This is a genomic window from Olleya sediminilitoris (assembly GCF_016785945.1).
Taxonomy (GTDB): Bacteria; Bacteroidota; Bacteroidia; order Flavobacteriales; family Flavobacteriaceae; genus Olleya; species Olleya sediminilitoris.
In genome coordinates, this window is record NZ_JAEMEF010000011.1 from 1 (window position 1) to 57,671 (window position 57,671).

General features: G+C 30.8%; 60 protein-coding genes (1 of these 60 running past the window's edge). 28 read left to right on the forward strand and 32 right to left on the reverse strand.

Going from position 1 to position 57,671, the window contains the following annotated elements; genetic code table 11:
• Window positions 1-313: 313 nt before the first annotated feature.
• The 7 genes from JAO71_RS11885 to JAO71_RS11910 all read right to left on the reverse strand — a co-directional run bounded on the left by JAO71_RS11885 (window position 314) and on the right by JAO71_RS11910 (window position 5,109).
• Window positions 314-946 (reverse strand): hypothetical protein, encoded by a 633-nt coding sequence (locus tag JAO71_RS11885; RefSeq protein WP_203000995.1) that lies wholly within the window; start codon window positions 944-946, stop codon window positions 314-316.
• 208 nt (window positions 947-1,154) lie between these two features.
• Window positions 1,155-1,613, reverse strand: coding sequence for a hypothetical protein (locus JAO71_RS11890; protein ID WP_203000997.1), 459 nt, complete (start codon window positions 1,611-1,613; stop codon window positions 1,155-1,157).
• Window positions 1,610-2,053 carry a DUF4262 domain-containing protein gene (locus tag JAO71_RS11895; protein ID WP_203000999.1) on the reverse strand — a complete coding sequence of 148 codons (444 nt, stop codon included), beginning with the start codon at window positions 2,051-2,053 and terminating at the stop codon, window positions 1,610-1,612. The genes JAO71_RS11890 and JAO71_RS11895 overlap by 4 nt, the downstream gene beginning before the upstream one ends.
• A gap of 167 nt (window positions 2,054-2,220) precedes the next feature.
• The gene (locus JAO71_RS11900) at window positions 2,221-2,982 is read right to left on the reverse strand and encodes a hypothetical protein (protein WP_203001001.1); all 762 of its coding nucleotides are present in this window, start codon (window positions 2,980-2,982) and stop codon (window positions 2,221-2,223) included.
• Between the two features lie 479 nt (window positions 2,983-3,461).
• Window positions 3,462-4,013, reverse strand: a complete 552-nt coding sequence (locus JAO71_RS15885) for a tyrosine-type recombinase/integrase (RefSeq protein WP_317193482.1) — start codon at window positions 4,011-4,013, stop codon at window positions 3,462-3,464.
• Between the two features lie 6 nt (window positions 4,014-4,019).
• A complete protein-coding gene (locus tag JAO71_RS15890; protein ID WP_236011269.1) occupies window positions 4,020-4,610 on the reverse strand; it encodes a site-specific integrase in 591 nt (196 codons plus the stop codon).
• A gap of 94 nt (window positions 4,611-4,704) precedes the next feature.
• Window positions 4,705-5,109 (reverse strand): heavy-metal-associated domain-containing protein, encoded by a 405-nt coding sequence (locus JAO71_RS11910; protein ID WP_116823945.1) that lies wholly within the window; start codon window positions 5,107-5,109, stop codon window positions 4,705-4,707.
• A gap of 99 nt (window positions 5,110-5,208) precedes the next feature.
• Here JAO71_RS11910 and JAO71_RS11915 point away from each other — a divergent pair, with 99 nt between their 5' ends.
• The gene (locus JAO71_RS11915) at window positions 5,209-6,105 is read left to right on the forward strand and encodes a DMT family transporter (RefSeq protein ID WP_203001003.1); all 897 of its coding nucleotides are present in this window, start codon (window positions 5,209-5,211) and stop codon (window positions 6,103-6,105) included.
• 33 nt (window positions 6,106-6,138) lie between these two features.
• Here JAO71_RS11915 and JAO71_RS11920 read toward each other — a convergent pair whose 3' ends face one another.
• Together JAO71_RS11920 and JAO71_RS11925 are read right to left on the reverse strand one after the other, a co-directional pair.
• On the reverse strand, window positions 6,139-8,211 hold the full coding sequence (locus tag JAO71_RS11920) for a M16 family metallopeptidase (protein ID WP_203001005.1): 2,073 nt from the start codon (window positions 8,209-8,211) through the stop codon (window positions 6,139-6,141).
• Between the two features lie 19 nt (window positions 8,212-8,230).
• Window positions 8,231-9,565, reverse strand: a complete 1,335-nt coding sequence (locus tag JAO71_RS11925) for a M16 family metallopeptidase (RefSeq protein ID WP_028607549.1) — start codon at window positions 9,563-9,565, stop codon at window positions 8,231-8,233.
• Window positions 9,566-9,758: 193 nt separating this feature from the next.
• Between JAO71_RS11925 and JAO71_RS11930 the strand changes: the two genes are divergently transcribed.
• The 6 genes from JAO71_RS11930 to JAO71_RS11955 all read left to right on the forward strand — a co-directional run bounded on the left by JAO71_RS11930 (window position 9,759) and on the right by JAO71_RS11955 (window position 17,022).
• Window positions 9,759-10,211 (forward strand): DUF4199 domain-containing protein, encoded by a 453-nt coding sequence (locus JAO71_RS11930; RefSeq protein WP_028289656.1) that lies wholly within the window; start codon window positions 9,759-9,761, stop codon window positions 10,209-10,211.
• 97 nt (window positions 10,212-10,308) lie between these two features.
• Window positions 10,309-10,956: a 50S ribosomal protein L21 gene (gene rplU, locus JAO71_RS11935; protein WP_054852119.1), complete on the forward strand. Its 648-nt coding sequence runs from the start codon at window positions 10,309-10,311 to the stop codon at window positions 10,954-10,956.
• A gap of 43 nt (window positions 10,957-10,999) precedes the next feature.
• The gene (gene rpmA / locus JAO71_RS11940) at window positions 11,000-11,260 is read left to right on the forward strand and encodes a 50S ribosomal protein L27 (RefSeq protein ID WP_028283192.1); all 261 of its coding nucleotides are present in this window, start codon (window positions 11,000-11,002) and stop codon (window positions 11,258-11,260) included.
• A 170-nt stretch (window positions 11,261-11,430) separates the two neighbouring features.
• Complete coding sequence (locus JAO71_RS11945; RefSeq protein ID WP_203001007.1) at window positions 11,431-12,972, forward strand: tetratricopeptide repeat protein; 1,542 nt, start codon at window positions 11,431-11,433, stop codon at window positions 12,970-12,972.
• Between the two features lie 163 nt (window positions 12,973-13,135).
• Window positions 13,136-16,015 (forward strand): TonB-dependent receptor, encoded by a 2,880-nt coding sequence (locus JAO71_RS11950; protein ID WP_203001009.1) that lies wholly within the window; start codon window positions 13,136-13,138, stop codon window positions 16,013-16,015.
• Window positions 16,016-16,017: 2 nt separating this feature from the next.
• Window positions 16,018-17,022, forward strand: a complete 1,005-nt coding sequence (locus tag JAO71_RS11955) for a phytase (RefSeq protein ID WP_116823951.1) — start codon at window positions 16,018-16,020, stop codon at window positions 17,020-17,022.
• A gap of 46 nt (window positions 17,023-17,068) precedes the next feature.
• On the opposite strand, the gene JAO71_RS11960 is transcribed toward JAO71_RS11955, so the two are convergent.
• A complete protein-coding gene (locus tag JAO71_RS11960; protein ID WP_203001011.1) occupies window positions 17,069-17,530 on the reverse strand; it encodes a DinB family protein in 462 nt (153 codons plus the stop codon).
• 148 nt (window positions 17,531-17,678) lie between these two features.
• Window positions 17,679-18,995: an adenosylhomocysteinase gene (gene ahcY, locus JAO71_RS11965; protein ID WP_028289662.1), complete on the reverse strand. Its 1,317-nt coding sequence runs from the start codon at window positions 18,993-18,995 to the stop codon at window positions 17,679-17,681.
• A 132-nt stretch (window positions 18,996-19,127) separates the two neighbouring features.
• On the opposite strand from ahcY, the gene JAO71_RS11970 reads away from it, so the two are divergent.
• The 8 genes from JAO71_RS11970 to JAO71_RS12005 all read left to right on the forward strand — a co-directional run bounded on the left by JAO71_RS11970 (window position 19,128) and on the right by JAO71_RS12005 (window position 26,366).
• Window positions 19,128-19,754: a 4'-phosphopantetheinyl transferase family protein gene (locus JAO71_RS11970; protein WP_028289663.1), complete on the forward strand. Its 627-nt coding sequence runs from the start codon at window positions 19,128-19,130 to the stop codon at window positions 19,752-19,754.
• Window positions 19,754-20,476: a geranylgeranylglyceryl/heptaprenylglyceryl phosphate synthase gene (locus tag JAO71_RS11975; RefSeq protein WP_215906990.1), complete on the forward strand. Its 723-nt coding sequence runs from the start codon at window positions 19,754-19,756 to the stop codon at window positions 20,474-20,476. The genes JAO71_RS11970 and JAO71_RS11975 overlap by 1 nt, the downstream gene beginning before the upstream one ends.
• Before the next feature lie 2 nt (window positions 20,477-20,478).
• A complete protein-coding gene (locus JAO71_RS11980) occupies window positions 20,479-20,739 on the forward strand; it encodes a thiamine-binding protein (RefSeq protein ID WP_028289665.1) in 261 nt (86 codons plus the stop codon).
• Window positions 20,723-21,355 (forward strand): nicotinamide riboside transporter PnuC, encoded by a 633-nt coding sequence (gene pnuC, locus JAO71_RS11985; RefSeq protein WP_203001013.1) that lies wholly within the window; start codon window positions 20,723-20,725, stop codon window positions 21,353-21,355. The genes JAO71_RS11980 and pnuC overlap by 17 nt, the downstream gene beginning before the upstream one ends.
• Window positions 21,316-21,888: an AAA family ATPase gene (locus JAO71_RS11990; RefSeq protein WP_203001015.1), complete on the forward strand. Its 573-nt coding sequence runs from the start codon at window positions 21,316-21,318 to the stop codon at window positions 21,886-21,888. The genes pnuC and JAO71_RS11990 overlap by 40 nt, the downstream gene beginning before the upstream one ends.
• The gene (locus JAO71_RS11995; protein ID WP_203001017.1) at window positions 21,888-23,441 is read left to right on the forward strand and encodes a DUF4301 family protein; all 1,554 of its coding nucleotides are present in this window, start codon (window positions 21,888-21,890) and stop codon (window positions 23,439-23,441) included. Before JAO71_RS11990 ends, JAO71_RS11995 begins: the two co-directional genes overlap by 1 nt.
• Window positions 23,442-23,849: an alternative ribosome rescue aminoacyl-tRNA hydrolase ArfB gene (gene arfB / locus JAO71_RS12000; RefSeq protein WP_054852112.1), complete on the forward strand. Its 408-nt coding sequence runs from the start codon at window positions 23,442-23,444 to the stop codon at window positions 23,847-23,849. It begins immediately after the preceding gene.
• Between the two features lie 303 nt (window positions 23,850-24,152).
• Window positions 24,153-26,366: a TonB-dependent receptor gene (locus JAO71_RS12005; RefSeq protein ID WP_116823957.1), complete on the forward strand. Its 2,214-nt coding sequence runs from the start codon at window positions 24,153-24,155 to the stop codon at window positions 26,364-26,366.
• 54 nt (window positions 26,367-26,420) lie between these two features.
• Here JAO71_RS12005 and JAO71_RS12010 read toward each other — a convergent pair whose 3' ends face one another.
• The gene (locus JAO71_RS12010; RefSeq protein ID WP_054852110.1) at window positions 26,421-26,867 is read right to left on the reverse strand and encodes a hypothetical protein; all 447 of its coding nucleotides are present in this window, start codon (window positions 26,865-26,867) and stop codon (window positions 26,421-26,423) included.
• 152 nt (window positions 26,868-27,019) lie between these two features.
• Here JAO71_RS12010 and greA point away from each other — a divergent pair, with 152 nt between their 5' ends.
• Both greA and JAO71_RS12020 read left to right on the forward strand, forming a co-directional pair.
• Window positions 27,020-27,493, forward strand: coding sequence for a transcription elongation factor GreA (greA, locus tag JAO71_RS12015; protein WP_028289672.1), 474 nt, complete (start codon window positions 27,020-27,022; stop codon window positions 27,491-27,493).
• 132 nt (window positions 27,494-27,625) lie between these two features.
• Entirely contained in the window at window positions 27,626-28,015 is a 390-nt protein-coding gene (locus JAO71_RS12020) for an HIT family protein (RefSeq protein WP_054852109.1), read from the forward strand.
• Here JAO71_RS12020 and JAO71_RS12025 read toward each other — a convergent pair.
• On the reverse strand, window positions 28,010-28,360 hold the full coding sequence (locus tag JAO71_RS12025; RefSeq protein WP_203001019.1) for a hypothetical protein: 351 nt from the start codon (window positions 28,358-28,360) through the stop codon (window positions 28,010-28,012). The genes JAO71_RS12020 and JAO71_RS12025 overlap by 6 nt on opposite strands.
• A complete protein-coding gene (locus JAO71_RS12030; protein WP_203001021.1) occupies window positions 28,361-29,548 on the reverse strand; it encodes a sensor histidine kinase in 1,188 nt (395 codons plus the stop codon).
• Window positions 29,549-29,669: 121 nt separating this feature from the next.
• Here JAO71_RS12030 and JAO71_RS12035 point away from each other — a divergent pair, with 121 nt between their 5' ends.
• From JAO71_RS12035 to aat, 3 genes are all read left to right on the forward strand, one after another.
• The gene (locus tag JAO71_RS12035; RefSeq protein ID WP_054852108.1) at window positions 29,670-30,524 is read left to right on the forward strand and encodes a flavin reductase family protein; all 855 of its coding nucleotides are present in this window, start codon (window positions 29,670-29,672) and stop codon (window positions 30,522-30,524) included.
• A gap of 45 nt (window positions 30,525-30,569) precedes the next feature.
• Window positions 30,570-30,944 carry a DUF3127 domain-containing protein gene (locus tag JAO71_RS12040; RefSeq protein WP_028289677.1) on the forward strand — a complete coding sequence of 125 codons (375 nt, stop codon included), beginning with the start codon at window positions 30,570-30,572 and terminating at the stop codon, window positions 30,942-30,944.
• Window positions 30,945-31,052: 108 nt separating this feature from the next.
• Window positions 31,053-31,679, forward strand: a complete 627-nt coding sequence (aat, locus tag JAO71_RS12045) for a leucyl/phenylalanyl-tRNA--protein transferase (protein ID WP_116823962.1) — start codon at window positions 31,053-31,055, stop codon at window positions 31,677-31,679.
• Here aat and JAO71_RS12050 read toward each other — a convergent pair.
• Window positions 31,676-32,239: a DNA-3-methyladenine glycosylase I gene (locus tag JAO71_RS12050; RefSeq protein ID WP_116823963.1), complete on the reverse strand. Its 564-nt coding sequence runs from the start codon at window positions 32,237-32,239 to the stop codon at window positions 31,676-31,678. The two genes, aat and JAO71_RS12050, sit on opposite strands and share 4 nt — an antisense overlap.
• 265 nt (window positions 32,240-32,504) lie before the next feature.
• Between JAO71_RS12050 and JAO71_RS12055 the strand changes: the two genes are divergently transcribed.
• Complete coding sequence (locus tag JAO71_RS12055; RefSeq protein ID WP_203001023.1) at window positions 32,505-33,125, forward strand: thioredoxin family protein; 621 nt, start codon at window positions 32,505-32,507, stop codon at window positions 33,123-33,125.
• Window positions 33,126-33,127: 2 nt separating this feature from the next.
• Here JAO71_RS12055 and JAO71_RS12060 read toward each other — a convergent pair whose 3' ends face one another.
• The 6 genes from JAO71_RS12060 to JAO71_RS12085 all read right to left on the reverse strand — a co-directional run bounded on the left by JAO71_RS12060 (window position 33,128) and on the right by JAO71_RS12085 (window position 36,993).
• A complete protein-coding gene (locus JAO71_RS12060) occupies window positions 33,128-33,850 on the reverse strand; it encodes an energy transducer TonB family protein (protein ID WP_203001025.1) in 723 nt (240 codons plus the stop codon).
• 67 nt (window positions 33,851-33,917) lie between these two features.
• Complete coding sequence (gene truB / locus JAO71_RS12065; RefSeq protein ID WP_116823967.1) at window positions 33,918-34,613, reverse strand: tRNA pseudouridine(55) synthase TruB; 696 nt, start codon at window positions 34,611-34,613, stop codon at window positions 33,918-33,920.
• 4 nt (window positions 34,614-34,617) lie between these two features.
• Window positions 34,618-35,412 carry an undecaprenyl-diphosphate phosphatase gene (locus JAO71_RS12070; RefSeq protein ID WP_203001027.1) on the reverse strand — a complete coding sequence of 265 codons (795 nt, stop codon included), beginning with the start codon at window positions 35,410-35,412 and terminating at the stop codon, window positions 34,618-34,620.
• Window positions 35,413-35,503: 91 nt separating this feature from the next.
• Window positions 35,504-35,764 carry a DUF3098 domain-containing protein gene (locus tag JAO71_RS12075; RefSeq protein ID WP_028289684.1) on the reverse strand — a complete coding sequence of 87 codons (261 nt, stop codon included), beginning with the start codon at window positions 35,762-35,764 and terminating at the stop codon, window positions 35,504-35,506.
• Between the two features lie 73 nt (window positions 35,765-35,837).
• On the reverse strand, window positions 35,838-35,981 hold the full coding sequence (locus JAO71_RS12080; RefSeq protein ID WP_162874902.1) for a hypothetical protein: 144 nt from the start codon (window positions 35,979-35,981) through the stop codon (window positions 35,838-35,840).
• 136 nt (window positions 35,982-36,117) lie between these two features.
• Window positions 36,118-36,993, reverse strand: a complete 876-nt coding sequence (locus JAO71_RS12085) for a cell division protein FtsX (RefSeq protein WP_203001029.1) — start codon at window positions 36,991-36,993, stop codon at window positions 36,118-36,120.
• A gap of 139 nt (window positions 36,994-37,132) precedes the next feature.
• Between JAO71_RS12085 and JAO71_RS12090 the strand changes: the two genes are divergently transcribed.
• Together JAO71_RS12090 and JAO71_RS12095 are read left to right on the forward strand one after the other, a co-directional pair.
• On the forward strand, window positions 37,133-40,258 hold the full coding sequence (locus JAO71_RS12090; RefSeq protein WP_203001031.1) for a leucine--tRNA ligase: 3,126 nt from the start codon (window positions 37,133-37,135) through the stop codon (window positions 40,256-40,258).
• 210 nt (window positions 40,259-40,468) lie between these two features.
• Entirely contained in the window at window positions 40,469-41,431 is a 963-nt protein-coding gene (locus tag JAO71_RS12095; protein WP_203001033.1) for a hypothetical protein, read from the forward strand.
• Here JAO71_RS12095 and JAO71_RS12100 read toward each other — a convergent pair whose 3' ends face one another.
• Window positions 41,432-42,811, reverse strand: a complete 1,380-nt coding sequence (locus tag JAO71_RS12100) for a TlpA family protein disulfide reductase (RefSeq protein ID WP_054852100.1) — start codon at window positions 42,809-42,811, stop codon at window positions 41,432-41,434.
• A 31-nt stretch (window positions 42,812-42,842) separates the two neighbouring features.
• The gene (mfd, locus tag JAO71_RS12105; protein WP_203001035.1) at window positions 42,843-46,181 is read right to left on the reverse strand and encodes a transcription-repair coupling factor; all 3,339 of its coding nucleotides are present in this window, start codon (window positions 46,179-46,181) and stop codon (window positions 42,843-42,845) included.
• 265 nt (window positions 46,182-46,446) lie between these two features.
• Between mfd and JAO71_RS12110 the strand changes: the two genes are divergently transcribed.
• On the forward strand, window positions 46,447-46,878 hold the full coding sequence (locus JAO71_RS12110; protein WP_028289689.1) for a tellurite resistance TerB family protein: 432 nt from the start codon (window positions 46,447-46,449) through the stop codon (window positions 46,876-46,878).
• Between the two features lie 54 nt (window positions 46,879-46,932).
• Here JAO71_RS12110 and JAO71_RS12115 read toward each other — a convergent pair whose 3' ends face one another.
• The 5 genes from JAO71_RS12115 to fbp are packed head-to-tail and all read right to left on the reverse strand — an operon-like array spanning window position 46,933 to window position 51,192.
• Complete coding sequence (locus JAO71_RS12115) at window positions 46,933-48,453, reverse strand: ATP-binding protein (RefSeq protein WP_203001037.1); 1,521 nt, start codon at window positions 48,451-48,453, stop codon at window positions 46,933-46,935.
• Window positions 48,454-48,463: 10 nt separating this feature from the next.
• Window positions 48,464-48,958 (reverse strand): Rab family GTPase, encoded by a 495-nt coding sequence (locus JAO71_RS12120; RefSeq protein WP_028289691.1) that lies wholly within the window; start codon window positions 48,956-48,958, stop codon window positions 48,464-48,466.
• Window positions 48,945-49,763, reverse strand: a complete 819-nt coding sequence (locus JAO71_RS12125; RefSeq protein WP_028289692.1) for a hypothetical protein — start codon at window positions 49,761-49,763, stop codon at window positions 48,945-48,947. The genes JAO71_RS12120 and JAO71_RS12125 overlap by 14 nt, the downstream gene beginning before the upstream one ends.
• A 15-nt stretch (window positions 49,764-49,778) precedes the next feature.
• Window positions 49,779-50,135, reverse strand: coding sequence for a hypothetical protein (locus tag JAO71_RS12130; RefSeq protein WP_028289693.1), 357 nt, complete (start codon window positions 50,133-50,135; stop codon window positions 49,779-49,781).
• Between the two features lie 49 nt (window positions 50,136-50,184).
• Window positions 50,185-51,192, reverse strand: a complete 1,008-nt coding sequence (fbp, locus tag JAO71_RS12135; RefSeq protein ID WP_028289694.1) for a class 1 fructose-bisphosphatase — start codon at window positions 51,190-51,192, stop codon at window positions 50,185-50,187.
• A gap of 119 nt (window positions 51,193-51,311) precedes the next feature.
• Here fbp and JAO71_RS12140 point away from each other — a divergent pair, with 119 nt between their 5' ends.
• The 4 genes from JAO71_RS12140 to JAO71_RS12155 are packed head-to-tail and all read left to right on the forward strand — an operon-like array spanning window position 51,312 to window position 55,933.
• On the forward strand, window positions 51,312-51,791 hold the full coding sequence (locus JAO71_RS12140; protein ID WP_028289695.1) for a GNAT family N-acetyltransferase: 480 nt from the start codon (window positions 51,312-51,314) through the stop codon (window positions 51,789-51,791).
• On the forward strand, window positions 51,792-53,042 hold the full coding sequence (locus JAO71_RS12145; RefSeq protein ID WP_203001039.1) for an aspartate kinase: 1,251 nt from the start codon (window positions 51,792-51,794) through the stop codon (window positions 53,040-53,042).
• A gap of 43 nt (window positions 53,043-53,085) precedes the next feature.
• A complete protein-coding gene (locus JAO71_RS12150; protein ID WP_054852093.1) occupies window positions 53,086-54,903 on the forward strand; it encodes a GNAT family N-acyltransferase in 1,818 nt (605 codons plus the stop codon).
• Entirely contained in the window at window positions 54,896-55,933 is a 1,038-nt protein-coding gene (locus JAO71_RS12155; RefSeq protein ID WP_203001041.1) for a carboxypeptidase-like regulatory domain-containing protein, read from the forward strand. Before JAO71_RS12150 ends, JAO71_RS12155 begins: the two co-directional genes overlap by 8 nt.
• Here the strand turns inward: JAO71_RS12155 and JAO71_RS12160 are convergent, their stop codons facing one another.
• From JAO71_RS12160 to JAO71_RS12175, 4 genes are all read right to left on the reverse strand, one after another.
• Window positions 55,934-56,263 (reverse strand): ArsR/SmtB family transcription factor, encoded by a 330-nt coding sequence (locus JAO71_RS12160; RefSeq protein WP_028289699.1) that lies wholly within the window; start codon window positions 56,261-56,263, stop codon window positions 55,934-55,936. It lies immediately after the preceding gene.
• Window positions 56,264-56,378: 115 nt separating this feature from the next.
• A complete protein-coding gene (locus tag JAO71_RS12165) occupies window positions 56,379-56,921 on the reverse strand; it encodes a hypothetical protein (RefSeq protein ID WP_203001043.1) in 543 nt (180 codons plus the stop codon).
• A gap of 51 nt (window positions 56,922-56,972) precedes the next feature.
• Entirely contained in the window at window positions 56,973-57,359 is a 387-nt protein-coding gene (locus JAO71_RS12170; RefSeq protein WP_203001045.1) for a VOC family protein, read from the reverse strand.
• A 41-nt stretch (window positions 57,360-57,400) separates the two neighbouring features.
• Window positions 57,401-57,671: the 3' portion of a DUF1801 domain-containing protein gene (locus JAO71_RS12175; RefSeq protein ID WP_203001047.1), read on the reverse strand. 185 nt of this gene lie beyond the right edge of the window; 271 of the gene's 456 nt are visible here — the last part of the coding sequence; its start codon lies beyond the right edge, outside the window — the gene reads right to left on this strand; its stop codon occupies window positions 57,401-57,403.

Consider the following 57,671-nt stretch of genomic DNA (forward strand, 5'->3'; position numbering starts at 1 on the left):
GTTGTTTGAAATCTGCCCATTTAAGATTTGGTCAACGACTAAAAGTTTGGTTTCTAAAGTGGCTTTTTGGTAGCTTTTTTTTCGCCAGTGTTCATTTTGTGTTTTCATAAGTGACTGTAATTAATTGTTTGATTTTTAGTCAACCTATTTCAGGAAAGTTCATTTCTCATATTGTGGGCAACGGTCTTGTGTATGATTAGTGGCGTGTTTAAGCACCTAATTTAGCAAATAAAAACTGAATATAAAATCCGCAAGGATTTTCGTAAGTAGACGAGAACTAGCCATTAATTATACACGTTGTTCTACGCAGTTTTTATTCCACCCAGTTATCTAATTCATATTTTAATTTCCAAATTTTATTCTGTTTTTCATAAATTCCGGTCATTCCTCCAGAACCTTGTCTAATCCTTACATAAGCCAAATTCAGTTCTTTATTGAAAATGGGTTTTGTTATGTATAAAATTGAATAAATATTTGCTACGCTGTTTTCCGCATAATATTTTTCTGCAATCTTGTTTATAGAATCCCACTCAATTTTGTTCTCAGTATATTTTTTTATGTCAATGACATTAAATCCATATTCTTTTATTCTCGAAATGTTGAAATCCTTGTTCTTTTTGAACTGTCCTTTTACAAAGTCAATATCATTTATTTTTAAAGTATCAGATATGAATTCAGAATGAGATATGGTCCGTTTTGGATTTTTTAAGTCTACTGGTAAAGTTGGGGGAATATTTATAGATATATTAGAAATCAACTCCTTCTTATCAAATATTATTCTCGATTTTGAATTATCTGAGAAGATTTGATTCAGAAATTCAAGTTTGTATTCATCGGTAATTTCAATCTGAGTTAATTCACGAGTATTTAATTCCGATTTGTTGTTTTGTTTGCAACTAATCAAAATTAAAGTCAGAATTATTATATTAAGTACTGTTTTTCTCAAATTGCGTAGAACGTCTATGTATATGGCTCGTAGCGTGCAAGTTATGAAATTATTTTCGGATTGAGCACGAGCCGAATTTTTTAATTTTTCTTATTATCTTTTTTCTCAATAAGCCAAATTAAAAAATTTGGCGGACTGGCAAATAAAACTTAACTTCGATTAAGCAACTGATTAGCTATGAGTTATATACGTTGTTGTATGCAGTTTTTTATTGATGTATTGGTTCATTTTCCATTATGTGAAAAGTCAGACTTGGTTTTCGTCCATTATACAGAAAAAGGTTCGTTGAGTCCTTTTTTCCACCAAAACTTTTATCTAGTTCAGCTCTTCTTATTGAATCAGCTGGTTTTTTAAATTCATACGATAGAAAAATCCATTTATCTTTTTCAAATTCCACATTCTCTATTCGTCTCAAACCCAAATTTCCAAGCTCAAAAATAATTTTGTGTTTTCCTTTAGTGAGCGTTTTGTTTTCAATGTACTGTAAGTCAGGTGCAATATTTGTGTATTTAGCGGTTTGGTCAAAGATAGTGTCGTTATCCACTATCAATCGCAAAGGAATTTCAGTTTGGTCTTTACTTCCGTTCGAGATATAAAAAATTCCCTCAACATTTGATTCACAACCAAAAAGTAAAATGAATATTGCTAAAATCAGAATGTTCTTCATTCGCCTAATATTTTTTGGTCATAGTCATATTCAGCTTCGTTTGGGAAAATCCCATTTAAGTCGGGAAAAATCAGCTGTAAATATTTGAATTCCGAATTCTCATAAAATTTAAACGAGCTTAATGTGTATTCAGTTAGTTTATCATTTTCCACTTCAATAAAGTAAACAGGAAAACGGTCAATTAAATTGTCAATTTTTTCATTCAGCGGTACTTCTTTGAATTTAAATCTTTCAGCATAATTATTAATCAACGTGTTTGTCAGTCCATTTGGAAGTCCAGAAATGAAAAGTTCAGGAATTCCAAAGCTTTTATAAATTCCAGTTGAGTATCCAAAAGGCGTAAATCCAATTTCTTCCATAACATAAGTGTTATGAAATCCATATTCCGCAATATTCTCTTTAACCAATTTGAAATATTTTTCCTTTTGTTTTTCGCTCATTTATTCGGTTTCTGAAATTGCATACAACGTGTTTGTGTATGATTAGTTGCGTGGTTAAGCAACTAATTTAGCAAACTTTTACGAACCCGTGAAAATTCCGCAGGAATTTTCGCAAATAGGCTAGAACAAAGCAATTAATTATACACGGTGTTGGCATTTCGTTTTTTTTAATTCCGCAATAAATATCCAGTTTGTAATTTCAGTTCCTCGTCATTCGTTTTATTCAGTTCGATAATCCGAGCTTTTATTTCTCGGTCAAACCATTCTTGATTATATCCTTTGATTTTAAATCGAGTGAATCTCATTTGTTGAATTGCATCTAATTGCCTGTTGATGTTATTACTAAAAATTGCCTCTTTTAATCCGCTTAATGGCGTCCAATTATCTTTGTTGTTTTTCCACCAATCTTTGGCTTTTTTAATTATCGCATCCAATTCTTTAAACTTCTGTCTTTCAAAATTCACATCGTGTTTACCAGTCTCAATATATTTGGCATAATCTTTTTTGTGTAAATCCATTAACTCCTTTTCGGTTATCACATTTTCTGTAAATCCGAAATGTTGTGAAGTCAAATTTTCCATTGCCCAACCAGCTCGAATAGCAATCCAGTCTAAATCATAGTCAACTACCCAACCGTGTCCCCAAAATTCAGTTGCGCCTGGATAAATTAGATCAGCCGTATTTTGTAATTTTTCAAAAGCTTTTGGGTTATTCATTAATTTTAGCAAATCAGGAATTACAGTTTCTCCGATATTTAATAAACTGTCTTTTGCTTTAAAAACTTTTTCCCATTCGGCTGAAATAAAGTCGGAAATCAATTCAGAGTGTTCAAATTCAGACGTGTCAAATATTTCAACTTTTGATTCCGTTTTTTGAGCTTTACAACTTAAAAAACAAGCGAAAATTATAATGTAAAAAATATGTTTCATAGGTTGTCCAAAATGAATGCCAACGGTTTTGTATAAGATTAGTTGCTTTTTGACGAGGCTTATTTTCCGTAGGAAAATCAGCATTAGCCAAAAACACAGCTACTTTTGATTTGACTAAAATAAGCAATTAATTTTATACGATGTTGCAAGTAGTAGTGTTTCATATTTTAGTTGCGTATAATGGCTAAAAATCGGTTTTGTTGATTCGTAAGAGTGAGGTTCAGCACAACAGTTTTTATTTCTTAATTCAAGTTAGTTACTACGTTTAGTGAAAGTGAAATTCTGCAACATTTTTTTTGATAATTTGGCTAAAATTCACAAGAGTAAAATTCAACATTTGAGTAATGAATTCAGAGATGAGTTTGTAAAAGATCTAAAGTTTCAAATTCGGTGTTTTTAGAATCTGAGTGAGTTTCCGCTATTACTTGCAACTGGTTATATGACAACTAATATAGTTGTTTTTGGGGTTATATTTCCCGTTATGACAACTTTTTTGTTGTTTTATTAGGGTTGTTAAATTTTTGTATTGCTATATTTAAAGGGTTTGAAATTGACATAAGATCTTTTCGTTGTACATGAGTGTATATCATGGTTGTTTCTGGCTTAGCATGACCTAATAGTGATTGGATATACCTGATGTCTACACCGTTTTCTAATAAATGCGTGGCATAGCTATGTCTTAATGTGTGTGGTGTTACAGGCTTGTTTAATTTTGCTTTCTTACAGCTTTTTGTAATAAATTGCCTTACACTTTGTGCGCTATATTTACCTTTATTTATGCCTTCAAAAAGATAAATTTTAGGTTTGTAGCTACGGTAGTACTCTACAACCATTGGAATAAAGTGGTCTGAAATACTTGCAATTCTGTCTTTTCTGCCTTTTCCGCTTTGTACATGTATTTGTTTTCTGTCTAGACTGATGTCTTTTAATTGTAAATTAATTAATTCGCTTATCCTTAATCCACTTGAATATAATAGTGTTATTATTGTTTTATGTTTTAGGTTATTAGTATTTGAAATTAAATTTAAAATGTCTGCTTATGATAATACAATTGGTAGCTTTTTTGATTGTTTAGGTCTAGCTAGTTCTAAATTATTTATATTAAGCTTTGGGTAATATAGGATAAATAATTTTAATGCACTTATAAATTGGCGTTGTGTGCTGATGCTGTAATTTCTTTTAATATAAATATCTTCTATAAATAATTCTACATCTTTGTTTGTGACTAAATTTAATTTTGTGTTGTAATATTCTACAAAATCTGCTATTTGCAGTGTATAAGTGTCTATAGTGCTTTTACTGTAACGTTTGCCTTTTAAGTATTTATAGAAATTATTTAGCAAGTTTTTGTTGAAATCAGATAGGTTTCTTATTCTTTTTTCAGGATGTTTTTGGATTGACAAATTTTTGTCATCAATATTTGCTTTATTTTCTAATACTTTATGGAGAAGGTGTAAATTTTGAGAAGTATTTTTTATATACCAACTTTTTAAAGTTCTACTCCAAGTAGCATTTGGAATTTTATTTAATATTTTTATAAGTGTAGTGTTATACTTAAAACTAATTTTGATTTGATGTGCTTGTTTATAATAAATGTTATTTAAAGTAACTGTTGGAAGTTGTTGCATAGCACACTGTTTTGATTGTTCTAAAATAGTAAAATTAAAACAAAAAAAAAGCCTAGATAATTCTAGGCTTTAATTGGTTAAGGTGTTTTAAATGTTATTTTTTTACAGAAGAAAAATTATCTACCGTTTGCATGTCTTTAACTTTGTATGTGTCAGCAACACTAGTTACAGTAGTTTCTAACGAAGCAGGAGTTACAATAGCTTCATCATATTCAACCATCGCTAATTCTCGATCAAAATCTACAACTGCAGATTTTACTCCTTCCATCTTAGCCATTTTTTTCTCAATAGTTTTTGCACAACCCATAGCACAAGTCATACCTTCAATTTTAAATTCGGCTTTAGCTAATTTAGCATTTGGGTTAATTGCTTTTTTTGTTTCTACTTTAGTACTTGTTGATGCTGGAGCTGTTTTAACTTCTGGCTGTGCTTCGTTTTTACAACTAAATGTAAATACAGTTACTATGGCTAGTACTAATATGTGTTTAAATGATTTCATCTTGTATAAAATTAATTGATATAAATATTGATACAAAATTACTAAATATTATACTTTTTAAGTTTTAAAATTGGATTTTTGTAGTGTTAAAACTTAGCTATGCAAAAAAAAGCGACATCAAAATGGTTGTACTTACTTGTTTTATCTCTTATTTGGGGTACTTCTTTTATATTAATTAAAAAAGCTTTAATAGGTTTAAATGCTTACCAATTAGGTGCGTTAAGGACTTTGATTACAGGTTTGTTTTTGTTTGCAGCAGGTTATAAAAAAATACGATTTATTAAAAAAGAACAATGGAAATGGATTGCATTATCAGGTTTTGTTGGGTCTTTTATTCCTGCTTTTTTCTTTGCTATTGCTGAGACCGAAATTGATAGTGCTGTTGTCTCTGTTTTAAACAGTTTGGTACCCTTAAATACGGTTTTGCTTGGAGCTGCTGTTTTTAAAATTGCCAGTACCACACGACAAGTTATTGGTGTTGTTATTGGTTTTATCGGAACTTCTATATTGATTTTAGAAGGCGCAGACCTTAATCCAAATCAAAATTATTGGTATGCAGGTTTTGTTATTGCTTCTACAGTTATGTATGCTGTTAATGTTAATGTTATAAAGCGTTATTTGCAAGATGTAAAGCCTTTAGCTATTGCTGTTGGTAATTATGTTGTGATATTTATTCCGGCTTTAATTGTTTTGTTTTTAACTGAATTTTTTACTGCTGAAAATTTTAATAATCCTGATATTGCCAAATCTATAGGTTATGTCACCATATTAGCTTTTTTTGGTACGGCTTTGGCTAAAGTTTTATTTAATACTCTGGTCCAAATATCTACACCAGTTTTTGCGTCTTCTGTTACTTATATTATGCCTATTGTAGCTTTAATTTGGGGTTTGCTAGATGGTGAGTCTTTTAGTTGGACTCAAGGTTTAGGAACATTGGTTATACTTTTTGGTGTGTATTTAGCTAATAGAAAAGCAAAAAAAATCCGAAGCGTTTAGGCTTCGGACTTTTAAAAATTATATAGATTTTAATTATTCAAAATCTGCGTCTGTAACACCTTCGTTTACAACTATATTTTTAATATTCATTGACATGGTTTGTGGACCAGTCATGATAGTTTGTGCATATGGAAACTTAACTCCGTTTACTTCAGAGTAATTGTCATATTTTACTGTTGTTTTAATCTCTTTACCTTGCGCTTCAGTTGTGCTTTCTTCTTGAGTTAATAAGTTTGTTTCAACATTATAATAACGATATGAAGCATCTTCACCTTTTATAACTTTTAGTTTGTAGTTATCTGCACCATCAATAGACACAATGCTTTCTAAAGTTACATTAGCCATGTCAAGACCAGTCTCTGGAAATAAACCAGAATCTGCTAATTTAGCAGTTACTTCAGCTTCAGAATAAGGCATTTTCTGACCTTGTTGTTCTCTGTATCCAGTCGTTCCGTTCCATTTAGCCTTCATCATTACCATACCTTGCATAGCAACTTCCATAGACTCTTTATTATTTTTAGTTTGCTTAATCTCAACGGTCAATGGTGGAGCACCTTGAACAACAAAATCTCCATTCATTTTTACTGTATTAACAGCATTGATTTTATCTGTACCACCAATAGTATTAATGTAATTATCAACTACTGATTTTGCTGTAACACCCTCTGGGATTGGTTTTGAAAATACTGGTTTGTCTACAGGATTAGCAAATTTGTCAAAATACTTAATAGGTATTCCTGTTGCTTCTAATCCAGAAATAACTTCGCTACCTTTTCCAACAATAATAATTCTAGCATTTTCTGGCTTAAAGTATTTGTTAGCTACACGTTGTACATCTTCTACAGTAACTGCATTTATTTTTGATAAATATGTTTTATAAAAGTCACTTGGTAACTTGTTTAATTTAATTCTTAATGCATATCTAGCAATAGTTTGAGGGCTTTCTAAAGCTAAAACAAAATCACCAACATACTTAGCTTTTGCGTTGGCTAAAGCTTCTGCAGTAACAGGTTCTGTTTTAATTTTTTTAATTTCTTTTAATGTCTCTACAACAGCACTATCTGTAACCATGTTACGTACTGCAGCTCCTGCAGTAAATCTTGATGCTCCATAACGAGAAGTACCAATACCAGAACGTGCACCATAAGTCCAACCGTTTGCTTCACGTAAATTCATGTTTAGGTAACTGTTAAATCCACCACCTAAAATTTTGTTTGCAATTAAAACTGCGTGGTAGTCAGGATCATTCATTTCTAACTTAACATTGTTAGTTAATGAAATGTTTGATTGTACAGCATTTGGCATATCCACAAAGTTAATTTGTGTACTTGCAACGTTTGGATTAGGCTCGATTAAATTTGTTGAAAAATCGATTCCTTTATCCCATTTTTTGAAATACTTTTTAACTTGTTTTTCAACCGTTTTAAAATCTACATCACCAACAATTACTAAGTAAGCATTGTTTGGGTTAAAGTATTTTTGGTAAAACGCTCTAACATTATCAAGGTTGATGTTGTTAATTGTTTCTTCTGTTACAAATTCTCCGTAAGGGTGTTTTTTACCGTAAGATAAAGCACCACCAACACGACTAGCTACAGCGTCAACACTTTTAGCATTACTTTTTAAACCTTCAAGAATACGCTCTTTTTCTTTTTCAAATTCTTCTTGAGAAAATAACGGATTCATTGCTGCATCTGCCATTAATTCTAAAATACGATCAGAGTATTTTGATAAACCACTTGCAAAAGCACCATCAGAACTAAAACTTAATCTAGCACCTAAAAAGTCAATCTCTTCATTAAAAACATCTTTAGCAATGCTTGTTGTACCATTACCTAGCATAGTACCTAATAGTGATGCCACACCAGCTTTGTCTCCTTCAGTAATTGGTTGGTTGTCTATTGTTAATGAGTAAGATACTCTTGGTAATTTATGATTTTCTACAATTAAGACCTTAAGTCCATTTTTTAATTCAAATTCTCCAGGAACTTCTAATGTAATTGCTGGAGCAGGACCTGGTTTAGGTTGTTTAGATCTATCTATTTGGGCTGAAGCCGAAATGGATATAAATAATACCGCTAATAAGGCTGTTATTTTTGTTTTCATATCTATTAAAATTTCTTTATTAGTTATCGTCTTTTTTAGGTAAATACTCTAAAACAACACGTTGATTAGGGTTTAAATATTTTTTAGCTACTGCTTGAATATCTTCTCTAGTAGCAGATCTGTAAATATCAATTTCGGTATTAATTAAATCTACATCTTTGTATAACATGTAGTTTGTTGCTAATGAAGCTGCAATACCTTGAACACTTGAATTTGAATTTACAAATTGGTTTTCAAATTTATTCTGAAGCTTTTGGAAATCTTTTTCAGAAATTAATTCTGTTTGAAGTTTAACAACTTCTTCATCCATTTCAGCTAGTAATGTCTCTAAAGATGTTTCACCTAAAGGTAAACCGTAAATTGCATACACACTATAATCTTGTTGTGCTAGGTTAAAAGCTCCTGCTTGTAAAGCCATTTTTTGGTCGTCTACTAATTTTTTATATAATTTAGAAGATTTACCATCACTTAAGTAAGTAGAAATCATGTTTAAAATATACGAGTCACGCTCAGCAAATCCAGGTGTTCTGTATCCTGTAATAATTGCAGGTATCTGGATGTTTGCGTCGTAAAATTTAGCTTCAATAGCTTCTGTAATTGGTGCCTCTTTAGGGAAGTTTCTAACTGGGACTTCACCACTTGGGATTTCTTCAAAGTAAAGTTTAGCTAAACGCTTAGCTTCAGCTACATCAATGTCACCAGCAATAACTAAAGCAGCATTATTTGGTGTATACCACTTTTTAAAATAAGCTTGAAATTCTTCTAAAGTAGAATCGTCTAAATCAGACATTTCTCCAATGTTTTTGTGCTTGTAAGGGTGTTGTTGAAATAAGTTTTCGCTTACAGCAAATAAAAATTGTCCGTATGGAGAATTGTCATAACGTAATCTTTTTTCTTCTTTTACAACTTCATTTTGTGTATCAACACCTACTTGATCAATTACAGGGTGAAGCATACGTTCTGATTCCATCCATAATCCTAATTCTAAATTATTTGAAGGAAATACCTCATAGTAATACGTTCTGTCTAAAGATGTGTTTGCATTGTTGCTTCCACCATTAGATGATACGATTTTAAACCATTCACCACGATCAATATTTTTTGTTCCTTCAAATAAAAGGTGCTCAAAAAAGTGAGCGAAACCAGTTCTTAATCCTGTTTCAGGAGTTCCTCCTAAGTCTTTACCACCAACGTCATACATAACGCCAACTGTTACTACTGGAGCGGAATTGTCTTGATGTAAGATAACGTGTAAACCGTTATCTAAATCTAACTCTTCATACTTAACTTCTTGTGCAGAAGCGGTAAAACCAGCTAAAAGCAAAGCAGCTAATGAGAATAAACTTTTTTTCATGTTTTGATTATTTAATTTATCAGTTTAAGTATTAGTATACCATTGCAAGATTTTGTTACAATGATTTTAACAAAAATAACAATACATGTACGTATTTACTGCTTAATTTATTAAAAATTAACATCATTTTGTAAAATAATTGTTTTGTTTTTACGAAATTTAAAGAAAGTATTAACCAATAAATCAAATTGTTATGAAAAATATATCGTTGCCAATTCGTTTTGGCTTAGTTATTAGTGCCTGCTTAATAGCTTTCTTTTTAATTTTAGCATTATTTAACTTACATACCAATCCTTATTTTAGTTTATTTAATGGTTTTATAACCGGATTTGGGATTTATGAAACCATAAAATATTATAAATTACAACAAGCAGACTATTTTAGTTACACTGGAGGTTTTACAGTTGGTATTGTTGCAGGTTTTATTGCTTCAGTATTATTTACCATTTTTTTTACTTTTTATGCTACCGAAATTAATCCTGATTTTTTAAATCAATTACTAACCGTTTTTGAAAGCGATTATAACGTGCACATAGGTTTAGTCGCTTTTGTTGTTGCTATTATGGGTTTTGCAACTACGGTTGTAATGACACTAACTTGCATGCAGTTATTTAAAAAGAGTAGAAATATCCCTCAAAATGTATAAAACGTTTGTAGATTAATTAATTAGCAGTATATTTGCATCCGTTTTCTAAGGAAAATGAGATTATTTTATACAAATTAATTAATAAAAACGTTACGCTATGTACGCAATTGTAGAGATAGCAGGGCATCAATTTAAAGTTGAAAAAGACCAAAAAGTTTTTGTTAACCGTTTAGCAACAGAAGAAGGACAAAACGTATCATTTGATAACGTTCTTTTAGTAGCAGATGGTTCTAACATTACTGTAGGCGCCCCAGCTATAGGCGGAGCACAAGTAAGTGCAAAAGTCTTAAAGCACCTTCAAGGTGATAAAGTTATTGTTTTCAAAAAGAAAAGAAGAAAAGGTTACCGTGTCAAAAATGGACACAGACAAGCCTTAACTGAAATCGTAATTGAAAATATAGTAGCTTCAGGAGCAAAGCCAGCAGCTAAAGCTGAAAAAGCAGCTCCGAAAAAAGAAACTAAGAAAGCTGAACCTAAAAAAGCTGCTAAAGCTACAGGGAAAGCTGACGATTTAAAGAAAATTGAAGGTATTGGACCTAAAATTGCATCTACTTTAGTAGAAGCTGGGATTAGTACTTTTGCTGAATTAGCTAAAACTGATGCAGCTAAAATTTCTGAAATCATTGCAGGTGTACGTGGTAATCACGTAACTGATACTTGGCCAGCACAAGCACAATTAGCTGCTGATGGTAAGTGGGATGAGTTAAAGAAATGGCAAGACGAATTAGATGGTGGTAAAGCATAATTGCTAAATCACTTTAAGTATAACAATTTAAAAACTTAAGATCATGGCTCACAAAAAAGGGGTTGGTAGTTCGAAGAATGGTAGAGAATCAGAATCGAAACGTTTAGGCGTTAAGATATTTGGTGGACAAGCTGCTATTGCTGGAAACATTATCATAAGACAAAGAGGTAATACACACCATCCAGGTGAAAACGTATACCAAGGAAAAGATCATACTTTACATGCTAAAGTTGATGGTTTAGTAAAATTCACAAAGAAAAGAGACAATAAGTCTTACGTTTCTATTGAGCCTTTCCAAGCTTAATAATTTTATTTCTTAAAAAATAAAAAGCCCTTTCCTGATACGGAAAGGGCTTTTTTTATTTAATTAATAGAAAATTAATATTAAACCTACATTAGGTTAAAGTGTAAAATTTACTTTGAAGATTTATACTATACCCAATGGTTAACTTACTCAACTTTCTTTCTTTTTTAATGTTCTATTTTTTTTCTACAACACTATTAATTGCTCAAGATAGTGTGTCTGAAAAGGCGATATTTAAAATTAACACAATTAAGTACAATCTAAATTCTGCAAAAAATAAAAACGATACACTAGGTATTGCTGAAAATTTTATTTTTTTAGCTGATTTCTACAAAGATTTAGGCTTAGGTAGTGAGGCTATAAAAAACTATCATAATGCTCAAGAACTTTATTTAATAAAAGATACGCTTTTTGTATACACTAATAATCAGATTGCATCTATACATTTAGAATTAAAACAATTTTCTCAGGCATCACAATATGCCAAAAAAAGTATTTATATAGCAAAATCATTAAATTACTATAAAGGTTTAGCTAATGCCAATGCTATTTTAGGTAGCGTTAACGAAAAAGAAGGACGTTATACAAATGCATTAAATTATCAAAACGTAAGTTTAGCGCTCTTTGAGTCTTTAAATGATAGTACAGGAATAGCTTTAACTAATGAAAATCTAGGTAGTATATATGAAGATTTAGAGCAATATGACTTAGCTCAAAATTTTTTTAATATAGCCCATGATTTTGAAAAATCAACCACTTCAAATTTAAAAATTAACATTATTAATAATCAGTCTGATGTCTTTAGAAAACTAAAACAATTTGATCAAGCACTTAAATTAACAAACATAGCTTTACGCTTAGCAAGAAATAAAAATAATAAACAGCAAGAAGAAAGTGCACTTAAAGATTTGGCTAGAACATATGCGGAATTAGAAGATTTTGAGAATGCTTACAAGTATTTAAATGAACAAAATCTAATAAATCAAAAAGAGTTTAAAAATCAAAATTTACAACTGGTTAGTGCTATGGAAGTGTTATATAATGTTAAGGAAAGTGAAGCTCAATTAGCTATACTTAATAAACAAAACCAATTAAATAGGACAAGACAAATTGCTATAATTATTATAAGTTTAGCTGTTATTTTAGTATTTGTTATTGGGTTAATACATTTAAAAAAACGTAAAAGGCACGAACAAAAAGTACTAACTTATAAACAACAATTACTACGAGCTGATTTAGATATTAAAATAGCCGAAGAAATGTCCTTAAAACGTGAAATTGATATTAAAATTTCGGCATTAACCAATTACAGTTTAAACCTTGCTCATAAAAATAAGTTGTTAACAGATGTTTCTAGAACACTTAACAATATAAAAGGTAGAAATCCTGAACTGATAAAAACGAAGTTAATAGAACTTGTTAAGACTATAAATTCTGACTTATCAAAAGAAAATGAGTGGTCAGAACTTATGACCTATTTTAGTCAAATTAACCCTAATTTTTTTAAAGACTTAAAATCTCAAGCACATGAAGAGTTAACATCCTCTGAAATGCGTTTATGCATGTTATTGCGTTTAAACTTGTCTTCAAAAGCTATAGCTTCAATTTTAAATATTACACCTGACAGTGTTCGTGTGGCTCGCTATAGAATGCGTAAGAAGCTTCCGTTAACGTCTAAAGACGATTTACAATCCTTCATTTTAAATCTTTAGTGAATTTTAAAACAACATTAATCCAATGTTATTGCATTGTTAATGTTGCTATCATTTATAGGTGTAATTGACTTGCTTGTTACTGTTTGTTAACCTCAATTTTATCTAAACAATAGCGACTAAATATAGCTTTGTGTCAAACAAAAATTAATCAAACAACAACATGAAAAAAAATCATTTTTTATCATTTTTGACACTATTAATATCAGCTTTTGTATTTGCGCAAAACGGAAATATTCAAGGTGTTATTACAGATGATAATGGTATTACTGTGCCAGGAGCTTCAGTGGTATTACAAGAATTAAAAAAAGGAGGAGTATCAGATTTTGATGGAAAATTTACTTTAGTAGATATTCCTGAAGGTAATTATACATTATTAATTCAATATTTAGGTTATGCAGACTATAAAAAAACTGTGTCGATTAGTTTAGGAGAGACCATTTCTGTAGTTATTCATTTGTCATCTCAAAACACAAAGCTTGATACTGTTGAAATCACAGGTTATATAGATGGTCAAGCTAGAGCTTTAAATACTCAGAAAAATAAAACAAACATTACTAATATTGTATCTACAGACCAAATTGGTAAATTCCCAGATGCTAATATTGGTGATGCAGTAAAACGTATTCCAGGAATAACGATGAAGGTAGATCAAGGGGAAGCTAGAAATATTATTATTCGTGGTTTAGCACCACAATTAAACTCCGTGACGTTAAACGGAAGCAGGATACCTTCAGCTGAAGGAGATAATAGAGAAGTGCAAATGGATTTAATTCCTTCAGACATGATCCAAACAATAGAAGTTAATAAAGCAGTTACTCCAGACATGGATGCAGACGCTTTGGGTGGTTCTGTAAATTTAATTACTCGTACCTCGCCTCAAGGTTTTCGTTTGTCTGCAACAGCTGGCTCTGGAGTAAATTCAATTACAGGTAAGCGTATTTTAAACGGTCAGTTTTTGTTAGGAGACAGAAGTTATAACGGTAAATTGGGTTGGATGGTTTCTGCATCAATCAACGATAATGATTTTGGGAGTGATAATTTTGAAGCCGAATGGACTGATGAGTTTGAATACAATAATGGTGATGAAGATAATTTAGAAGAAGTTGAGGTCAATCCATATACCAACGTTTTTGAAGTAAGACAATATTTAGTACAACGTATCCGTAGAAGTTTTTCAGCAAATTTAGATTATAAATTAAACGATAATAACAGTGTTTATTTTAAGTCTATTTATAATTGGAGAGATGACAGAGAAAATCGTTTTGTTTTAGAACATGCAATTCTTGATGGAGAAGATATTGAAGCAGATGACTTTACTGTTGATGCCAATGGTAATTTATCCATGTTTCCTGTTGAAGTAAAACGCGAAACTAAAGCTGGTATAGATAATAACCGAAATAAAAATAGACGTTTAGAAGATCAACGTATGTTTAACTTTAGTTTAGGTGGAAACCATTTAGCAAACAAATTACAAATAGACTGGATGACCTCTTTTGCAAAAGCTTCAGAAGAGCGATTAAATGAGCGTTATTTGGTACACGAAAGTGAATATCTTATTAATTATAATAACGATTTAGAATTTCCGCTTTACACGCCAGTTGATGTAGATGCTGCTGCTTACAACAATTTTGAGTTTGATGAGTTAACCGAGGAAAATCAATACACAGAAGAAACAGACTTGAATGTGTTTGTAAACTTCAAATTACCATTAAATTTATTTGATAGCGAAGATGGATCATTAAAATTTGGTGTTCGTGGTCGATTTAAAAATAAAAATAGAGATAACGATTTTACCGAGTATTCTCCAGAAAATGCGTTTTTCGATTTATTGGGTAATTTACCAACTAAAAACTACACAGATACTAATTTTCTTGCAGGTAGTCAATATCAAATAGGGACTTTTGCAACACCAGAGTTTATAGGGAGTTTAGATTTAAATAATATAGCACAATTTGAAAGTGAGGATTTAGTAGATGAATACCAAAGCGGAAATTTTGATGTTAATGAAAATGTTTTTGCTGGTTACATCATGACTAATCAACAATTAACAGATAAATTAAGTGTTTTAGCTGGTGTAAGAGTTGAAAGTACAAATTTAGATTCTGAAGGATATAGATTAACTTTTATAGAAGAAGATGAAGATGCAGGTATTGATGAAGACATTATTGTTGAGGCAGTAAATAAAAATAACTCATACGTCAATATTTTACCAGGTTTACATTTTAAATACGATTTAAATACTAATACTGTGTTTCGTTTTGCTTGGACAAATACCTTGGCAAGACCAAATTATGTAGATTTAATTCCAAGAGCAGAAATTATAAACGAAGACAGTGAAGTTGTATTAGGTAATCCAAATTTAAATCCAACTACATCAATGAATTTTGATGTTATGGCAGAACATTACTTTAAATCTGTTGGTATACTTTCTGGAGGTGTGTTTTATAAAAAAATAAACGATTTTATTTATACTTACCAAACTGAAACAACAGATGATACTTATGGTGAAGATACAGCAGGTTACGAAGTGTATCAACCATTAAACGGAGATGATGCTTCGGTTTTAGGTTTTGAATTTGCTTTTCAAAGAAAACTAGATTTCTTGCCAGGTTTTGCTCAGGATTTTAGTGTTTACTTAAATTATACGCATTTAACGTCTGATGCCAATGGAATTAGAAATGAAGATGGTGATGAGCGTGACGATTTAGCTTTACCTAACACAGCGCCAAATATGTTTAATGCTTCTTTAGGTTATGCTAACAAAAACTTAAGCATACGTTTGTCAAGTAATTTTTCAGACTCTTATATAGATGAGATTGGAGGAAATGATTTTGAAGACAGATATTATGACAAGCAATTTTTTCTAGATTTTAATGCAACGTATGCTTTGGGAAAAGGCTTAAGTGTTTACACAAGTTTAAATAATATAACAAATCAACCATTACGCTTTTACCAAGGAGTGAGTAGTCGTACAATGCAAAGTGAGCATTATGGACAACGCTTTACAATTGGTTTAAAATATGATTTATTTAAAAAATAAATATGAAAAAATTATTATATGGATTTTGTTTACTAGTAATTGTTTCATGTAAAAAACAATTACCAGTAATCCAGCCAACTATAATTACCGAAAAAACACCAAATGATACAGATGATCCAGCTATTTGGGTTAATCCAAATGATGCTTCAAAAAGTATTGTTTTTGGTACTGATAAAGAAACTAATGGAGGTGTCTATGCTTTTAATTTAGACGGAAAAATTATTAAAGAAAAAAGTATAACCAATATAAAACGTCCTAATAATGTGGATTTGGAATATGGATTTAAGTTAAACGATTCTACTACAACAGATATAATTGCGTTTACCGAAAGAGAACGTCAACAAATCCGAGTGTTTTCTGTGCCAGACATGAAGCCTTTAGATAATGGTGGTTTCAAGGTGTTTGCAGATGCTAAAGACCCAGAGCATAATTTACCAATGGGAATAGCACTGTATAAATCACCAATAACTAAATCTATTTACGCTATTGTTGGTAGAAAATCAGGACCTGAAACAGGATATTTATATCAATATAAATTAAATTCTGATAGTCTAGGTGTACATGCTAATTTGGTTAGAAAATTTGGCGGTTTTAGCGGAAAAAAAGAAATTGAAGCTATTGCTGTAGATAATGAAAATGGAATAGTTTATTATTCAGATGAAGGACATTGTATACGTAAATATTATGCAGAACCAAGTATGGGCAACGAAGAGTTAAGTTGTTTTGGTAGCCAGTATTTTACTAAAGATATAGAAGGTATAGCTATTGCAAAATACCAAGATAAAGGTTTTTTAATAGTTTCTAACCAGCAAGCACATACTTTCAATGTTTTTGATTTAAAAACTAATGCTTTTATAAAAGAACTTAATTTAGGAACTATTGAAACTGATGGTTGTGATATTACAACTGTAGCTTTAAGTAGCAAATTTCCTAATGGTTTATTTGTGTCTATGAATGATGAAAAAAACTTCTTTTTTCATGATTTAGAGTTATTAAAACTGAATTAATTTTTCAACCCCTTTCTAATATTAGAAAGGGGGTTTTTATAGTTTACTATTTAAGTATGTCTTTTATAATCTTTAAATGATGTGTAGTGTGAAGAATTAAAAAGCGGTATACTCTTTTTGTATTGACATGTCCAAATAGAGGATGTTTAAAATAGGCGTTTGTGTCTAGATCCGTAATTTTACTAATATTGCTTTTAGCTTCTTTAATTTGAACTATAAGATCTTCTTTTAAGATAACTTCTGGAGGTTTTACATGTTTAGGTGCTTTAGCTTTACCTCTTGGAAAAAAACCTAACGTAAAAAATACCTTGCCTAAAACACTAAAATTATTAGAATATGTGCTTGGGTCTGATGTTTTTAAAGCATTACAGACATTGTTTATCACTTTAAGGCTATGATCTATATGCCAAGCTACATTTTCTTTAGAAATAGCTTTGTTGTTAGCTTCTTGGTTTTGAATATGATATTCTAATGTGTTTATGGTTGTAGTTAGCTTTTGTAAACTCATAAATTTTTATTTATACTAGGTAAGGTACAAATTATAGATAACAATTAACCTTGAAATTATAAAATTGATATTGTAAGTTAATAGATAAAAAAAATCCCAAACTTAGTGTTTGGGATTTTAATATTACATTTAAAAGATTCTCTTTTAATTAATATCTATAGTGTTCTGGCTTGTATGGTCCTTCAACAGTTACACCAATGTATTCAGCTTGGTAAGGTGCAAGTTCTGTAAGCTCGACACCAATTTTAGCTAAGTGTAATTTTGCTACTTTTTCGTCTAAATGTTTTGGTAACATGTATACGTCGTTATCGTATTTTTCACTGTTTTTCCAAAGTTCAATTTGTGCTAAAGTTTGATTTGTAAACGAGTTAGACATAACAAAACTAGGATGTCCTGTTGCGCAACCAAGGTTTACTAAACGTCCTTCGGCTAGGATAATAATATCTTTACCATTAACATTGTATTTGTCTACTTGTGGTTTGATTGTGTCTTTAGTATCACCAAAGTTTTCGTTTAACCAAGCCATTTGGATTTCGTTATCAAAGTGTCCAATGTTACAAACAATAGTTTTGTCTTTCATTGCTTCAAAGTGCTCACCACGTACAATGTCTTTATTTCCTGTTGTTGTAATTATAATATCACTGTTTCCAACTACTGTTTCAAGTTTTTTAACTTCAAAACCGTCCATTGCTGCTTGTAAAGCACAAATTGGGTCAATTTCTGTAACTGTTACAATAGATCCAGCACCTTTAAATGATGCAGCTGTACCTTTACCAACGTCTCCATAACCACAAACAGTTACACGTTTACCAGCTAACATAATGTCTGTTGCACGACGTATAGCATCTACAGCAGATTCTTTACAACCGTATTTGTTATCAAATTTAGATTTAGTTACAGAGTCATTTACGTTAATAGCTGGCATTGTTAATGTACCGTTTTTAACACGCTCGTATAATCTGTGTACTCCAGTTGTAGTTTCTTCAGATAATCCTTTAATTCCATCAGATAATTCTGGATATTTATCTAATACCATGTTTGTTAAATCTCCACCATCATCTAAAATCATGTTTAATGGTTTACGATCTTCACCAAAAAATAAGGTTTGTTCTATACACCAGTCAAATTCTTCTTCTGTCATGTCTTTCCATGCATAAACAGCAGTTCCTGCTTCTGCAATAGCAGCAGCAGCTTGATCTTGTGTAGAAAAAATGTTACAAGAACTCCAAGTAACCTCTGCACCTAAAGCTTGTAAAGTTTCAATTAAAACAGCAGTTTGGATAGTCATGTGTAAACATCCTGCAATACGTGCACCTTTTAATGGCTGCTCGTCTTTATACTCCTCACGTAAACTCATTAGTCCTGGCATTTCTGCTTCGGCTAAATTAATTTCTTTTCTTCCCCAAGCCGCAAGCGACATGTCTTTTACCTTGTTAGGTACGTAAGCAACGTTTTTTGTACTCATATTATTTATCTCTTTATTTTATAAATGAAACACCTTTGGGAATTAGCACTTAAAATGGTTAAATTCGCTTAACTAAAATGCATAATTAGCCTTAGGCTTTGCAAAGATAACTAATAGAATTTAGAATATTAAATGCCTCTATATAAAACCATTACTCCTAATTCACAAACTACTGTTAAAATCTGGAAGATTGAAGAGTCTTATGACCAATTAATCAATCCGTTAGATTTAAAACCTGAAAGCTTAACTCGTGTTTTAGGTATGAAAAGTGAACTGCACCAACGCGGATTTTTAAGTGTTAGACACTTGCTTAAAGCTTTTGGTTACACAGATCAAGATTTGTATTATGACACTAATGGAAAACCACATTTAAAAGATGGAAAGCATATATCTATAACGCATAGTTTTACGTTTTCTGGTGTAATTATTAGTGATACAGATGTTGGTATTGATATAGAGCAACGACGAGATAAAATAGCTGTAATTGCAAAAAAGTTTGTAGAGTATGAATTTGAATATTTGGACAAGCAAGCGTCTGATTATATTAACAAATTAACAGTGATTTGGGGAATTAAAGAATCTCTTTATAAATTGTTTGCAACACCAGGAATGTTGTTTAGAGAGCATTTTTTAGTTATTCCGTTTACAATGCATGACGATCAAACCGTGTGTTGGATAGATTATAAGGGTTTGAAAAAGCGTTATACTGCCAATTACTTGGAATTTGAAGGTTTTACTTGTGCTTATGTTATAGAATAATGAGTGTTTACAACGACATACTTTCCGCGAAAGCGAAAAAAAAGAAATTATTAGCCATATTAATCGATCCTGATAATTTTAACTTAAATATAATATCGCAATTTGCCGATAAAATTAATAAATCAATCATTACTCATGTTTTTGTAGGTGGAAGTACTGTTGAAAAAGAGGAGACAGAACAACTTGTAAAAGCACTAAAGCCACTAGTAAATTTACCAATTGTATTATTTCCTGGAGACGTTACTCAAATAGCTAAAAATGCAGACGCTATTTTGTTTTTATCTTTAATATCTGGTAGAAATCCTAAATACTTAATAGAGAAACAAATTGAAGCAGTTTCAATATTAAAAAACACCAATTTAGAAGTTATACCAACAGGTTATATTTTAATTGAGAATGGTAAAGAAACAACGGTTCAGAAAGTAACAGAAACACAGCCAATACCAGTTAATATGCTTCAATTGGTTGCTGACACAGCAAAAGCAGGAGAGTTATTAGGTAAAAAACTAATTTATTTAGAAGCCGGAAGTGGTGCGTTACATCCAGTCCCTTTAAAAATTATTGAAGCAGTTAAAAAAGATTTAGGTATACCTTTAATTGTTGGAGGTGGAATAAGAAGTAAAGCGCAATTAGATGCAGCTTATTATTCAGGAGCAGATATAGTAGTCATTGGGACTGCTTTTGAAAATGATATCAATTTTTTTAATGAACTAAAATTATAAATATGAATATTTCGGTAGACTTAACCTTGTCACCTTTAAGTAATGATTACGAGCAACATGTTATTGATTTTATTAAAATGTTGAGAGATTCAGAATTTACGGTTTTAGAAAACCCGTTAAGTACTCAAATTTTTGGTGAATTTGACCAATTAATGCCTTTTTTAAACGAAAAGATTAAAGCTTCGTTTGAAAATCAAGACATTTGTGTATTAACTATGAAAGTTGTTAAAACAGACAGAAGCGATTATGAACCACATTTTTGATTTCCTTTTTGGACAATATTTTGATTATGAAACTACAGATGTAATCTTAGAAATTACAGCAGTTGTTTTTGGGTTTTTATCTGTGTGGTTTTCCAAACAAAATAAAATTTGTGTATTTCCAACAGGTATGATAAGTACAGTCATTTTTGTATATTTATTGCTTAAATGGGAGTTGTTAGGAGATATGATGATAAATGCTTATTATTTTATAATGAGTGTTTATGGTTGGTATATTTGGACAAGAAAAGTTGATAATAGTCAAGTTACACCAATCTCTAAAACAACAAACAAAGAAAAAAAAATAAGTCTCTTAATATTTATAGCAACACTATTTTTTGTGTTTTTTATATATCAAACATTTGATAAATGGACCAGTTGGGTTGCTTATATTGATACCATTACCACAGCCATCTTTTTTGTGGGTATGTGGTTAATGGCTAAACGTAAAATTGAAAACTGGATTTTATGGATTATTGGAGATATTATCTCAGTTCCTTTATATTTTTATAAAGGATTTACATTTACATCCTTTCAGTATTTAGGATTTACAATTATTGCCATATATGGCTATTTAGCATGGAAAAAGCACTTGAACAACAACTTTCAAACTGTGTAAAAATAGTTTTGTTTGGACCTGAATCTACTGGTAAAACTACTTTGTCGCAACAATTAGCACGACATTACCACTCGGTTTGGGTGCCAGAATATGCACGTGAATATTTGCAAAATAAATGGAATAACGAGCGTAAAACTTGCGAAACAAAAGACTTACTTCCTATAGCAAAGGGACAAATGAAATTAGAGAATGATTTGGCTAAAAAAACAGACTCAGTTTTAATTTGCGATACCGATTTACTTGAAACTAAAGTCTATTCCGAAGCTTATTATTCTGGAATTTGTGATCCAGTGTTAGAAAAATATGCTTTAAAAAACACCTACGATTTATACTTTTTAACGTATATTGATACACCTTGGGAAGCTGATGATTTACGCGATAAGCCAGAAGAACGTGAAGCTATGTTCAAAGCTTTTGAGGCAGAATTAATAAAATATAAGCGACCTTATGTTTTGTTAAAAGGTGATAAGAAAACAAGATTAAAAATGGCGACAATTTATATTGATCAATTATTACAAACCAAAAACCAATAATGAATTTTAGTAAAGAAGATATAACATTATTAGAGCAAAAAGGACTGTCTTTAAAAAAAGTAGAACAACAATTAGAGTTGTTTAAAACAGGGTTACCTTTTATTAATTTAGAGAGAGCTGCAACACTGGATGATGGCATTTTACAATTTTCAGAAGAAAAAACTATACAGTTAATTAAAAAGTATGACGCTGAAAAAGAAAAATTAGAGGTTGTTAAGTTTGTTCCAGCTTCTGGAGCAGCAACAAGAATGTTTAAATTTTTATTTGAATTTTCTAAGAAATACAAGTCTAAAAAACAGACTGTTAATGCCTTTATAAACAAAAATAAAGCGTCTAATCTATCTTTGTTTTTTGTTGCTCTAGAAAAGTTTCCTTTCTATAATACAGTCATAAACTATCTAGAGAATCATAATAAAAATTATAAAAACCTTAATAATGATGAAAAATTAGAAGCTTTTATTGCTGCTATTTTACATGATGATAAATTATCTTTTAGTCAATACCCTAAAGGTTTATTACCATTTCATAAATATAAGAATCATTTAGCCAGTGCTTTTGAAGAGCATTTGTTTGAAGCTGCGTTATATGCTTCAACAAACGGTCAAGCTAAACTACATTTCACTATCTCAGATAAACATAAAGATAAATTTACTAACGAGTTTACACGTATTCAGAATATAGTAGAACAAAAGACAAACACTAAATTTGAAATTTCATTTTCTTACCAAAAAGGTGCTACAGATACTGTAGCGGTATCTACTAAAAATGAAATTGTTAGAGAAGAAAATGGAGACTTGTATTTTAGACCTTCAGGTCATGGTGCTTTAATTGAAAATTTAAACGATTTAGACGCAGACATTATTTTTATTAAAAACATAGATAATGTCGTTGTTAATAAGTATCAAGTCGAAGTCGCTAAACATAAAAAAATGCTAGCTGGTTTATTAATTGAAGTTAAAGATCAGGCTTTTAAATATGCTAGAGATTTAGATGAAAAAGAATTAAAGAGTACAGATATTATTGATATAGCAGAGTTTTTAATATCTAAATTGAATGTGGTTATATCTCCTGAATTTGAAAAATATTCTACACAATATCAAATAGAATATTTAAAAAATAAAATTGATAGGCCAATACGCGTTTGTGGTATGGTTAAAAATGAAGGGGAACCAGGAGGAGGCCCTTTTTGGGTGAAAGATGAAGGCGCAAATATTTCACTACAAATTGTAGAGTCTGCACAAATTGATAAAAAAGTAAAGTCACAAAAAAACATTGTCAAAAACGCGACACATTTTAATCCTGTGGATTTAGTTTGTAGTACAAAAAATTATAAAGGAGAATCTTACGATTTACATAAGTATGTAGATCATAAAACAGCATTTATAACCAATAAAACCAAATCGGGTCAAGAGATAAAAGCACTTGAGTTACCAGGTTTATGGAATGGTAGTATGGCTAACTGGAATACTATTTTTGTTGAAGTCCCTTTAGTAACTTTTAATCCTGTAAAAACGGTTAATGATTTATTAAAACCAACACACCAGGTTTCATAAATGTTTGATATAAAAGCTTTAGAAAACGAATGTAATTTAAAAGCCATTAGAAGCTCTGGTAGTGGTGGGCAACATGTTAACAAAGTTGCTACTAAAATTGAATTAAGTTTTTCTGTTATTGATTCTTTAGTTTTAAATGAAAATCAAAAAAGCATAATTTTAGATAAGCTATCAAACAGATTAACTAAAGATCAAGTTTTACTATTACAATGTGGAGAAACTAGAAGTCAATTAAAAAATAAAGGAATTGTTTTAAAACGTTTAGTGCAAATGCTCAAGGAGGCTTTAAAGCCCAGAAAAATCCGTAAATCTACTAAAGTTCCTAAAGCTGTTATTAAAAGACGCTTGAAAAGTAAAAAAATCAATGCTCAGCGAAAAGCAAACAGGAGAAAACCTGAGCTTGATTGATCTTATAATTTAATGTTTGTAGTTTAAATTGATTATTGGTTTTCTTTTAAAGTAAAAAAATAAATCAATTTCATATTTCATAAATCAAAATTCTAATCTACCTTTGCATCGTTCTCAAAAAAGGGGTGCCTATATCGGCTGAGATCATACCCATTGAACCTAGAACAGGTAATGCTGTTTAGGAATTTTAAGCACATTTATTGTGTTAACGTGTAATGTCTTTTTGAAAAAGTATATACACCATTTTTTAATAATTATTAAAGAATAATTACCTCTTTTTATTCGGTTAACGATGTAATCGTAATGAAAAATTTATTTCTTTTTTTAACATTTTTAATGTTATCAATTTGTGCTAGTGCACAACAACAGTCAACCCAATTGGATACGACTAAAGTGACTAAACTTGATGAGGTTCTTATACAATCTATTCGTGTAAAAGATGATGCTCCAATTACCCATTCTAATGTAACAAAAGCAAATCTCGAATCTCGTAATTTAGGACAAGACATTCCTATTTTATTAAATTACTTGCCATCTGTAGTTACAACTAGTGATGCTGGAGCAGGAGTCGGATATACAGGTATTCGTGTTCGTGGTGTTAGTGCTCAGTCAACTAACATAACCATTAATGGTATTCCTTATAATGATTCTGAAAGTTTAGGTACCTTTTGGGTAAATTTAGGAGATTTTACATCTTCTGTAGAAAGTCTTCAGTTGCAACGTGGTGTAGGAACATCAACTAATGGTTCTGGTGCTTTTGGAGCAAGTATTAATGTGTTATCTGATGCTGTGTCCAAAAAGGCTAGCGGTGAAGTCTCTAATAGTTTTGGGAGCTATAATACACGTAAACATACTGTAAAATATAGTACAGGTTTATTAAATAATCAAATTGAAATATCAGGACGATTATCTCAAATTAATTCTGATGGATATATAGATAGAGCTACTTCTGACCTAAAGTCTTATTTTTTACAAGGTGCATATATCGATGATAATACTTTAATAAAAGCCATTACTTTTGGAGGTAAAGAGGTTACTTATCAATCTTGGAATGGGTTTGATCCAGATTATGTCAGTGCTTTAGGTGCTAATCCTAATATTGAAGAAAATCGAACATTTAACGTGTCAGGAGCTTATTTTGATCAAGACGGTAATCTGCAGTTTTATGATAATGAAGTTGATAATTACCAACAAGATCATTATCAATTACATTGGAATCAAAAAATTAATAACTATTGGTCAACTAATTTAGGGTTAAACTATACAAAAGGTTCTGGTTATTTTGAACAATATAAAGAAGATGAAGATTTTGAAACTTATGGTTTTGATGAATTGGTTATTGGAGGTGAGACTATCGATCAAACAGATGTTATTAGAAGACGTTGGTTAGATAATGATTTTTATGTTTTAAATGCTAACGTAAACTATACAGACGATAAATTAAATTTAAGTTCTGGTTTATTTTATAGTTCTTACCATGGAGATCATTTTGGAGAAGTTATATGGTCTCAATATGCTAGTAATAGTCAAATAAGAGATCATTATTATGATAGTGATGGTGATAAATATGACTTTAGCACATTTGCAAAAGCTAATTATCAACTTAATTCAAAATTAAGTCTGTTTGTAGATTTACAATTTAGAAGTGTTAATTATGATACAAGCGGAATTAATTCTGATTTAGAATTATTTGTAATAGATAAAACGTACAATTTTTTTAATCCAAAAGCAGGAGTATCTTATAATTTAAATAACAATAATAATTTTTACTTGTCTTATGCAAGAGCTAACAGAGAAGCAAGTAGAAGTGATTTTGAAAGTAACCCTAACATAAAACCAGAACAGTTAAATGACTTTGAATTAGGTTGGAGATATAAAAATCAAAATTTAGTTTTTAATGCTAATGCCTACTATATGTTATACAATGAGCAGTTAGTTTTAACAGGAGCGCTTGATGATGTAGGAGCTCCAATTAGAGAGAATTCTGGAAAAAGCTCTCGTCTTGGTTTAGAGTTAGAAGCAGTTGTAAAAGTAAATGATCAATTTTCAATACAACCAAATGTCACATTAAGTTCTAATAAAAATGACGAAACTATAATTTCTAAAGATGGCAGTTTAGTAAATTTAGGTAAAACTAACATATCATTTTCACCAGATATAGTAGCGTCAAATGCTATAGTGTTTAAGCCAATAAATGCGCTTCAGCTGTCGTTTTTAAGTAAGTATATTGGAGAGCAATATATGAGTAATACAGACTCTCAAGCATCAAAATTAGATAGTTATTTTGTAAACGATTTTAATGTTTCTTATGAAATTAAGACAAACAAAATTTTCAAATCAATTCTATTATCAGGATTGATTAATAACGTGTTTGGAGAAGAATATATTTCAAATGGATATTATTACACATATGATGATACTTGGTCTGATCCAAATACAACAACTACAATTGAAGGTACAGGATACTACCCACAAGCAACTACTAACTTTTTAGTAGGAGCAACATTAAAATTTTAATCAACAATTTTTTAAGTAAACCACCAAAAGCATCTCTAATTTAGAGGTGCTTTTTTAGTTATTGTAAACTCTAATAACGTTTCCATTAGCTTCAACAAAATAAGGTTTTAAACTAAATTGTACATCAGTTCCATCAAAAGGTACTCCACCACCAGCAATACTATAGCTATTGGCATCATCACAACCGCATGTGGCTATGCCTCCTTCAATAGTTAATACAGAACAGTTAGTAGGTACATGGTTAGGGTCTGTAATCTCAAAAGCATAATATTGATTTCCGGTATAATAAACTACAATACCATTATAACCATAGCCATTTAATACAACAGTACCACCAGGAAATTCTAAATCATTATATTGTGGTAAGGTGGTATTTATAGTATTTGCGGTGTCAAAAGTAATATCAGGTATAAAATTACTACCGTTATCATCATCATTGTTATTATGGCAAGAAAACAAGATGACAGAACATAAAATAAGTGTATATAAAGATCTTAACATATAAATTTTAATAGTTTTTTAGCATCGCAATTTACAACAAATACGACGTTGAATTAAATATTTTGTATATTTGTAATACAATCTCGTAGCGACGAGATTTTTTTTATGCTGAATTTAATTCGGCATCTTTTTATTTAATTAACGATGAAGTTATGAGTAAAGTATCTTATTATACAGCAGAAGGGTTAAAAAAGTTGCGTGAAGAGCTTAAGCAATTAAAGGATGTAGAGCGCGTAAAAGCATCAAGAGCTATTGCGGAAGCAAGAGATAAAGGTGATTTAAGTGAAAATGCAGAGTATGATGCAGCCAAAGAAGCTCAAGGTATGTTAGAAATGCGAATTGCAAAACTTGAAGACCAAATGGCAGGAGCACGCGTTATAGACGAGTCTCAAATGGACACTTCAAAAATACTAGTACTATCTAAAGTAAAAATCAAAAACCAAACCAATGGTATGGAAATGAATTACACTTTAGTAGCAGATGGAGAAGCTGATTTGGCTTCAGGAAAAATATCTGTAAACAGTCCAATAGGTAAAGGTTTATTAGGTAAATCTGTTGGTGATGTAGCAGAAATTAGTGTGCCAAGTGGTATCATTAAATTTGATATTGTTGAAATATCAAGATAAAAATTAAACAATCTGTTTTCGCTTTCGCGGAAATCCCTAAAAATATAAAACTTTTAAAATTCCTGTTTATTCTGAAACAAAAATCAGATTAGCAGGAATCTTTTTTTATCTTTAATTTTTAAACTAAAATATATGGCTTCTATTTTTACAAAGATTGTTAATGGCGAAATCCCTTGCTACAAAGTAGCAGAAACTGAAGATTTTTTAGCTTTTTTGGACGTAAACCCTAATGCGGAAGGTCATACGCTTTGTATACCTAAAAAAGAAGTAGATAAACTATTTGATTTAGATGAAGCGACTTACATTGGATTAATGCAATTTTCAAGAGAAGTAGCAATAGCTTTAGAAAAAACTGTACCATGTAAACGTGTAGGAGTAAGCGTTATTGGGTTAGAAGTGCCACATGTACACGTGCATTTAATTCCGTTAAACACTATGGAAGATGCAAGGTTTATTAACAAAGTAGCTTTACAAAAAGACCAGTTTGAAGCTTTAGCTAAAGCTATTAATGCTAATTTATAAGTAATTATAAACTAAAAAAGTAATTACGGCAGCTAGACTTAATACAAGTACTGTAAATAATATCCAAAAAAGACTTTTGTATTTTTTTGATGACTTTTTAGGCTGAAAAGCCTTCATTTGGTAATTGTAAATACGCTCTATATCATCAGTCCATCGTGCAGGATATATTTCTGTATGGCAGACTACACAATTCATTTCTGTACTTACCTCCTGTGTAATGCTTTTATAAAAAATAGTTTCAATAAAGCGCTGTTTAAAAGTTAATTGTAAACCTTTAGTACTAAAGCACTCAGGGCAATTATTAATTAAATTTACAGTATTTATTGTTATTAATTTTTCTGACATTTATAATATAGTTTTTAAACTAATTTGCATAGTTGTACCAACTCCTTTTTCAGAGTTTAATACTTTAATCTGACCGTTATGAAAATCTTCTACAATACGTTTTGCTAAGGACAATCCAAGTCCCCAACCTCGTTTTTTTGTGGTATAACCAGGCTCAAAGATAGTATTAAATTCGTTTTTACTTATTCCTTTTCCAGTATCTGTTACTGTAATTTTTACTTGTTGTTCTAATTGAGATATACTAAGCTGTAAATCACCTTTTCCCTTCATTGCATCTATTGCATTTTTAACTAAATTTTCAATAGTCCAACCATAAAGTTGCTTATTTAAATTAACATAAATTGGGTGTTCTGGTAATTTGATGTCAAAGTTTACAAGCTTAGATGATCTTGATTTTAAATAGTCAAAGGCTTCTTGAGTTTCTGATATTATATCCGCTTTTTCAAGTGTAGGTATAGATCCAATTTTACTAAAACGCTCTGTAATAGTTTGTAATCTATGGATATCTTTTTCAATTTCTTTGATGTATTCAGGATTTGTATCTTCAATTTTTAATATTTCTGTCCAACCAATTAAAGAAGATAGAGGTGTACCTATTTGATGTGCAGTTTCTTTAGCCATTCCTGACCACAATTTATTTTGTGTTGCAATTTTACTACTTCGGTAAAAAAAGTAAACAACTGCAGCAAACAATACTATAATTAGTAAAAGAGCTAACGGATAGTATTTTAATTTGTTCAATAGTGGCGAGTTTCCGTAGTATAAAGTCCCTATAGCTTCATCTTTGTTAGTGGTATTATTAAAATAGGATAATGGTATTGGACTGTTTTCTTGTTTAAACTGCTCTTTTTTCTTTAATAAATATCTTTCGACATGTTTGATTTTTAAAGTGTCTAAATTATTAAAACTACTTATTTCGCCTGTTGGCGAAACTAAAATCATTGGTGTTGTTGAGGTAGAATCTGTTATAATAAACGTGGTTACATTATTAACTTCGCCATCCAAACCATTTCTAAAACTATTTAAAAAATCACTTTGCGCATAGGACCAAGTTTCCATTTTTCTACGTTCTTCAGCTTTAAACTTTTGAAAAAACACATAGGTGTTCCATAAAATTAAAGAGATAATGGCAAATGAAGCAGTAATAATAATCCAGCGAAACAGCTGACGATGTTTTGTAAAAAACATGATATAATTTTTTGTTGTTAATATAATGTAATTCTGTTAATAATATTGTGATGCATGTATAGTTATTAGTTTTTGGTTGGTTAACAGAATCCGTATTTTTGTGTAAAACAAACAGACAACTATGTTATCTTTTACTCCTCAAGAATTTCCGACCGCAAAATTACATGGCTATTTGCTAAGTGCTGTGGCACCTAGACCAATAGCGTTTGCAAGTACTATAGATGCAAATGGTAAGCCTAATTTATCACCTTTCAGTTTTTTCAATGTGTTTAGTGCTAATCCTCCTATTTTAATTTTTTCGCCAGCAAGACGCGTTAGGGATAATACTACAAAGCATACTTTACACAATGCAGAACTAACTAAAGAAGTAGTGATTAATGTTGTTAATTATGACATTGTACAACAAATGTCGTTAAGTAGCACAGAATATGCAGAAGGTGTAAACGAATTTGATAAAGCTGGCTTAACTATGCTTAAATCTGATATTGTAAAACCATTTAGGGTTGCAGAAAGTCCTGTGCAAATGGAATGTAAAGTCAACGATATTGTAAAACTTGGTACAGAAGGAGGAGCTGGTAATTTAATAATCTGTGAGGTTGTAAAAATGCATGTTTCAGAATCTGTTTTAGATGAAAATAAAGCAATAAACCAAAATAAATTAGACTTAGTGTCTAGAGCAGGTGGTAGTTTTTATAGTCGTGCTAAATCAGGATTTTTTGAAATCCCTAAACCGTTATCAACCTTGGGTATAGGTGTAGATGCACTACCTAAATCTGTTAGAGAAAGTGTGGTTTTAACAGGAAATGATTTAGGGCTTTTAGGAAATGTTGAAAACTTCCCTGATGAAAAAAGCATTCTGGCTTTTAAAAACCAACATAATTTAAGTTCTTTGTCCACTGAACAAAAACACCAAAAAGCAAAAGATCTTTTAAGTTTTAATGATATTGAAGGAGCTTGGAAAGTGTTATTATCGTAAATTTGCGATTTTAATTTAGACGAATATTTAATAATTATATAGAAAATGGAAGTACAAGGGAAAGTAAAACTAGTAGGAGAAACACAAACTTTTGGTAGTAACGGATTTAGAAAAAGAGAGTTAGTTGTAACTACAGAAGAGCAATATCCTCAGCATATTTTAGTAGAGTTTGTTCAAGATAAATGTGACTTATTAAACAACTATCAAGTTGGACAAGATGTTAAAGTAAATATTAATTTACGTGGTAGAGAATGGGTAAACCCTCAAGGTGAAACTAAGTACTTTAACTCTATTCAAGGATGGAGAATTGAAGGTGTACAAGCAGGAGCACCTCAAGGTATGCCAGAAGTACCACCAGCACAAGCTTTTGAGCCAGCTAAAGATGTAAAGTCAGAAGATCACGACGACTTACCATTTTAGTAAATATAATACTGTAATAACAGTATTAACATATAAAACCTCAATACTAACGTATTGAGGTTTTTTTATTATAACACTTTTACTTATTTTTCAATTAATTAATAAAGTATGGATTTTTTAAACACTAGCAATAATTTTCCTGATGTGTCTCAAGCTACCGAAGATGGTTTATTAGCTGTTGGTGGAGACTTAAGTCCAGAACGTCTGCTCGATGCTTATCAAAAAGGAATTTTCCCTTGGTTTGAAGATGATAATACAATTTTATGGTGGTCACCAGATCCAAGATTTGTTTTGTTTCCAGAAGATTTAAAAGTCTCTAAAAGTATGAAGCAAGTTTTACGTAATACAGATTTTGAAGTCACAGTCAACACAAATTTTGAAGCTGTAATTAATGCTTGTGCAGCAGCTAATAGACCAGGTCAGGATGATACTTGGATTACAAAGGGCATGATTGAAGCTTATACAAAATTAAACCAATTGGGTTATGCAAAATCAATAGAGGTTTGGTTAGATAAAGAATTGGTCGGAGGATTGTACGGTATTGATTTAAATAATGGCGTATTTTGTGGTGAGAGTATGTTTACTAAAGTTAGTAATGCTAGCAAAGTAGGCTTTATAAGTTTTATTCAAAACACTAACTATAAGCTAATAGATTGTCAAGTTTATACTAACCATCTTGAAAGTTTAGGAGCTATAGATATACCTCGTTATCAATTTTTAAAGTATTTAATTTAAACTTCATTGTACCTAAAGCAGTCTATTTCATGATCGTTTACCATACCAATAGCCTGCATAAAAGCGTAAATAACCGTTGATCCAACAAATTTAAAACCTCGTTTTTTTAGGGCTTTACTAATAGTGTCACTTAACTCTGTATTTGCAGGAGCGTCTTTATAATCTTGCACTTTGTTTTTTATGGGTTTATTGTCTACAAAAGCCCATATGTAATCACTAAAACTTCCAAATTCATTTTGTATATCAATAAATAAATTAGCATTAGTAATTGTTGCGTTTATTTTAAGCTTATTTCTTATAATACCAGCATTTTGTAATAACTCAGCTTTTTTATCTTCATTGTAGTTCGCAATTTTTTTATAGTCAAACTGATCAAACGCATCAAAAAAATTATTGCGTTTTCGTAAAATGGTAATCCAACTAAGTCCTGCTTGAAAGGTTTCTAATATTAAAAATTCAAAAAGAGTTTCATCGTCATAAACAGGTGTTCCCCATTCTTGGTCATGGTAAGCTTCATAAAGTGCATCACCAACACACCATCCACATTTATGCTTTTTCATTGTTCTTCATTTTACGATATTGGTTAATATTTATTAATATATAAATAAGTACTATTAGATGTCTTAAATCAAATAAATATAAGTTTTTGAAAATTTGATAATTAGGAATTAAGTCAAAGTATTTACAGGCTAATAAAGCTATAAATATAATGAGTAAAATAGTCTTAATTTTTTGAATAGAAAGCATTGTAAGGAATTTTCAATATTTTCTACTAATGTAACAACAGTAACTTAAAAAAAATAATAGTTGCTGTACTTTTGTAATATGGAAACAACAACACATAATAATATCAAACAAATTATCAAGGATAGTTTAACCAGAAGTATGAGTTATGCTGAATACAGAGCTTTAGTTTCGACTTTAGTCGAAACCAATTCTAACACAGGTAACCAAGTTACTGAAGCTTTAGCTAATTATACAATGTTGAATGATAGACGCATGAAACGTTGGGATAAAACTGTTAAAATAGACGAAGGTTTATCGGCTTCCATTGCTAATAAAACAATGGATCAAACATGGATAATTATTACTGAAAGTTGGTGTGGTGATGCAGCACACGTAATGCCAGTTATTAATAAAATAGCAGAATTAAACCAAGGGATTAACTTTAAAATTGTGCTTAGAGACCAAAATGAAGCTTTAATGGATAATTTTTTAACCAACGGATCAAGATCTATTGCTAAGTTAATTATTATTGATAATCAGACACAAAATGTTGTTTCTACTTACGGTCCAAGACCAAGTACTGCAACTGCATTAGTTAATGATTATAAGGCTAAACATGGAGGTTTAACACCAGAGTTTAAAGAAGATTTACAAAAATGGTATAATAAAGATAAAGGACAAACAGTTATTGCTGACTTGGTGCCTTTATTAGATAATTAAAACTATTTACCTTTAAACTCAAAGGTTATTGAGCCTAATTGTTTGGACTTGTCAGAGTTGTCAAAAGTGGCTTTTTTTGCATATTCTAATGCGTGTTCTTGTAAGCAAAGATTATTAGATGTTGATGCATTATTGACATAAGCATCGACAACTTGTCCTTGATTGTCTACAGTTATATTAATGATTATTTTACCTTGTGCATCACACAAGTAAATTGGTATAGGAAGTGACTTGTCAGTCCTTCCTTTTAATGAATAGTAGACACTACTATTGGTGTTTGCAGTATTACCTTGCTTAGCGTTTTTGTTTTGAGAACGTTTATTTAAAACCTCATTAACACCCTTAAAGCTTGTTAAAGTCTTTTCAGATATAGCAGATTTAACGTCGCTTTTTTCAGTGGGTACATCACTCTTTAAACTGTTTTTGTAAGTCTGTAACATTGGATTGTCATAATCCTCTGGAGGAGCAATGGGCTTATAAGCTTCAGCAAAATGTTTGTATTTTTCACTGGTGTTAAAGGCTTTATTTGTAGATTTTGAGTCTGAATTTTGTATTAGCTCTTGAATGTCTTCAGGAGTTTCAATTTCAACTTGCTCAATATCATAAATGGTTTCAGCTAAAGCTGGATTAGTTTTAAATACAGTTAAGTTTAACAGAGACAATACTAATGTGCCTATGATTAAAAATGTGATAGCTAACGCTTTATGAGAATTATTTAATGTCATCTTTTGGGAGTCAATATCTATTGCCTTTCTTTTTAATATACGTGTTTTAGGTTTAAAAAGATGTGATTTAGTCTTTTTTTGGTAGATTTTTAATAAAGTCTTCTATTGTAAGTCCATCATTTACATCAAAATCGCCAATTTTTGTACGTCTTAATGCAGATAAATGACCACCAGATTGTAATGCTTTTCCAAAATCATGAGCTAAAGATCGTATATAAGTTCCTTTACTACAAACCACTTTAAAGTCTATATTTAAACCATCAATTTTAGTGATTTTAAAATCTTGTATGGTTATTTTTCTAGACTTAATCTCAACTTCTTCACCAGCTCTTGCATATTCATATAGTCGTTTACCTTCTTTTTTAAGCGCAGAAAAAACTGGTGGAAACTGGTCTATTTCACCAATAAATTGCTGTGTAGTTTCATTAATTAAAGCTTCGGTTATATGAGAAGTTTCAAAGGTTTGGTTTATTTCTGTTTCCAGATCGTAAGAAGGTGTTGTGCTACCTAAAACAATGGTTCCTGTATATTCTTTAATTTGTCCTTGAAAAGTGTTGATTTGCTTAGTCATTTTACCTGTACATATTACAAGTAATCCTGTAGCTAAAGGGTCTAATGTACCAGCATGACCAACTTTTATTTTTTTAATATTGAAAGCTTGACGGATTTCCCAACGTAATTTATTTACAGCTTGAAAAGAAGTCCAATTTAAAGGCTTGTCTATTAATAATACTTGTCCTGCTTGGTAGTCGTCTCCTGTCATAACGTTAGTTTAAAAAAGAAAATATAATAGCAATAACACCAACAATTGCACAGTAAATAGAAAAGTAACTTAATTTGCTTTTTTTAACCAAGCTAATCATCCATGTACATGCAAAAAGACCAGCAACAAAAGCTGCAATAAAACCTGCAGATAAAGCTGTAATATTTTGGCTTTCAAAACTTAAATCTCCACCCAAAACGTCTTTAGCTATTTTACCCAAAATTAAAGGCACAACCATTAAAAAAGAAAATCGTGCTGCTTTTGTTTTATCATTACCTAATAATACAGAGGTTGATATGGTTGCTCCACTTCTAGAAATACCAGGTAGCATTGCTATTGCTTGAGAGATACCAATTATAAATGCATTTTTAAACGATACATTTTTGTTTGTGTTTTTTGCTTTATCAGCAAAATATAATAAGATTGCAGTTACTAGTAGCATGCATCCTACAAGTAATATACTTCCACCAAATAACTGTTCTAATTGCTCTTCAAAAAATAGACCTACAATAACAGCAGGTAACATAGATATTATAATTTTAGTTGTAAATTTTGTGTCTTCATTCCATTTAAAAGATAATAACCCTCTAAGGATATCCAAAATATCTTTTCTAAAAATCACAATAGTACTTAAAGCAGTTGCAAAGTGTAAAACTACAGTAAATAATAAGCTTTCTTCAGGAATACTATTGTCACCTAAAATAGCTTTACCAAGCTCTAAATGACCACTTGAAGACACAGGAAGAAACTCGGTTAATCCTTGTACAATACCTAATATAATTGAATCTATAATATCCATTTGGCAAAAGTATTAAAATACTATGACCAATTGATAATTTGAAGTTATAATTTAATACTCAAAACCATAATAGCGTTGAGTTGGACAAAAGTTAGTCCTTTTTAGGCTTTGATAGTATGGCATAAACTTGTATACCAAAACCAATAATTACAAGAGCAGGAGCTAAACGTATACGTCTCCAGCTAAAAATAGCGTCGCTAAATACATTTGGGTCATCACTACCTCCTCCAGACATTAATATAAATCCTAGAGCGATGCATGCTAATCCAATAAACATAAATTTATAGTTATGCTTTCCAAAAATTGGTTCGGATTTTAAACTTAGTTTGTTGTTTTTAGTGCTTTCTCCCAAAATAAAAGATTTATATTTTAAACAAATTTAAACTTTTTAATCTTAATCTAAAATTAAAAAGTTTAATGTATGCTTATTTTAAATAGTAATTAGCATGTTGTTTGTTTGCAGATACTTTTTCAGAGTGTACAATTTTTGTTTCCATTTTTTGCGTTGTTGTTAATAAATAAGCAACAATAGCAATCATACCTAGTAATACAAATGTGATTCGTTTCATAATCATTAGTTTTTAAGATTAATTAATCATTTTAAGTATTATTTGGTCAATAGCGAATTTTAAATTTATTGGTTAAGTAAATATAGTCGACTAATATACTAACTATTATTAGAAAATTAGTTAAAAACTTATTAAATTAATAAAGCTGGTCTGTTTTAAGGTTTAAAAAACGTTGTGTTGCAAAGTGAGTACTAAGCCAAGAGATGATAATTCCTAAAAGAAAAACAATACCAAACAAACTACCAATTAGTATTGGGTTTTGACGTAAACTTAACTCTGGAAAGGTCTTATCTACATAATATACAATAAACCCTAAGCCTATTAACGCAATTATGGCTCCAAGTACACCTAATCTTATGCTTTTCCAAACAAAAGGACGTCTTATAAAACGTTTAGTAGCTCCAACCATTTGCATGGTTTTAATTGTAAATCGTTTAGCATAAACAGACAATCTAATACTACTATTAATTAGTAAAACAGCTATTAGAGTAAAAATAGCACTAAGTAACAGTACCCAGAAGCTAATTTTTTTAACACGACTATTCATTAAGGTTACAAGGTCTTTATCATATCTAACTTCATCAACAAAACTTTTTTCAGAAGCAGAAGCTGCTAATTCTTCTAGTTTTTCAGAAGTCATAAAATCGGCTTTTAAATTTACATCAATGTTATTCTGTAAAGGATTAAAACCTAAAAATGCCATAAAATCCTCTCCGTTTTCAGCTTTCATAGCTTCGGCAGCTTGTTCTTTAGACACATAAACTGTTGACTTTACATAATCTGCTAATGCTAAACTTTTTTCAAGTTGTTTAACCTCTACATCTTTAGCATTGTCCTTAAGATAAATTGTAACAGTAACTTGTTCTTTAAACAAGTCTGCTACTTTTTTAGCATTTAAGACTAAAAGCCCTAAGATTCCTAATAAAAAAAGGACTAAAGCAATACTAAGTACCACTGAAAAGTAAGACGATATTAATCTGCGTTTTTGATATCTTTCAAAAGAAGAACTCATAAATTGATGTTAGTTTATAATGTAAAAATATAAAAGAAAAATGAAACCTATTCATATATTCTATAATTACAACGTCAAACTTTTAATAGTCTTATAATAAGTTTAAATTTGTTGCTTAATTAAGCAGTAAAACACAAAAATGCAATACCATTTTAACGACATCGAAGCCAAATGGCAAAAATATTGGGCCGAAAACCAAACTTTTAAAGCCTCTAATACTAGTGATAAACCAAAATATTATGTTTTGGACATGTTTCCTTATCCATCAGGTGCAGGATTACACGTTGGTCATCCATTAGGTTATATCGCGTCAGATATTTATGCACGTTACAAACGTCATAAAGGGTTTAATGTATTGCATCCACAAGGTTATGATAGCTTTGGTTTGCCAGCAGAACAGTATGCAATACAAACAGGTCAGCATCCAGCAATTACAACAGAAACTAACATAAAAACTTACCGAAGACAACTAGATCAAATAGGTTTTAGTTTCGATTGGAGTCGCGAAGTACGTACATCTACACCAGAATATTACAAATGGACGCAATGGATTTTTATTCAGTTATTTGAGTCTTGGTATAATAACACTACTAATAAAGCTGAAGAAATTTCGAGCTTAATTAAAATATTTTCTACGGAAGGAAATGCTAATGTAAACGCTGTTTGTGATGATAATATCGAAATATTCTCAGCTGAACAATGGAATGAGTTTTCACCCGAAAAGCAACAAGAAATACTATTACAATATAGATTAACGTATTTAGCCGAAACAGAAGTAAACTGGTGTCCTGCTTTAGGAACCGTTTTAGCAAACGACGAGATTGTAAACGGAGTGTCAGAACGTGGTGGACATCCTGTAATGCGTAAAAAAATGACGCAATGGAGTATGCGAATTTCTGCTTACGCAGAACGTTTATTACAAGGGTTGGATACTATAGATTGGACAGACTCACTTAAAGAAAGTCAACGTAATTGGATTGGAAAATCTGTTGGAGCAAGTGTAACTTTCAATGTTATTCCTTCTGTTTCGTCAAGCGCAGTCGAGACGTATCATCAAATAGAAGTCTTCACAACTAGACCAGATACTATTTTTGGTGTTAGTTTTATGACCTTAGCTCCAGAGCATGAGTTGGTATCTCAAATAACAACTCCAGAACAAAAAGCAGAGGTTGATGCTTATATTTTAGCAACTTCAAAACGTAGCGAACGCGATCGTATGGCAGATGTAAAAACCATTTCTGGTGCATTTACAGGTGCTTACGCAGAGCATCCATTTAGTAAGGAGCCAATTCCAATCTGGATTGGTGACTACGTATTAGCTGGTTATGGTACAGGAGCAGTCATGTCTGTACCTTGTGGTGACCAACGTGATTACGACTTTGCAAAACATTTTAATATTGATATTCCTAATATTTTTGAAGGAGCAGATATTAGTGAAGCAGCATTTACGTCTAAAGACAATGTGAAAATTGCAAATAGCGATTTCCTTAACGGAATGAACTATAAAAAAGCAACCAAACGCGCTATTTACGAGTTGGAGCAATTAGGACAAGGCGAAGGAAAAACAAACTACAGATTGCGTGATGCAGTATTTTCACGTCAAAGATATTGGGGAGAACCGTTTCCAGTATACTACGTTAACGGAATGCCACAAATGATTGATAAACAGCATTTACCAATCACATTACCAGAAGTAGAAAAATATTTACCAACCGAAACAGGAGAGCCACCTTTAGGTCGTGCAGATGTTTGGGCTTGGGATACTAATACAAATACAGTGGTTTCTAACACTCTTGTCTCGTCGAGCGCAGTCGAGACGTCTAAAGATAACGGAATTTACCCACTAGAGTTAAACACAATGCCTGGTTGGGCAGGAAGCTCTTGGTACTTTTTCCGTTATATGGAAGAAAAAGCCAACAGAGGAGAGGATTTTGCAAGCAAAGATGCACTTAACTACTGGGAAAACGTAGACCTTTATATTGGTGGAAGTGAGCATGCCACAGGACATTTATTATACTCACGTTTTTGGGTGAAGTTTTTGAAAGATAGAGGTTTTGTTGGAGTAGAAGAGCCTTTTAAAAAGCTAATTAACCAAGGAATGATACTTGGGACTAGTGCTATAGCTTTTAATATTACTAACGTCAGAGTTTCTAAATTGAAAGAACCATATAAAGTTGATAATGATAAAATATATGTTTCAATTGAACGTCTGAATTATGGAACGGATACGAAAGTTAATGTTATAGTTTCTAAAGAAATATTATTTGAAAGTACTAATATGAAGAGTTCTGTTAACTCATCAGCTATTAGTGAACTACATCATGATCCTTCAAAGCAAAATAAGCTTTTCAATGAAATTTTAAATACTCTAAATTTAGAAGAAGAAATTAAAAGTGATTTATTAGAAGGAAAAGCTGTTTTAACTTATTATATAAACCCAATTAGGATTGATGTTAATTTAGTTAATGCTTCAGATGAAGTAGATGTTGAAAAGTTTAAAAGTCATAAAACAAGTAAAGATTATTTAAAAGCTTTATTTATTTCAGAAGAAAATGAAACTTTTATTGTTGGTCGGGAGGTCGAAAAAATGTCTAAGAGATGGTTGAATGTCGTAAATCCAGATAATATTTGCGAGCAGTATGGAGCAGATAGTTTACGTTTATACGAAATGTTTTTAGGACCTTTAGAGCAAGCCAAACCTTGGAATACTGCTGGTATTACAGGTGTGCATGGTTTCTTAAAAAAGCTATGGAAATTATATGTTGGAGAAAACGGAGTTAATGTTAATAATGCTGAGCCAACTAAAGACAACCTAAAATCGTTACATAAAACCATAAAAAAAGTACAAGAAGATATAGAGAATTTTTCTTTTAATACTTCGGTTTCAACCTTTATGATTGCTGTTAACGAGTTGACACAACAAAAATGTACAAGTAAAGCTGTTTTAGAACCATTATTGGTGTTGTTGTCACCTTATGCACCACATATTACCGAAGAGCTTTATAGCCAATTAGGTAATACAACATCTATAAGTACTGCACCATTCCCAGAGTTTGATGCTAGCCATTTGGTAGAGAGTAGCAAAAATTACCCAATATCATTTAACGGTAAAATGCGTTTTACTTTAGAGTTGCCAATGGATATGTCTAAAGACGACATAGAAAAAACAGTTATGGCTCATGAAAAAACAATAGCGCAATTAGATGGTCGTACACCTAAAAAAATAATTATTGTACCTGGTAAAATCGTAAATATTGTTGGGTAACTAAAAGGGAAACGTCATTGCGAGGAACTAAGCAATCTCTTTTAATAAATTATATGTCATTATACTAATTAAAATAAAACGCTTGCAATATTGCAAGCGTTTTTGCGTATTATGAATAATATTAGTTAATTATGTAAAGCTTGACTTTGCATAAAAAGAAGCAATAGCTTTAAGTTTCAAATCTTATATTGTTAGTTTTAAATATTTATTATGAAAAACCTTTTTGTACTATTATTATTTCCGCTACTAACTTGGTCACAATCTTATGTTGGTCGTGTTGGAACAATTCCTATTCATTTTAAAATTTATGCAGATCAAGATGAAGATCAACCCTCAAAAGGAAGGGTAGATGGTTATTATTTTTACAATTCTAAACTAATTAACATTCCGTTACGAGGTGTTTTTAATAAAGAGCAATTTACCATAGTGGATGGTTATCATTATTTTGAAGATACTTTTGAGGAGTCTGATGAGGTGTTTAGGTTAAAAAAAGTAGAAAACCAATTAGTAGGATCTGTTACCATTAAAAAGAAGCGTTACAAAGTTACATTAACCGAAACAGCAGAGGATCCAATTGAAGATTTTAGAAACCCTAAACTGACTTTTATTAGAGATAGTATTTCGGTTTATAATGACAAGCAATTAGTATGGTTGCATGAAAAATATAGCAATCAAAAATTATTTAGACTTGGTAATGGGTTTACATCACAACAAAGAGCTGTTTTTAATCCTATTTTAGACAATTTACATTTAGAAAATGCTATTACTGGTTTAGATTGTAACTCTTGGTTTGAAATTGGTCATACAGTTAATCTAGTTAGTACAAAATACGTGAGTTTTACACAGCATTACAGTGTGTATTGTGGAGGTGCACATCCATCACATGGTGCAGTAAGCTATAATTTTGATTTAAATACTTTGACTAATCTTGATGACATAGAAACTTTGTATCCTAATCTTGATTTCTTTAAATTACTAAAAGAAAAATATTATGATCCAGAGGACGAGTTCCAACAAGAATGTGAAGTCTTTACTTATGAAGCTAATTGGGACTATAAGCAATGGAATCTAACATCAGAAGGTGTGGAGTTAACACCTAGTTATCCTCATGCAATGACGCCTTGCGAAGAGTCTTATTTTTTAAGTTATAAAGAGTTGTTAGAAAAGGAATAATTATTCCTTTTCTAAGTTAATTTTTTCATCCTTATTGACTTTAGGTTCTGGCTTAGGTAGTGTTTTAAAATACGTTTCAAAAGCCTTAACATCGTATGGTTTCTTGATAATTTTTTTGTTTTTATCTAAAACAAAATAACTTGGTGTAGCTTTTACATTGTAATTGTCACCAATTGGGTTGTCCCACTTTCCTTCGCCAAAAACATGATAAAACTCCGGGAATTTATAAGTCATGTCTTTCCATCTGTAACGGTCTTCATCTAATGCAATTGCAATGACTTTTAATTCGCCTTTATCTAACGTTTCAACTAGTTTATGTAACTCAGGTATTTCTTCTAAACAATGTGAGCAAGTTGTGCTCCAAAAAACAACTAAATAGTGGTTAGCTTCATCTAAACCATGCATTTTTTTTACTTCGGCATGACCTTCTTCATCATATACAATTATTTCAAAATCTTGTCCAATATTACCTATGGACGCGTTTTTAAAGTAAGTTAAGTCATTTTCTAACGTTTTGTCATTTGTTTCTTTTGCAATATCTAATAAGTAAGTACTTGCAATGTGGTTTGCAACAGGTTCTATTTCTTCAACAGCAAACTGATTCCATAAAATTTCTAATAAAATCTTTTTAACTTTTGGATTGTTTCCAATTGCTTTTTCAATTGTGTTTATATTATTGATGTATGACGTATTTTGATCTTGATTATCAATAAAATTAAAGACATAATTTAAAGTGGCTTCAATTAAAAAATTTGAATTTTGAAGGATTGGATTTCCAAAATTAATATGATTAAAATAAGCGTTTTTAGCATTTTTAGTAAATGTCTTTGCATCAATTAAGCGCTCAGGCGTGTAAGGTTGACTAGCTGTAATAAAATTAAGTACTAATTTGCCTTCAGCTGCTTTTTCAAATTCTGATTGTGTTGTGTTTAGTATTTTAATTATTTTTTTAAAATCTCTTTCACTTTTACCACCAGCTGTATAAAAAGCATTTAAGCTTTGTCCAATTCTAGACATACTTTTGTTGTATGAAATCCATAGTTTGTTTTCATCAGATGTGATGAAATCTAACCCTTTTTCAAGGTCAAAAGTTAACTCGATATCTTCGTTATTATATAAAAAATCAAAATTGTATTCTTCCTGTGGTTGTGCGTAAACTATACGATATGTTCCTGGAGTTTGTCCTTTTTTAAGGTTAAAAGTAAAGGTGCCATCTGCTGCTACGTCTGCATTGTCAACAAATATTGAGGTGTCAGCAGTAACCTGATATAAAAAAGCAAATTTAAATTGCTCAGCAGGAGTGAAGGTCCCTTTTATGGTATTTTGTGCCATTATTACACTTGGTAATAGGGCTAGTAAAAAAAATAATTTCTTATACATTATGTGTGATTTTCTATGGTAATTTCAAAAACTATTCCAAAATTGGCTGTAATGCTTGTAAGGCATTTTTAACCGATTTAATGTTATCAAAGGTAAGTAATAAACGCAGACCATTTCTGGTTTGTTTTTCCTTCATTTTACAAGATTGTGGATGTGTTTGAACGTATTTTAAAATTTTAGTAAAGTTTGGACTTTGATAAAATCCGCTTTGTTGATCGTTTATAAAGTAACTAATTAGTTTGCCTTTTTTCATTATTACTTTTTCCATACCTAAAGTTGTAGCAATCCATTTGATGCGTACACTGTTAATTAGGTCTACAACCTGTGTTGGTAATTCGCCAAAACGATCTATTAACTGTGTTTCAAAAACAATTAATTCGTCTTCCGTTTTAAAGTCGTTTAATTTGGTGTAAAGGGTTAACCTTTCAGCTATATTATTAACGTAGTCATCAGGAAATAATAACGAAAAATCTGTATCTATGGTAACATCCTTAACGTAAATTTTGTTTTCTAATGGTTCGTCATAAAGGTCCTTAAATTCGTTTTCTTTAAGTTCTTCAATAGCTTCGTTTAATATTTTTTGATAGGTATCAAAACCAATTTCGTTTATAAAGCCACTTTGTTCTCCTCCTAATAAATCACCAGCTCCTCGGATTTCTAAATCTTTCATTGCAATATTAAATCCGCTACCAAGCTCAGTAAACTGTGACAAGGCTTGGATACGTTTTCTAGCATCATCTGTCATTGCAGAGTATTCTGGTGTTATAAAATAGCAAAAGGCTTTTTTGTTGCTACGTCCAACACGACCACGCATTTGGTGCAAGTCACTTAATCCAAAATTATTAGCGTTATTGATAAAAATTGTGTTTGCATTTGGTACATCTAAACCGCTTTCTATAATTGTGGTACTAACTAAAACATCAAAAGCACCATCCATAAAACCTAGCATTAGACTTTCTAGTTTTTTACCATCCATTTGTCCGTGTCCAACACCAATTTTAGCATCTGGTACTAAACGTTGGATCATACCTGCGACTTCTTTAATATTTTCAATTCTGTTATGAATAAAAAACACTTGTCCACCACGTTCAATTTCATAACTAACAGCATCTCTAATGGACTCTTCATTAAAACGGATGACGTTACTTTCTATTGGATAACGGTTTGGAGGAGGTGTTGTTATTACAGATAAATCTCTTGCAGCCATTAAACTAAACTGCAAGGTTCTTGGTATTGGTGTTGCAGTAAGAGTTAATACGTCAACATTATCTTTTATGGTTTTAAGCTTTTCTTTTACAGCGACTCCAAACTTTTGCTCTTCATCTACAATTAGTAAGCCTAAATCTTTAAATTTTACATTTTTATTGGCCAATTGGTGTGTACCAATAATAATATCTACATGACCTTTTTCAAGTTTTTCTAATGTTTCGCGTTTTTGTTTTGCAGTTCTAAAACGGTTAACATAATCTACCGTAACCGGAAAATCTTTTAGACGTTGTGAAAAGGTTTTATGGTGTTGAAATGCCAAAATAGTTGTTGGCACTAATACTGCGACTTGTTTACCATTATCTACTGCTTTAAAGGCTGCGCGAATAGCAACTTCGGTTTTACCAAAACCAACATCACCACAAATTAAACGGTCCATTGGACGCTCACTTTCCATGTCAACTTTTATATCTGCAGTTGCTGTGCTTTGATCTGGAGTGTCTTCATATAAAAACGATGCTTCAAGCTCATGTTGTAAATAGCTGTCAGGCTTGTACTGAAATCCTTTTTCTAGTTTACGCTTTGCATATAATTTTATTAAATTAAATGCAACGTGCTTAACTCTAGATTTAGTTTTTTCTTTAAGTGTTTTCCAAGCTTTGCTACCTAATTTATAAACTTTAGGTGCTTTGCCATCTTTACCATTAAATTTTGTTATTTTATGTAAAGAGTGAATGCTTAGGTATAACACATCACGCTCTCCATAAACTAATTTTATGGCTTCTTGTTTTTTGCCTTCAACGTCAATTTTTTGTAGTCCACCAAATCTTCCAATTCCATGGTCAATGTGTGTAACATAGTCACCTATATCAAGATTTGTTAACTCTTTTAAAGTTATGGCTTGTTTTTTTGCATAACCGTTTTTAAGTTGAAATTTATGATAGCGTTCAAAAATTTGATGGTCTGTGTACACTACAATTTTAAGGTCGTGATCTACAAATCCTTGATATAAAGATAAGGTTACGGTTTGGTAGTGTACCTCTTGGTCTACGTCATCAAAAATATCATGAAAACGTTTGGCTTGTTGCTCGCTTACACAAGCAATATAATTAGTGTAATCGTTATTATGATTACTGTTTAGGTTATCTATTAATAAATTGAATTGTTTATTAAAAGCTGGTTGAGGTGTTGTATTGTGTACAATAGTTTGGGTTGCATTAAATACGGAAGCTGAGCCAAACTCGACCACACTAAAATCTAGTAATTGTTTTTTTAACTCGGTTGAATTACAAAACAATTCTTGTGGTTTTGCATGTTTGATGTCTTTGTTTAATTTTTCAAAAGCGTCTTCGGCTTTATTAAAAAAGTCATCAATTCTGTCAAAAGTTAAATCGAAGTTTTTACCAAAAACAACTGTTTTTTGTGCGATGTATTTTAGAAAGCTCTGTCTAGATTCGTCTATTAATTTATTAGCAACATTGGGTATAATGCTAATTTTTTTAATTTGCTCTGTAGATAATTGGGTTTCTACATCAAAGGTCCTGATACTGTCTACTTCATCACCAAAAAATTCGATTCTATAAGGTTCATCATGACTAAAAGAAAACACATCTACGATACCACCACGAACTGAAAACTCACCAGGTTCTGTAACAAAATCTACGCGTTTAAATTTATATTCAAAAAGTATTTCGTTGACAAAATCAATGGATAGGCTATCGTTTACGGTTACTTTTAGTGTGTTACGTTCTAGCTCTTTTCTGGTGACTACTTTTTCAAATAATGCATCTGGATACGTTACTATTATTGCTGGTTTTTTACGCGAATTGATACGGTTTAAAACTTCAGCACGTAATAGTACGTTTGCATTGTCTGTCTCTTCTATCTGGTATGGTCTACGATAGCTTCCTGGATAAAACAAAACATCGGTTTTGTTTATTAATTGCTCTAGGTCGTTAAGGTGGAATGCAGCTTCTTCTTTGTCATTAAAAATTAACAAAAACGGAAGGTCTGTGTTTTTAAATGTTTGGGTAATACTGTAGGATAGAGAAGAGCCTACTAAACCTTTTAGATGGGTTTTACTTTTGGTTTGGGCAATACCAGTTTGCAGTTTTTGCAATTGCAAAGACTGTAAATAGGTTTGCGAGATTAAAGTTTTACTCACGTAATTTTAGTTTATGCAAATATAAGCATTGACTAAAAACTTTGCTTTTAGATTTACAAAATTTAACTTTTAGGAAACATTTTGGCGTTACTGCGTTAAGGATGGAACGGTCTGTTTGAGCTCCTCGCAGAGAGCGAGTAGTGAGAGCCTGGTTTTTTACACCTTATTGAAAAGGTGTGAAATAAACGCCCAAAAAAAGAAACTTTTAATTTTAAAAGGTGTTGGGTTTAACTATATTTGTACTCTATAAATTAAACAAAAAAGTATGTCATTTTCAGATTTATTCGATAGTGGATTTAAAAAGCGTAATGAGGATCATTTTGCTGCAATTGTACGTGTTGCAATGAGTGATGGTGTGATTAGTGAGGAAGAAAAGTCGTTTTTGGATCGTTTAGCACGTAATTTAGATATTAGTGAAAGCGAGTATAAGCAAATATTAGTGGACTATAAAGAGCATCCAATTAATCCTCCTACATCTTACGACCAACGTTTAGAGCGTTTGTACGACTTGGCTAGAATGGTTTGGGCTGATCATATTGAAGGTCCTAAGCAAACAGCTATTTTAGAGCGTTTATGTGTTGGGTTAGGGTTTAACTCTAGTAATGCACAATATATCACGCATAAGGCTTTAGAGTTAGTGCATGAAGGCGTGGATTTAGATACTTTTACTGAAGAAATTAAAACGATGAACAGATAGTTGTCTTTGTTGTAACGATATTAAAAAAGCGAACTTTTTAAAGTTCGCTTTTTTTTATTTTAGATATTCTTCTATTTTAGATAGTAATGCGTCTTCATCAAATGGCTTTTTTATAACGTCATTGATTCCTGCTTTTTTGTAGCGTCTTAAATCGTCTTTAAATACACGTGCAGTTAATGCTATTACTGGTGTTTTTTTATGATCGCGATCTGGCATTTTACGGATTAGTTTTGTGATCTCGTCACCATAACTATTTGGTAATTTTATATCCATAAGGATTAGGTCAAATTCTGATTGCTCAATCCTTGGTACAACGTCTTCACCTTTAGTTACAATGTCTAAAAAGTAATTACCTTTTGAGGCTAATATTTTAAGTATTGAAAGTTGTGTGATTTCTGAGTCTTCAACTAATAGTATGCTGTATTTTTTGTCTGATTTTGGTTTGATCTCTTTGGTCTTCTTTATAGATTTTAATTTGTAATTGTGGTCTAATTTGAAGTTTATGTTTGTTGAAAACGTACTACCTTCTCCCAAAGTAGAGTCTACACTTATTTTACTATCTGTAAGACTTACTAAGTGTTTTGCTATGGCTAATCCTAAACCTGCACCTTTGTATGTGCTAGCCTTGTTTAATTGTGTGAAGCTGGTAAAAATTTGTTCTACATCATCTTCTGCAATACCAATTCCAGTATCCATTATTTGAAAATGAATACTTGCTTTTTGTGCTCTAATTTGGTTTAATGAAACATTGAATGTAATGGTACCTACCTCTGTAAATTTTATAGCATTTTCTAAAAGATTATTAATAACTTGTCGTAATCTTAATGGGTCTCCTCCTACGATTAGTGGTAAGTTATTATTAAAATTAGTTATTAATTCTAATCCCTTTTGCTCAGCTTTTATTTTAAACCCTTTTTTAATGTCTTCTAAGAGCTCTCTAATGTCAAAAGGTGTGATTACTAATTCTAGTCTTCCAGCTTCTATTTTAGAAATGTCTAAAATATCTTCAATTAATTGTTTTAAATAGCTTGATGAAGAGTCTATTACCTTAAGATAGTTAAGTTGCTCATCATTTAAACCTGTTTTTTTTAATATGTCAGAAAAAGTTAAAATACCAGTTAATGGGTCTCTTAATTCATGACTAAAATTAGCGATAAAAGCATTTTTAAAGGCTTCTTTTTCTTGTAAATAGTCGTTTTTTAGTTCTAAAATCTGCGAGTTTATTACAGATTCATTTCTAACTTGTGCTGTGGTTTGATAATTATCGTAATGTAGTGTTAGATCTAAAATAACAATCATTGGTAACTTATCGTTATCAAAAGTTTTTACTACAATATCTGTAATTATAGTTTGATTGTTTTGATCTGTTAGATGTATACATGAAAAAACATGTCTCTTGTTTTTTTCTTGTAAAGCTTCATGTATACTTTCAAAAAAAGGATGAATTTCTGAAATATTTTCTCCTACTATATTTTTGTATATAACGTCGTCAGACTCTGTTATAGTACCATCTAATTGTACAATCATATACTGATTGACAGATTGAGGATGTTCTTTTTTATAATTATCTAACATGATGTTTTACTTATTTTATTAAAGCTTTAGCTAAGTTAGTAAATACATCTTCAACATTTTTACCAGACTTAGCACTTGTGTAAAAATCGACGAAACGTCCAAAAACCTCTTTGTTTTGCTTAATAAACTCGTTGGTAACTAAATCTTTTTTGTTTCCTATAACTTTTATTGGTGTTTTTGGGAAACGTTCTGAGATGTAATCTAAATCGTTTGATAGTTTTTCATACGTTGCTGGACGAGTTAAATCAAAAACATATAAAAATCCGTTAGTTCCAATTAGGTAGGATGGTCTTGTGTTGGTAATATCATCGTTACCCTCAAGATCCCAAATTACTAATGTAATATCTTTATCTGTTTCTGGTAATTTCACTTCCTTTTTTAATACATGCACACCAATGGTTACTTTATAGTCTTCCGTAAATGTATCTTCTACAAATCGTCTAATTAAAGATGATTTTCCTACACCAAAGTGTCCTATTAAAACTATTTTTTTAGAAATTTTCATTTTGGAAGAAGCTTTTTAATTTAGAGCTAAATTGCTCACTATTATTTAAATCTGTTTTGTTAATTATGTTTTGAGCAAAATCTAGGAGTTTATCTTCTAGTTTACTTCTAAAAGTAGCTGTAAATGCACCAGATATTGCTACAGCAATGTAATATTTTGAGAAATTTTGAAGATGCACATGGTAGTTTTCATACTCGATATATTCTAGGTTTTGTATATCTGTTACAAAAGCATCCTCTGCAAAACTTTTAATAGCTGTTAGCATACCAGCTACTGTATCTTGATCTATATTGTTAGTTTTAGAATATTCTGATACGATTAGACCAGAACCACTTTCAATAACCATTATTTGTTCAATATTTGGCTTAAATTGATCTTGAATCAGAAGATCGCCTTCTGATACTCCTGATTTTTTTGACCTAAATTTTCTGAAGATATTTTTAAAAGAAAAAGCATTACTCATGCTTCGGTTAATATTTTCAGACAGTATTTGTATTTCTTTTTGGACGTAACGTTTGATCATTTTACCCATGATTGGATATAATGCTTCAACAACTTCATCTTGAGAATTTTTAATTTCTTCTTTAAGAGTTTTGGTAATGGTTGGTCCTATTGTTTGTGGCATTTCTTTTATAAACTCATCTAGTTTATCTTCTAGGATTGGGTCTATATGTTTTGATAAATTATTTTGTTGCGTGATTAACTCTTCAAGCTTTTTAAGTTTAATCTCTATGGATGAGGCATATTCATGCTCATCTTTAAGCAAAATGTCTTTTAAAATTTTTAATTTATCGTCTTGAGTCATGCGCAAGCCAAGTTATTATTGACTTATTTTTTCGCCTAATTTTGTAAATAGTTCGCCTAATAATTTACGATCCATTTTTTTGTCCTCTAAAGTTTCGGCTTTATCTTCAAAGCTGTTTTCTAACTCGGTAATTCTAATATTTATATCAGTACTTAAATTATCAATATTTTGAAGTATTTCAGACTTAACGTCATCCATTAAAGCTTCTAATTCTTTTTTCTTTGTTAATATATCATTTTTAAGTGTTTCAAACTCGCTATCATAAGCTTGCATGTTTTCACCAAAAATAAGTTGCTTTATTGCGTCAATTTTAGAAGCTGCTTCTGCAGTTTCGTTAGTTGCTCCCTCGTTGATTTTGTCTGTATTTGCCATTAGGATAATTTAATTATCAAAAGTATCAAAAAAATAGATACAAAGGTATTTAATCGGTATTTTGCATAAATTCTTCGGCTTTAAGCACCATATTTTTACTTCCACAGAAAAAAGGCACACGTTGATGCAGTTCTTTTGGTTGCATGTCCATGATTCTTTCAAAACCATTACTTGCCTTTCCATTAGCTTGTTCGGCTAGAAACGCCATAGGATTACATTCATACAATAATCTAAGTTTTCCGTCTTCGTTTTTAGAGCTTTTAGGATATAGATAAATACCACCTTTAATCATGTTTCTATGAAAATCAGACACTAAAGAACCAATATACCTAGAAGTGTAAGGTCTGTCACCTTCTTCCATTTGGCAATATTTGATGTAGTTTTTTACACCTTGTGGGAAGTGTGTATAATTACCTTCGTTTACAGAGTAGATATTTCCGTCTTCAGGAAATTGCATATCAGGATGTGAAAGGTAAAATGTACCAATTGCTGGATTTAAAGTGAAACCATTTACACCATGTCCTGTTGTATAAACTAACATTGTTGATGTACCATAAACGACGTAACCTGCTGCTACTTGTTGATTACCTGGTTGTAAAAAATCCTCTAAAGTTACAGGAGTTCCAACAGGAGTAATACGTCTGTAAATTGAAAATATAGTACCTACTGATACGTTTACATCAATATTTGACGAGCCATCTAGTGGATCTATCAAAACAACATATTTGTTTTGATTGTTATCATCTTGACTATTTATAGTAATAAAATCGTCTTCTTCCTCACTAGCAATACCACAAACTATATTACGATTTGTTAGTGTTTGTATAAATTTATCGTTAGCATATACATCTAATTTTTGTTGATCTTCACCTTGGATATTAGTGTCACCAGCAGCACCAATAATGTCTACAAGACCTGCTTTGTTAACTTCATGGTTTACTACTTTTGCAGCTAACCTAATAGAGTTTATTAATCTTGATAGCTCTCCTGAAGTATACTTAAAAGACGCTTGGTTTTCTATTATAAATTCTCCTAAAGTTTGATTTTTTTTAGACATGATTTCAAGTTGTAGTTGTTTGCGCAAATATCGCAATTTTTAACAATTATAACGTTGTAGTATATGTTATTTTGGTTTAATACCTATACTTAAACTATATTTGATTAAATTAATTTAGTATGGATTACACAATAAGATTAGCACAAAAAAAAGATGTTACTGCAATTTTAGGCTTGATACAAGAGCTTGCAGATTTTGAGAAAGAACCTAATGCAGTCCTTGTAACTGAAGCAGATTTGTTACAACATGGTTTTGGAGATCAGCCATTATTTACATGTTTTGTTGCAGAAAAAGATGAAAAAGTGGTTGCTATAGCATTGGTTTATATACGTTTTTCTACCTGGAAAGGTAAAACAGTACATCTTGAAGATCTTATGGTTAATCAAGAACACAGAGGCTCTGGTTTAGGGACTTTATTATTAAATGAAGTCATTAAATACGGTCATAATCTTGGTGTAAAGCGCATTTGTTGGGAAGTTTTAGATTGGAACGATCCTGCTATTAAATTTTACGAAAGTAAAGGCGCTACGTTATTAAAAGATTGGTATTTGGTCCAAATGGACGAAGCAAGTATCAATAATTATATCGAAAATATATAAATGAAAGTATTTAAATTTGGTGGTGCTTCTGTTAAAGATGCTAATGGTGTTAAAAATTTAGTTTCTGTTTTACAGCAAGTCGGTTACAATAATACACTTATAGTCGTTTCAGCAATGGGTAAAATGACTAATGCTTTAGAAGCGATTATTGGTTGTTATTTTGAAGATAAACCTAAAATTAATGAGACTTTATTAACTGTAGAAGATTTTCATTATAATATTGCTTTGGAGCTTTTTAAGTCTAAAAACCATTATGTATTTGCACAAATAACATTACTTTTTGACGAGCTAAAAAACTTTTTACATAGTAATAAATCTCCTGATTATAACTTTGTTTATGATCAAGTGATTGGGTATGGCGAGTTAATTTCTACTACAATCATAAGTCAATATCTAAATCAAGAAGGATTAAACAACCAATGGATAGATGTTAGACAACTAATAAAAACTGATGATTATTACAGACGCGCAACAGTTAATTGGGATAATACTCAACAAATAGTAACTCAGTCTATTGATATCAATACATTAAATATTACTCAAGGCTTTATTGCAAGCGATAAAAATAATTTTACAACTACTTTAGGTCGAGAAGGTAGCGATTATACTGCAGCTATCTTAGCCTATTGTCTAAATGCAGATAGTGTAACTATCTGGAAAGATGTTCCAGGTGTATTAAATGCAGACCCAAGATATTTTAAAGACACACAATTATTGCATTCTATTTCATACACTGAAGCTATTGAGCTAGCTTTTTATGGAGCGTCAGTAATACACCCAAAAACGTTACAACCATTACAGCGTAAAGAAATCCCGTTATATGTTAAGTCTTTTTTAGAACCATTAAGTCAAGGCACAGTGGTTAATAAAACAGAAGGTATTGTTCCTAAAACACCATGTTTTATTGTTAAACAAAATCAAGTATTATTATCGTTATCTACCTTAGATTTTTCTTATGTTGTAGAAGATAATATTAGCGAAATTTTTAACCTATTATCGCAGTATAAAATGAAAGTGGATGTTATTCAAAACTCAGCAATTAGTTTTTCGGTTTGTTTTGATAATAATTTTAATAATTTAGAGCCACTATTATTGCATTTAAAAGCAAAGTTTAAAGTGACATGCCATGAAGGTGTAGCACTTTATACTATAAGACATTATGACTCAAAATCTGTAGCTAATTTAGAGCAAGGTAAAACAGTTTTATTAAAACAAATGTTTCAAGAGACACTACAAATAGTAACTAAATAAATCTAATGAATTACATTTGTACTTTCTAATACGAAAAAAATAAATGGGATTAGTCACAGCAAAAGAAGTTTCAAAAGCTATAAACCTTAGTAAATATGGGTTTTTAGGGACTTTTGTTGGTTGGTTATTGATGAAGGTTTTAAAGATTTCTACTTTAAATAAAATCTATAATCGCAACAAACATTTGTCACATTTGGAGTTTTTAAATGGTATTTTGGACGAATTTCAAATAAAATTTGAAATTCCTGAAGAAGATTTAAAACGCTTACCAAAAGATGGCGCCTACATTACAGTATCTAACCATCCTTTAGGTGGTATTGATGGTATATTACTTTTAAAATTAATGCTTGAACAAAGAGAAGATTTTAAAATTATTGCTAATTTTTTATTACATCGTATAGAGCCTATGAAGCCATACATAATGCCTGTTAATCCATTTGAAGACAGGAAAGATGTAAAATCAAGTATTGCAGGTTTTAAAAGTGCAATCTCACATATAAGAGATGGACATCCTTTAGGGATTTTTCCAGCAGGTGAAGTGTCTACTTACAGAGACGGTAAATTGGTTGTTGATAAACCTTGGGAAGAAGCAGCCATGAAATTAATACAAAAGGCAAATGTACCTGTTGTACCAATATATTTTCATGCCAAAAACAGTAAATTATTTTATAAGTTATCTAAAATAAGTGATACGTTTAGAACCGCTAAATTACCATCAGAATTATTAACTCAAAAAAGACGTGTCATTAAAGTCAGAATAGGTAAGCCTATATCTGTTAAAGACCAACAAGACCATAAATCACTTTCTGATTTTTCCGAATTTATTCGTAGAAAAACATACATGCTATCTAATACTTTTCAACCAAAAGAAAAAATTATAGATAGTATTTCGTCTAGTTTAAAATCGCCTAAATCCTCTAAAGCACCTAAACAAATTGTAACTCCTGTAAGTCAAGAAACAATGATTGCAGAAGTTGATGCTTTAAGAGACAAAGACTGTAAACTATTAACTAGTAAAAATTATGAAGTATTTTTGGCTACAGCCGAAGACATGCCAAACTTATTAAGAGAGATTGGACGTCTAAGAGAAATTACTTTTAGGGCAGTTGGAGAAGGTACAAATGAACCTATTGATTTAGATGAATTTGATAACTATTATCATCATTTATTTTTATGGGACAGTGAAGCTCAAGTGCTTGCAGGAGCTTACAGAATGGGTTTAGGTTCTCAAATTTATTCAAAATTTGGTATTAAAGGTTTTTATTTACAAGACTTATTTGGGTTTGAGCCAGAATTATATAAAATGATGAGTCAATCCATAGAAATGGGTCGTGCTTTTATCATTAAAGAGTACCAACAAAAACCGATGCCTTTATTTTTACTTTGGAAAGGTATAGTTCATACAACATTACGTCATCCAGAGCACAAATATCTAATAGGTGGAGTAAGTATTAGTAATCAGTTTTCTGAGTTCTCAAAATCTTTAATGATTGAGTTTATGAAATCTCATTATTATGACCCTTACATAGCACAATATGTACATCCTAAAAAAGAGTTTAAAGTTAAACTTAAGGATGCAGATAAAGATTTTGTTTTTGATGCTACTGAAGCCGATTTAAATAAGTTTGATAAGATTATTGATGAGATAGAACCTGGAGCTCTTAGACTACCTGTTTTACTTAAAAAATACATCAAGCAAAATGCACGTTTAGTAGCTTTTAATGTGGATCCATTATTTAATAATGCAGTTGATGGATTAATGTATATCAAAATTGAAGACTTACCAGAAAGTACCGTTAGACCTGTTATGGAAGAGTTTCAAGCAGAACTGGAACGTAAAGTTACTGAACAAAATGAATAACAAATTAGTAATTTTAATTGCTTTTTTTGTTCATTCAATTGGATTTGCGCAAACCTATTCAGGTACAGTTCTAGATGCAAAAACCAACCAACCTTTACCAAGTGTAACTGTTTATTTTGATGGTACTACTATAGGTGTTATTACAGATCTTGATGGTATGTTTAACATAGCTTCTAAACAGACCATAAATGCACCTTTAGTGATTAGTTACATAGGTTACAAGACTCAAGTTGTAGCTAAGGAAAGTCTTTTAAATAACCCAATAATAAAACTACAGCCACAAACTACAAATTTAGATGAGGTTATAGTCACTGATGACGATTGGTCCAGAGAAAAGAAATTAAGGTATTTTAAACGGGAGTTTTTAGGACGATCTATTTATAGTAAGGACTGTAAAATTACTAACATTGATAAAATCAGATTTAGGTATAGTAAAGTTGACCAAACAATGTATGCTATGGCTGACGAACCTATAATTATAATAAATAAATACTTAGGTTATAAAGTTGAATATAACTTAATTGATTTTGAAATTATTTTCGAAATACCAGCTTCTGGTTTTACCTATATTAATAAAGTGCTTTACAGTGGTACAAGTGTTTTTTCTGAACTCAGTAAGAAGAACATTAAGAAACGTTACATTAAAAACCGAAGTTTTGTTTATAAAACCTCACTACTTTATTTTATGCGAAGCTTAGCCGATAACTCTCTAAAAGAAAATGGATTTAGGTTATTTAAATGTGAAGATGAAAAGCAATCAAAACCGTTATTTGAAACCACACAATCTGAAGTTTTCAACACTAAGATAATTGATATAGATAAAACTCAAGTATCATTTTTAGACACTAAAAAAATAGTTGTAAGTTTTGAGAATTTAGATCAGGCTTTTTTATTGCCAAATACTACAGATAATGTGTTTTATATAGATAGCTTTGGAATACATTATCCTATTGAAAGTATTTTATTTGGAGGTGCTTTTGGACAGAGTCGTATAGTAAATATGTTACCTTCAGATTATAATTTAGAGTAGTTAAGATTTATTACAATTGATTTGAGTTTTTACAAAAAAGTCATTGACAACTCGTCTGCATTCATTTAATTGGTCTAAATCAATTGAGTAGAATAAATTTTTACCCTTTACGTTTTGTTTTAATAGGCCTATCTTTCTTATCTCTCCTAAATGCTGAGAAATTGTAGGTTGTGATAGACCAGTGCTTTTAACTAGTTGATTACAATTGCAATTATTATTTTCGCTAATGTGTTGTATCATTGCTATTCTAGCTGGATGACCTAATACTTTAGTGTAATTTGCTACCTGATTTTGCGAATCATTAAAAAGTTGTCTTTTTGAAAATCCCATAATTTTAAATACTTATTAGTTTTAAATAAAACGTGATATTGCAATATCACAATGATAAATATAAATAAAAAACTAAAATCAACAAAGACTTCAGTTTTTTATTTGCGTTATCCTCTTATTTACTAAACAATCTTTGGAAAAAGTTCTTAGTTTTTTTAGTAGTTTCTTCAATGACTTCTTTAGCATCATCTGCTAAATCTTCAAGTTTATCTCCAGCTTCATCAGCAAATTTTGAAGCTTTCTCTTTAGCTTCATCCATTAATTCTTTAGCATCTTCATTTATAAATTCGGTTGCTTTTGCTTTAACCTTATCATAGGTCTCTTTAGCATCTTCAGATAATTCGTCTAATTTTTGTCCTGCTTCTTTAGCTATTTTAGATGCTTTTTCTTTGGCATCATCAACAAACTCTTTAGCGTCTTCATTAATAAATTCAGTAGCTTTTGTCTTTGCCTTTTCAAAGGTTTCTTTAGCTTCAGTTTTAATATCTTCAAATTTAGCTTCTGCTTTATCTAAGACCTCATTAGTTTTGTCTTTTACTTCATCTAAAGTTTCTTTTGACGCCTTATTAGCTTCACTAGTTTTGTTGTTTGCTGAGTTTTCTAAATTGTCCGCAGCATTTTTAGCTTGGTTTTCCTGGTTTTTCAAATCTTCACTCATAATTGTTAGGTTAGTTCTTGACCACTAATATATTACAATTATAAATATATATTATTGAAAGGCTTTATCTATAGGTTCCCAAAGTTCTATTTTATTTCCATCGTTGTCTAAAAGCCATCCAAATTTTCCATAACTATACTCTTCAATTTCACCTAAAACCGTAACACCTTCGTCTTTAAGTGTTGCAATTAATTCAGAGAGGTTTTCAACCCTGTAATTAAACATAAAGTCTTTTTTAGATGGCTCAAAATGTTTTGAATCTTCAGGAAAAGGACTCCATTGGGTTGAGCAGTCATTATCTTCTTTATCTTTCCACCAGAACGTTGATCCATAATCATCTGTATTAAAACCTAAATGTTTTTTATACCAATCTTTCGATGCTTTTGGGTCTTTTGTTTTAAAAAATAGACCTCCAATTCCTGTGACGCGTTTTTTCATTTGTGATAGTTTTAGTTTTGGTTAGTTTAATTATGTTTATTCTATTTTTTTATGGCAGCTTCATATAAACTTATCCACTCTTTAACACTCATTTTACCCAATAACTCTTGTATTAAATCATATGGTATATCATCCATTTTTTTAAATCTGATACAGCTTTTACCCATATCCAATTTGTATTTACAATATTTAGGGTACTGTTCTACAAACCAATCATAAAGTTCTTTTTTTGCATATAGACCAGAATGGTACAATGCTATAAAGTTTTTTTGAGAGGCCAAATTTATAAATGGTAATGGCGGAAATGGTTTG

Bases quoted from the DNA above. Each gene is read 5' to 3' on its own strand.
- JAO71_RS11890 (WP_203000997.1), bottom strand. From the start codon at position 1,613: ATGAAGAACATTCTGATTTTAGCAATATTCATTTTACTTTTTGGTTGT.
- JAO71_RS11895 (WP_203000999.1), bottom strand. From the start codon at position 2,053: ATGAGCGAAAAACAAAAGGAAAAATATTTCAAATTGGTTAAAGAGAAT.
- JAO71_RS11900 (WP_203001001.1), bottom strand. From the start codon at position 2,982: ATGAAACATATTTTTTACATTATAATTTTCGCTTGTTTTTTAAGTTGT.
- JAO71_RS15890 (WP_236011269.1), bottom strand. From the start codon at position 4,610: ATGCAACAACTTCCAACAGTTACTTTAAATAACATTTATTATAAACAA.
- JAO71_RS11910 (WP_116823945.1), bottom strand. From the start codon at position 5,109: ATGAAATCATTTAAACACATATTAGTACTAGCCATAGTAACTGTATTT.
- JAO71_RS11915 (WP_203001003.1), top strand. From the start codon at position 5,209: ATGCAAAAAAAAGCGACATCAAAATGGTTGTACTTACTTGTTTTATCT.
- JAO71_RS11920 (WP_203001005.1), bottom strand. From the start codon at position 8,211: ATGAAAACAAAAATAACAGCCTTATTAGCGGTATTATTTATATCCATT.
- JAO71_RS11925 (WP_028607549.1), bottom strand. From the start codon at position 9,565: ATGAAAAAAAGTTTATTCTCATTAGCTGCTTTGCTTTTAGCTGGTTTT.
- JAO71_RS11930 (WP_028289656.1), top strand. From the start codon at position 9,759: ATGAAAAATATATCGTTGCCAATTCGTTTTGGCTTAGTTATTAGTGCC.
- rplU (WP_054852119.1), top strand. From the start codon at position 10,309: ATGTACGCAATTGTAGAGATAGCAGGGCATCAATTTAAAGTTGAAAAA.
- rpmA (WP_028283192.1), top strand. From the start codon at position 11,000: ATGGCTCACAAAAAAGGGGTTGGTAGTTCGAAGAATGGTAGAGAATCA.
- JAO71_RS11945 (WP_203001007.1), top strand. From the start codon at position 11,431: ATGTTCTATTTTTTTTCTACAACACTATTAATTGCTCAAGATAGTGTG.
- JAO71_RS11950 (WP_203001009.1), top strand. From the start codon at position 13,136: ATGAAAAAAAATCATTTTTTATCATTTTTGACACTATTAATATCAGCT.
- JAO71_RS11955 (WP_116823951.1), top strand. From the start codon at position 16,018: ATGAAAAAATTATTATATGGATTTTGTTTACTAGTAATTGTTTCATGT.
- JAO71_RS11960 (WP_203001011.1), bottom strand. From the start codon at position 17,530: ATGAGTTTACAAAAGCTAACTACAACCATAAACACATTAGAATATCAT.
- ahcY (WP_028289662.1), bottom strand. From the start codon at position 18,995: ATGAGTACAAAAAACGTTGCTTACGTACCTAACAAGGTAAAAGACATG.
- JAO71_RS11970 (WP_028289663.1), top strand. From the start codon at position 19,128: ATGCCTCTATATAAAACCATTACTCCTAATTCACAAACTACTGTTAAA.
- JAO71_RS11975 (WP_215906990.1), top strand. From the start codon at position 19,754: ATGAGTGTTTACAACGACATACTTTCCGCGAAAGCGAAAAAAAAGAAA.
- JAO71_RS11980 (WP_028289665.1), top strand. From the start codon at position 20,479: ATGAATATTTCGGTAGACTTAACCTTGTCACCTTTAAGTAATGATTAC.
- pnuC (WP_203001013.1), top strand. From the start codon at position 20,723: ATGAACCACATTTTTGATTTCCTTTTTGGACAATATTTTGATTATGAA.
- JAO71_RS11990 (WP_203001015.1), top strand. From the start codon at position 21,316: ATGGAAAAAGCACTTGAACAACAACTTTCAAACTGTGTAAAAATAGTT.
- JAO71_RS11995 (WP_203001017.1), top strand. From the start codon at position 21,888: ATGAATTTTAGTAAAGAAGATATAACATTATTAGAGCAAAAAGGACTG.
- arfB (WP_054852112.1), top strand. From the start codon at position 23,442: ATGTTTGATATAAAAGCTTTAGAAAACGAATGTAATTTAAAAGCCATT.
- JAO71_RS12005 (WP_116823957.1), top strand. From the start codon at position 24,153: ATGAAAAATTTATTTCTTTTTTTAACATTTTTAATGTTATCAATTTGT.
- JAO71_RS12010 (WP_054852110.1), bottom strand. From the start codon at position 26,867: ATGTTAAGATCTTTATATACACTTATTTTATGTTCTGTCATCTTGTTT.
- greA (WP_028289672.1), top strand. From the start codon at position 27,020: ATGAGTAAAGTATCTTATTATACAGCAGAAGGGTTAAAAAAGTTGCGT.
- JAO71_RS12020 (WP_054852109.1), top strand. From the start codon at position 27,626: ATGGCTTCTATTTTTACAAAGATTGTTAATGGCGAAATCCCTTGCTAC.
- JAO71_RS12025 (WP_203001019.1), bottom strand. From the start codon at position 28,360: ATGTCAGAAAAATTAATAACAATAAATACTGTAAATTTAATTAATAAT.
- JAO71_RS12030 (WP_203001021.1), bottom strand. From the start codon at position 29,548: ATGTTTTTTACAAAACATCGTCAGCTGTTTCGCTGGATTATTATTACT.
- JAO71_RS12035 (WP_054852108.1), top strand. From the start codon at position 29,670: ATGTTATCTTTTACTCCTCAAGAATTTCCGACCGCAAAATTACATGGC.
- JAO71_RS12040 (WP_028289677.1), top strand. From the start codon at position 30,570: ATGGAAGTACAAGGGAAAGTAAAACTAGTAGGAGAAACACAAACTTTT.
- aat (WP_116823962.1), top strand. From the start codon at position 31,053: ATGGATTTTTTAAACACTAGCAATAATTTTCCTGATGTGTCTCAAGCT.
- JAO71_RS12050 (WP_116823963.1), bottom strand. From the start codon at position 32,239: ATGAAAAAGCATAAATGTGGATGGTGTGTTGGTGATGCACTTTATGAA.
- JAO71_RS12055 (WP_203001023.1), top strand. From the start codon at position 32,505: ATGGAAACAACAACACATAATAATATCAAACAAATTATCAAGGATAGT.
- JAO71_RS12060 (WP_203001025.1), bottom strand. From the start codon at position 33,850: ATGACATTAAATAATTCTCATAAAGCGTTAGCTATCACATTTTTAATC.
- truB (WP_116823967.1), bottom strand. From the start codon at position 34,613: ATGACAGGAGACGACTACCAAGCAGGACAAGTATTATTAATAGACAAG.
- JAO71_RS12070 (WP_203001027.1), bottom strand. From the start codon at position 35,412: ATGGATATTATAGATTCAATTATATTAGGTATTGTACAAGGATTAACC.
- JAO71_RS12080 (WP_162874902.1), bottom strand. From the start codon at position 35,981: ATGAAACGAATCACATTTGTATTACTAGGTATGATTGCTATTGTTGCT.
- JAO71_RS12085 (WP_203001029.1), bottom strand. From the start codon at position 36,993: ATGAGTTCTTCTTTTGAAAGATATCAAAAACGCAGATTAATATCGTCT.
- JAO71_RS12090 (WP_203001031.1), top strand. From the start codon at position 37,133: ATGCAATACCATTTTAACGACATCGAAGCCAAATGGCAAAAATATTGG.
- JAO71_RS12095 (WP_203001033.1), top strand. From the start codon at position 40,469: ATGAAAAACCTTTTTGTACTATTATTATTTCCGCTACTAACTTGGTCA.
- JAO71_RS12100 (WP_054852100.1), bottom strand. From the start codon at position 42,811: ATGTATAAGAAATTATTTTTTTTACTAGCCCTATTACCAAGTGTAATA.
- JAO71_RS12110 (WP_028289689.1), top strand. From the start codon at position 46,447: ATGTCATTTTCAGATTTATTCGATAGTGGATTTAAAAAGCGTAATGAG.
- JAO71_RS12115 (WP_203001037.1), bottom strand. From the start codon at position 48,453: ATGTTAGATAATTATAAAAAAGAACATCCTCAATCTGTCAATCAGTAT.
- JAO71_RS12120 (WP_028289691.1), bottom strand. From the start codon at position 48,958: ATGAAAATTTCTAAAAAAATAGTTTTAATAGGACACTTTGGTGTAGGA.
- JAO71_RS12125 (WP_028289692.1), bottom strand. From the start codon at position 49,763: ATGACTCAAGACGATAAATTAAAAATTTTAAAAGACATTTTGCTTAAA.
- JAO71_RS12130 (WP_028289693.1), bottom strand. From the start codon at position 50,135: ATGGCAAATACAGACAAAATCAACGAGGGAGCAACTAACGAAACTGCA.
- fbp (WP_028289694.1), bottom strand. From the start codon at position 51,192: ATGTCTAAAAAAAATCAAACTTTAGGAGAATTTATAATAGAAAACCAA.
- JAO71_RS12140 (WP_028289695.1), top strand. From the start codon at position 51,312: ATGGATTACACAATAAGATTAGCACAAAAAAAAGATGTTACTGCAATT.
- JAO71_RS12145 (WP_203001039.1), top strand. From the start codon at position 51,792: ATGAAAGTATTTAAATTTGGTGGTGCTTCTGTTAAAGATGCTAATGGT.
- JAO71_RS12150 (WP_054852093.1), top strand. From the start codon at position 53,086: ATGGGATTAGTCACAGCAAAAGAAGTTTCAAAAGCTATAAACCTTAGT.
- JAO71_RS12155 (WP_203001041.1), top strand. From the start codon at position 54,896: ATGAATAACAAATTAGTAATTTTAATTGCTTTTTTTGTTCATTCAATT.
- JAO71_RS12160 (WP_028289699.1), bottom strand. From the start codon at position 56,263: ATGGGATTTTCAAAAAGACAACTTTTTAATGATTCGCAAAATCAGGTA.
- JAO71_RS12165 (WP_203001043.1), bottom strand. From the start codon at position 56,921: ATGAGTGAAGATTTGAAAAACCAGGAAAACCAAGCTAAAAATGCTGCG.
- JAO71_RS12170 (WP_203001045.1), bottom strand. From the start codon at position 57,359: ATGAAAAAACGCGTCACAGGAATTGGAGGTCTATTTTTTAAAACAAAA.